We start from the raw sequence: 55179 nt of genomic DNA on the forward strand, positions 1-55179 counted from the left end.
GGAGCCGCCAAGCATGAGCAGATCGCGCGAATCATCAGAAACGACATCGAGGCAGGCAAGCTCCGCCATGGGCAGAAGCTGCCCTCGGACCGGGAACAGGCCGAACAGTTCGGGGTCAGTTCCCCAGTCGTGGCGAAAGCGATGAGCATCCTTACCGATGAGGGCCTGGTAGCCACCAGGCCACGGGCAGGACGGATCGTGAATGCACCCGAGCAGCTGGAGACACGAGAGGTCCGTACGTCCATGCCCCACCTAGTGGTAATCGGCGGCTACGCAGGGAGCGGAAAGTCCGAGCTCGGACGAACCATTTCGAGGTTGACCGGCTGGGCGATGGTCGACAAGGACACGACGACCCGTCCGGTCGTTGAGAAGGCGCTTGAGGTCATGGGGACCTCCCCCAACGACCGGGAGTCCGACATCTACCTCAACGAGGTTCGTCCTCGCGAGTACGAAGCCATGATGGCCACGATCACGGAGAACCTCAATGCAGGAGGGAACGTCATCGCCACTGCGCCCTTCATCCGAGAATTGAAGGATGAAGCCTGGATTCGCAACCTGCGAGCATTGTGTACCGACACCGGGACTCGCTTGACGATCATCTGGGTGCGCTGCGATGCGGAATCGATGAACACATACCTGCGGCACCGTGGTGCCGCCCGGGACAGCACCAAGCTCGGAAACTGGCAGACCTACATCGCCGGAGTCGACCCGACCTTCGAGCCCTTGGCCGAACACCTCATCGTTGACAACTCCATCGGTCAGCCACCGCTTATCGAGCAAGCAAAGGCACTTGTGGCCAAGATCTTGGGGTAGTTGCGCACATGCTTGCCTCAGCAACTCAAGAGCTGAAACACGGGGGATTATCCCTCTGACCTGCGAAAACACAACCCGCTGAGAGCCGCGCAGAGCCGCTTTCAGCGGGTTCCCCTATGTGGGTATACCCCCCGATTCCCTTGGAGGACAGGGAAAGAGAGTTCAACCCCCTTCACCTTGTAGAGGTTCTACAAGATTAAGGGGGTTGCGTTGTACGTCGAATGTTGAAACTTCTGAAACTTTGAAACTTTGGCAGGTCAGGGGGCTTGATCAAGGATTCAAAGAGTGGACCGGCGTCGGGGCGCCTGCTTGTTTCAGCTTCTCGGCACGATCGGCCCGGCCTTGGATTCATATCCACGGTGTATCCACGAGATCCGGCCATCGGCGGCGATCGGCAGCACATGACGGCACATGCGAATTCGCGGCTAGAGGAGTGTTTCACCTGCTCAACGAGCGAACGCGCCGGTCAGCAGGAGGGTACGGAAAAGGCCGGGTGCCAGCGATTGCCCACCCCTCATGGCAAACGCGGCACCCGGCCGGTGTGAGAACCCCCTGGAGAGGGTCTCAATGGTGCGGGAACTCGGCGCTGTCCGCCGCACCAATGGAGGAGATAAAGTTCGTGGGCCCCAGTTGATCTGAAGCGGTCGGAAGCTTCGAAGTAATGTTTCCTCGTTGTTTCCGTGCCTCAATTACAACACCGAACGCCGGGATCTGCCAACGAATCATCGGTGCCCTTGATCACGTCCAGGCGAGCAGTGTTTCCCCAGGGTGCTGCAGGAACGAGCCGACGTCGGCGAGGAACTGCGAGCCGAGTTCCCCGTCGATGAGCCGGTGGTCGAAGGACAGTCCGAGCGTGGTCACCTGGCGGACGGCGATCTCGCCCTCGTGCACCCACGGCTGCGGCCGGACGGCGCCGAACACGAGGATCGCCGACTCCCCCGGAGGGAGGATCGGGGTGCCCGTGTCGATGCCGAAGACGCCGACGTTGGTGATCGAGATGGTCCCGCCGGACATGTCGGCGGGCGAGGTCTTCCCCTCGCGGGCGGTGCGCGCCAGCGCGGTGAGGGCCTCGGCGAGTTCGACCAGGCTCAGGTCCTGGGCGGCCTTGACGTTCGGGACGACCAGGCCGCGCGGGGTGGCGGCGGCGATGCCGAGGTTGACGTCGTGCTTGACGACGATCTCCTGGGCCGCTTCGTCCCACTGGGCGTTGATCATCGGGTGGCGGCGGGCGGCCAGGAGGACCGCTTTGGCCACGAACAGCAGCGGTGTGACCTTGACGTCGGCGAACTCCTTGCGGCCCTTGAACTCCTTGACGGTGTCCATCATGCCGGTGACGTCGCAGGTGAGGAACACCGTGGCGTGCGGCGCGGTGAACGCGGAGGCGACCATGTTCTGCGCGGTGAGCTTGCGGACGCCCTTGATGGGGATGCGCTGGTCCTCGGCCGATGCGGTGATCTTCACCGGTGCGGCCGCGGCGGGTGCGCTGACGGCCGCTTCGACGTCGGCTCTGGAGACCGTGCCGTTCGGCCCGGTGGGGACAAGTGAGGCGAGGTCGATGCCGAGGTCCTTGGCGAGCTTGCGCACCGGGGGCTTGGCGAGCACCGGTCCGGACGCGGCGGGGGCCGCCGGGGCGACCGGTGCCGGTGCGGGTGGCGCGACCGGGGCCGGTGCGGCCGGGGCGGGAGCCGCGGCCGACGGGGCTTCGGTCGCCTCGCCGGAGCGGCGCTTGCGTCGCTTCGAGCCGGCTTCGCGCGCGCCGTACCCCACGAGGTTCGGCGTGCGCTCGTCCTTCTTCTTCTCGGGCGGGGGCGCTACGGCGCCTTCGACCTCGAAGCTCGCGAGCGGCTTGCCGACGTCGACGGTCTCGCCCGCCGCGGCGTGGTGCTCGGCGAGCACCCCGTCGTAGGGGCTGGGCACCTCGACGAGGGCCTTGGCGGTCTCGACCTCCACGAACGGCTGGTTGAGCTTGACTTCGCCGCCGGGCTCCACGAGCCATGCGGCGACCTCGCCCTCGGTGAGTCCCTCACCGAGGTCGGGCAGGTTGAACGTGATCCTCTGACCCATGTCCCGCTCCTCAGTACTCGAGGGACCGGTCGACTGCGTCGAGCACCCGGTCCAGGTTCGGAAGGTAGTCGTCTTCGAGGCGGCTCGCCGGATAAGGGACGTCATAGCCGGTCACCCGCAGGACGGGGGACTCCAGGGAGTAGAAGCACTCCTCGGATACTCGGGCGGCGACCTCGGCGCCGAGGCCGATGTTGCCAGGGGCCTCGTGGACGACGACGGCGCGGCCGGTCTTGCGGACCGATGCGAACAGCGGCTCCCAGTCGATCGGGGAGAGCGAGCGCAGGTCGATGACCTCGAGGTCCAGGCCCTCTTCGGCCGCCGCGGCGGCGGCGTTCGCGGCCACGTCCACGGTGGGGCCGTAGGCGATCAGGGTCGCGGTGCGGCCTTCGCGGAGGGTGCGGGCGCGGTAGAGCCCCAGTTCGGAGTGCTCGGTGTCGACCTCGCCCTTGGCCTGGTAGCGGCGCTTGGGTTCGAAGAAGATCACCGGGTCGTCGCCGGCGGCGGCCTGCTGGATCATCCAGTAGGCGTCGTTCGGGTTCGCGCAGGTGACGACCTTGAGGCCGGCGGTGTGCGCGAAGTAGGCCTCGGGGGACTCCGAGTGGTGCTCGATCGCGCCGATGCCGCCGCCGTAGGGGATGCGCACGACCACGGGCAGGCGCACGCGCCCGCCGGAGCGGTTCGGGATCTTGGCGAGCTGGGAGACGAGCTGGTCGAACGCGGGGTAGACGAAGCCGTCGAACTGGATCTCGCAGATCGGCCGGTAGCCGCGCATCGCGAGGCCGATCGCGGTGCCGATGATGCCGGACTCCGCGAGCGGGGTGTCGATGATGCGTTCGGAGCCGAAGTCCTTCTGCAGGCCGTCGGTGACGCGGAAGACGCCGCCGAGGCGGCCCACGTCCTCGCCCATGACGAGCGACTTCGGCTGGACTTCGAGCACGCGGCGCAGGCCCTCGTTGAGCGCCTTCACCATGGTCATGGTCGTCATCGGACCTCGCTCCCCTCGGTGGCGTCGTCGAGGGAGGCCTGGAACTCGAGGGCCTCCGCGCGCTGGGCCGCGATCTCCGGCGGCGTCTCGGCGTACACGTTGTCGAACATCTCGGCGATCTCCGGGTCGGTCAGCGCCATCACGCGGGCGCGCAGCTCGCGGACGAGCTCGCCCGCCTCGGTGTCGATGGAGGCGAAGTAGGCCTCGTCGGCCAGGCCCTCGGCGTCCAGCCACTTGCGGTAGCGGACGATCGGGTCCTTCGCGCGCCAGAAGTCCAGCTCGGCCGCGTCGCGGTAGCGCGTGGCGTCGTCGGACGTGGTGTGGGGCTGCATCCGGTAGGTGTAGGCCTCCACGAGGCTCGGGCCCTCGCCGCGGCGGGCGCGGTCGACCGCGGCCTTCGTGACCGCGTAGGTCGCGAGGACGTCGTTGCCGTCCACGAGGACCCCGGGGACGCCGAAGCCCTCGGCGCGGCGGTAGGGCGGGAGCCGGAACTGGCGGGCGTTCGTCTCCGAGATCGCGTACTGGTTGTTCTGGCAGAACAGCACGAGCGGGGAGTTGAACACCCCGGCCCAGATGAGCGCCTCGTTGAAGTCGCCTTCACTGGTGGCGCCGTCGCCGTGGTAGACCACGACGGCCTCGCCGTCCTCGTTGCCGACCGCGCCGTCCATGGCCACGCCCATGGCATAGCCGGCGGCGTGGAGGGTCTGGGAGGCGATCACGATCGCGTACATGTTGAAGCGGTCGGCGGCGACGTCGCGCCCGCCGAGGTCGGTCCCGCGGAAGAGCGCGAACGACGAGATGAGGTCGACGCCGCGCGCCCATTGGACGCCGAGCTCCCGGTAGGCCGGGAAGACCGTGTCCTGGGGGGCGAGGGCCCGGCCGGAGCCGACCTGGGCGGCCTCCTGGCCGAGGAGGCTCGGCCAGAGGCCGAGCTGTCCCTGGCGCTGCAGGGCGGTGCCCTGGGCGTCGAGTTCGCGGGTGATGACGAGGTCGCGGTAGAGGCCGCGGTACTCGTCGTCGGTGAGGGAGAGGTCGTAGTCGGGATGCTTGACGCGCTGACCCTCCGGAGTCAGCAGTTGCACGAACGCTGGTTCGTTCGTTGAGGCGGGTTTCGGACGGCTCTTGGCCGTCTTCTTGGCAGGACGCTGTGTGTCGCCCATGTATGCCTCCTCATATTCGTATTCCGGTGTATCCAAGCATCCCAAAGTCTTGGGTGGTGCGCGCCATAGCCGCCGCCCCATTACTATTCGAGGCGGAGGACTGACGCAGAGTAGTGATCGGTCGAGCCATCGACATCATCGGTCCTGAACGGCCGTTTCGTCGCACGGGGGTGGCGGGAAGGAGCGCGCGGTGCGCGGCAGCAGCAGCGACCAGGGGGGACGCTGGCCGGTGGGCATCTGGTTCGCCATGGTCGGCGTGAGCGCCGGGACCGTGGCGTCCTTCTCCCTCATCGGCTGGACCTTCGCGAGGGACCTCTACGGCGGCGGCGAAGGCACCGTCCCGCTCGACTACGAACCGCAGACCGTGGTCATCGAGGCCGACGCGACCCCCGACCCCGCAGGCGTCGCAGGCGGCGACGGGCCGGCCGGCCCCGCCGCCGACCCGGGCGGCCCCGGGTCCGCACCGCAGATCGGCGTCAGCGCGGCCGAGCCCCGGGCCGAACGCCTTGAGGACGCCGAAATCGGCGCGGCCCAACCCCCTGAGGAGCCCAGCGACGAGCACGCGCTCGAGGAGAGCACGCCGCCGCAGCTCGTCCCGATCGGCGAGGACGACGGCGACTGCGGCCCCGAGGAGGCCGCCGACGAGCCCGGTTGGGACCCGCACTGGGGCGGCGGCTGGGAGGAAGGCTGGCACAGCGACCAGGGCGACGCCGGGGAGAGCGGCCAGGACCAGGACGGCCACCACCGTGAAGGCGACTGGGTCGACTACGAGCTGCCCGAACTCGAGCTGGACCTCGAGTTCGACGCGTCCTCCATCGACCTGGAGCTCGAATCCGCCTCGCAGCCCGCCGCCGAGGATTCGGAACCCGAGTCCGAAGACCCCGAACCGGCCTCTGAGCTCGTGCCGGACCACGAATCCGGGCTCGCGTCCGACCTTGACTCCGAACCCGCATCCGGCCCTGCTGCCGACCCTTCGCCCGGCAGCGACGGCTGAGGCCCCCGCACCGCGCCCACTCCCCGAAGGAGTGAGTTGTGGGGAAGGCCACCCCGTAGCCGTAACTTGCATATGCGGATTGCCGTTACTCCTTCCGAGAGCGCGTCGCAGTGACGAACGCACACGGATTTCTGTGGGGTACAAGCAGATGGACCTTTTCTCCCGCACGATGCTCGCCTGTTCGGCCGAGGCGGGCCTGACCTCGACGGCCTTGACCCGGCACGTCCCCCTCCTGCGCCGCAACATCGGCTCCGGGGACCAGGTGTCCCTCCTCAGCCGCTGCGTCGGCTCCGACGGGCTCGGCAGCGGCGACCACGTCCTCATGCTCACCGGCGAGCGCATGGTCGTCACCCGCCAGTCGCGGCTCCTCGGCCGCGTCCGCCTCTGCCTCGACGCACCCGTCGCCGCCATCGAGAACCTCCGCTGGTCGGCCGACCCGGCCGGACCCGGCGTCGAACTCAACTTCACCGTCCTCGAAGGACCGGGCGCCACCGAGCCGCGCCGCTGGCACTTCTGGCTGCCCGCGACCCACGCCAAGCGCGTCTGGCGCATCGACGCGCTCCTCGCCCGCGCGTTCCGCCGCCCCAAGGCCGACTCCCGGCCCGCGGCCGACCGCCTCGCCAACTCCTCGGTCTTCGCCGACCTCGACCTCATCGACGACACGGCCGCGCCGGACCGCACCGAAGACACCGTCTCGCTCGTGAGGACGGCCCTGGCGCGGACCGCCCTGGCCGAGGTGATGCCGGTCGGCGCCGTCCACCCCACGAGCCCCTTTCCCGCCCCCCACCCCCGCCTCACGTCCGCCGAGCCCGAGCACCTCCACAGGCCGCAGCCGCACCCGTTCCTGCCGCCCGTCGTCGCAGCCGATGAACTTCCCGCGATCCCCGCACTTCCCGTGCGCGACAACGCGATCAACACGAACCGGCCGCGCCCCGCACCGACCCGGCCGGCCGGCTTCCAGCCCACGGGCCTCGAGACCACCATGGCCGCCGCGTGAACCCCCGCTGAGACCCGGATGCGGGCAGTGCGGGCGGCTCGCACGCCCCGGCAGGACACGGCTCGCATCCTCGACCTGATCCCCCCGAAGTCCGAGGGGCCGGTGAACCAGCGCTTGCTGGCTCACCGGCCCCTCGGTCGGTTCTCGGCGTTACGGCCTGGTCGTCACCGGCGCAGTTCGGCAGTGCAGCACTTGACCGAACCGCCGCCCTTCTTCAGCTCGGAGAGGTCGACCGGTACGGTCTCGTACCCGGCGTCGCGCAGCTTCTCGGCGAAACCGGTGGCCTCGGCGTTCAGCACGACGTTGCGGCCGTCCGAGACGAAGTTCAGGCCGAACCCGGCGGCGTCCTCGGCGTCGGCGATCACCGCGTCGGGGAAGAGCCGCTCGAGCAGCAGGCGGCTGCCCGGGGCGAAGGCCTCGGGGTAGTAGGCGATGCGCTCGTCGTCGAGGGGCGCGAGCGCGGTGTCGAGGTGGTAGTAGCGCGGGTCGATCAGCCGCAGCGAGACGACGGGGCGACCGAACACGTCAGCGGCCTCGGCGTGGGCGCGTGCGTCGGTGCGGAAGCCCCAGCCGGCGAGGATGAGCTCGCGGCCGGGCAGGTAGGTGAAGTCGCCTTCGCCTTCATTGATGAACTCGGGCTCGGCGAAGGTCCAACCGGAGGTGCGGTACCACTTCTCGTGGGCGTCGGCCTCAGGGCGGCGTTCGGGGTAGCGGAAGCTCGCGCCGTAGGCGATCCCGTCGACGACGAAGGCGCCGTTGGCGGAGTAGACCATGTCGGGGAGGCCCGGCTCGGGCTCGATGGTGATGACCTCGTGGCCGAGGGCGGTGTAGGCGTCGGCCAGGGCTTCCCACTGGGCGCAGGCGAGCGTGGCGTCGACGGGGGCGGTCGTGTCCATCCAAGGGTTGATGGCGTACTCGACTGCGTAGTAGGCGGGGCGGCACATGAGGTACGTGCGGCGGCCGGGCGACCGGGTCGCGGGCGCCGCGGCAGGTGAAGAACGGTGTTTCTCCATGGCGCGAGTTTAGACAGCCCGAAGCCCCTACGCACCACCCGCGGGCCCAGGACACACCGGAGTGTGACCAACACGCCTCACCAGGCACGCCGCAATCGGTGCAGCGGCGGCCGGAGCACCCGCGATGCGGGTGCCCCGGATTGCGGCGGTGCTGCTATTCGACGGCGACCGGACCTGCCCGGGACACCGCTCGGGCCGGGCCGAAGGCCGCCGTAAGGCCCTTCGGGCTCTCGTTCACATGGACCGTCACCTCCAGTCCGCTCACCTCGCATCCTTGGAACTCCACCCCGGAGCGCTCGACCATCGCCTCCGCCGCCGCGCACGCCTCTCCTTCACCGAAGAGGACCCTCGCGGCGCCGGCCAGCGCCGCGGCGTCCGCCGCGCCTTGGGCCCTATGACGCGCGGCGCCGGCCTGGCCGAGGCCGGTGAATGCCACCGCCGCAACCAAGATCGCCGCTGTCACACCGGCCGCCAGGACCGTCGCCGATCCCCGTTCCTTCCCGGCTGGGGTGCTCGATCCTCCGCCCGCTTCTCCGGTCGCTGGGGTGGCCGCCGACTTCAGCGCTTCGGCGGTTCCCGGCACGTGTGTCGATGCCGGGTCTTGGTCACCTCCCTCTCGCGTGGCGGTTTGGGCGACGGGGGCCTGCTTGCTTTTGTCCTTTCTCATTGAGGGAGGCCCGGTTCCATGGGGGCGGCGGCTTCGGCGGTGATCTCCATCGGCGGGGTCAACGGGCCCAGCGGACGGACCGGGGCCGTCACCACGACCGTGGCCATGGCGTCGTCGCTCGACACCGCGACCGAGGCGCCTTCGGGCAGATAGGCCGCAGCGACCGCTTGGGCGTCTTCGCCTCTTGCTGCTGCGATCGCCGCGCTGTTGGCCGCGTCGATCGCTCGGACTTTCATGCCGACGGCCGACACCGCCCAGAGGCCGAGCGCCAGCACAGCGACCACAGCGGGCAGGGCCGCCGCCAGTTCGGCGGTCACGAACCCGCTTTCGGCGCCGCTTCGGCGCCTGCCGGCTTCCTCGTTGGGCCTTCCGCCCTCTTCGCCGGCTGGTGGCCTGGTGCGATGTCCTTTGCCTCGCCGGCGGCGCTTCGCCGTTCGCTCCGCGCCGGGTCTTCGGTGTGCGAGGCCGGTTGCCGGTGGTGGCGGGTCCGGCCGGGCCTGGTCGGTCGGGGCGGCGCTGCGGTTCGTTTTCACGACAGGGCCCGTTCGATCAGGTCGGAGAGGGCGCTTTGGACCGGGCCCGAGGTGAGCACTTTCAGCAGGACTCCGGCGAAGGCCACGGCGGCGAGTGTGCCGACGGCGTATTCGGCGGTGCTCATGCCGCTCTCGCCGCGCATTCTGGAGGCGAACCGCCCGCCCCAGCTCGGTTTTTCGTTGCGCCGCATGCGGCTTGCACTCCATTCGTCTTCGGGCCTCGGGTGCGGGCTCGGCCGGCGCTTCACGGGTGGCGGATGTTCGTCGGTGAGGCGCGAGGGGCCTGCGGTGATCGGGGCTCGGCTTCGGTTCGAGCCCGGCGACCAGGGTTTCACTGCGTGGGTTGAGCCGGCGGTGACAGCAGCGGGCGCGATGTTCGTTGAGCAGGCAGCGGCCGTCGCAGGCACCGAGTTCGCTGACCTGGCAGTGGCCGTTGCGGAGACGGTGCGCGTTGGCGTGGGCGCAGTCGTTCGGACGGTCGTGTTCGGTTGGGCGTTCCTGGGTTCTTGGTCTTGTCCCCGGTTCGGCGGCTCGGGTGCGGCGTTTGCGGGGCGTCGTACATCGCAGCGGCGACCGCATGCGGGTCGCGGGTGGGTGCCTCCGGGTTCGCATGCGGAGGGCCTGCGGCTTTCGGGTCGGCAGGCGGCCTGGCGGGCATCGGGTCGTGCGGGTGCGCGGCGGTCTCGGCGGGTCGGGAGGGCCATCGTGGTGTGGGTGTTCGCGTGCATCGCGGTTTCCTCTCTTCGGTTGCCGGGCGGTGCTGCCCGGGGTCGTGCGGTTTCCGGGTGGTGCTGCCCGGGAGTTGTGCGGTTCCGGGCGGCCCGGGGGTCGTGGGGCTACCGGGCGGTGCTGCCCGGGAGTTGTGCGGTCAGAGGCCGGTGGACAGGGTCTCGGTGACGATGCCGAGCACCACCGGGCCGATCCCGGCGATCACGAACGCCGGCAGGAAGCACAGGCACAGGGGCCCGACGAGGGCCACCGCGGCGCGTCCGGCGCGTTCTTCGGTTCGGGTGCGGAGTTCTGACCGGATCGACGCCGCGAGTTGCTCGAGGCCTGCGGCGATGGCGGCGCCGGAGTCCCCGGAGCGGTCGAGTTGGCGTGCGAGGCGTGCGGCCCCGGGCAGCCGACCGAGTTCGGGGAGTGCTTCGGCGGCGGTGGCGCCCAGGTGGATCGCTCCGGCGAAGCGGTTCAGGCGGTCGCCGATCTCGGTGTCGTCGGCCTCGGCGACGGCGAACGCCGCCTGCGGGAACGGCGCCCCGGCGCGCATGCAGGCCGCAAGGAGGTCGAGGGTCCACGGCCAGGTCGGGGTGAGCCGTTCGGCGGTGTTCCGCTCGGCGCGGTCCGGGTCGGCGCGGAGGAGGCGGGCGGCGAGCCACCAGGCGCCGAAGCCCGCGACGATGCCGGTCACGCCGCCGATGGCGATCGCAGTGGCGACGCCCGCCAGTGGGCCGATGAGTTTTCGCAGCATCAGGAGCTCCTCGGGTTGACGGCGTTGACGAGTGCGCAGGTCCAGGCGAGGCCGGCGGCTTGGAGGCCCATCGCCGCTCCTGCCGCACCGATGCCTGCGGGGCTGCCGAAGAGGAACGCGACGGCTTCGACGCCGAGCGCCACTTCGCCGAGTGCGACTCCGGCGACCGGCAGGGCGATGAGGAGCGCGGCGGTGGCGCGGATCGATGCGGTCTGGGCGCTGGCTCGGGCGGCGGCCTGGTCGTCGTCGTGGAGGTGGTCGGCGAGCCGGCGGCAGAGTTCAGCGGCGGGCGCCCCGAGTTCGGCGGCGATGCGGAGCGCGGCCCGAAGGCGGCGCGCGGTGGCTGCCGCTTCGGCGGGCCAATCGGGTTCGGCGGCGGCGACCGCGCGGGTCGGGTCGGTGCCGGCGGCGAGGTCGGCCGCCAGGTAGGCGACGGTGTCGGCGGCGGCGCGGCGCGCTTCGCGGTGGCGCTTGCGGCGCAAGGCGAGATGCCATGCGATCACCGCGGCCGCGGTGTAGACCGCCGCGACCGCTCCGGCGGTGGCTGCCGCGATCGGGCCGAGGCCGCCGTCGTGGCGGTACCCGGCGAGCACGGCGGCCAAGGCCGCGACGAGGAGCGCGATGATCGTCGCGGCGGCTTTGGGCCGGTTGGTGATGAGCGTGGTGGCGATGGCGGTCATGCGGTGCTCCCTTCCGGAGGTCGGGTGGTCGTGGTTTCGGGGCGACGCGTGGTGCGCTGGGTCGGTGGGCGGGCGATGGCGGTCGCGTGGGCAGGTCTCGGGTTCGGCCTGGTGCGGCCGTGACGGCGATTGCGAGTGGATCGGCTGCAACGGCGACGCCCGGGCGGTTCAGCGGACGCGGTCGCGACGGCGGTCATCGGCGGCACTCCGTTCCAAGTGGTCGGTGAGGAATCGCGACAGGCGGCCGGGCGACTGCTGGGCGCATCGACCGGGTGGAGCTTCCGGTGATCATGCTGGGATCTCCGCTCGGCTCGGTCGGCGTGAATCGGGTTGTGGTGCGGCTGCGGCAGGTCGCCGGCCGCGAGGCGGTTCGGCGGTTCCGGAAGTGGCGGGGTGACTCGGGTCGATGCCGAGGACAGCCGGGTCCACGCGGCCGCTCCCTCCGGATTCGGCGCGGCAGGCCGCGATCCGAGACGGAGGGGATTGGCTCTGCCGTGGTGGCGCGAGGCTGGTTCGGTTCGGGCGTTGCGGGCTCGAACTGGTTGCGGCTCATGCGTTTCGCTCCCTCAAGAGACGTTCGAGAGTGCCTGCTCCCGGTCCTGGGCCGTTGCGGGTCCAGGCGGTTGCGACCGTCAGGGGCTCGGTTCTCGTGGGGCCGGTTTCGATGAGGGCTATCTCGGCCACTTGGCGGCCGGTGCCGTTGCGTCGCAAGTGGATGATGACCCTGAGGGCCGCCACCAGCTGGGCGTGGAGCCCTTCCCGCGGCAGGCCGTGCGGGAGCGCGAGGGCTTCGAGCCTCACGGGGGCGTCGGCGGCGGCGTTGCAGTGCAGGGTTCCGGCGCCGCCCTCGTGGCCGGTGTTGAGGGCGCCCAGGAGTTCGATGACCTCGGCGCCGCGGCACTCGCCGACCACGATGCGGTCCGGGCGCATCCGCAGGGACTGGCGGACGAGCGCGGCCAGGTCGACCTCGCCCGCGCCCTCGATGTTCGCGGGCCGGGATTCGAGGGTGAGCGTGTGCGGGTGGTCGGGGGCGAGTTCGGCGGCGTCCTCGACTATGACGATGCGTTCTTCCTTGGGGGCGTTGGAGAGCAGGCTCGCGAGGAGCGTCGTCTTGCCGGTGCCTGTGCCGCCCGTGACGATGAAGGCCAGGCGCGCTTTCACTATGCGCAGCATGAGGTCCGCCATGTCGGCGGTGAGCGTGTCCGCCTCCACGAGCTGCGTGAGCGTGAACGCTTTGGACCGGTGCGTGCGGAACGACAGGTACGGGCCTCCAGTGGCGATCGGGGCGAGGACGGCGTGGAAGCGGGTGCCGTCGGGGAGCCGCACGTCCGCGTACGGGCTGCCCGCGTCGAGGCGCCTGCCGGCCGCGGCGGCGAGTCGGCAGGCGAGGGCGCGGATCGCGTCCGGTCCGCCGAGGCGGGCGCTCACGGGCCGCAGGCCGTCGCCGCGGTCGGCCCAGACGCCGCCGGTGCCGTTGACGACGACATCGGTGACCTCCGGGTCGTCGAGCAGCGGTTGGAGCGGACCGGCACCGATGAGGTCGTCGCTCAACGCCCCCGAGAGCTGCAGGAGCGAGGTCTGGTCGGGCGGTGCGGCTCCGGCCGCGCACAGGGCCCGGACGATGTCCGCTTTGGTCGATCCGCGGCCGCGGTCGGGCCGGGTCTGGGCCGCGAGTTGGCGGCGGACTCGGGTGAGGAGTTCGAGGTTCATCGGCTCGCACCGGTCCGCGCGGAGCCGTGGAGGGCCAGTTCGCCGCGTGAGCGCGGTGCACTGAGGGCGGTGGTGAGGTCGCGGATGGCGCGGCCGACCTTGCCCCGGGGGACCCGGCCCTGGCGCAGGAGGACGGGGAGGCGGCGATCGGTGGGTACGGCACCCCGGACCGGGGGTTCGAGCCAGTCGGCTTCGCGCGGGCCGTCCCCGGTGACGCCGACCGGGCTCGGGCGGGCCTCGCCGCGCAGGACGACGCCGAGGTGGGCGTTGTGGAGGCCGTAGGCGGCGGTGACACTGCGGGCGGCCTCCCAGGAGCGGATGCCGGGTCCGAGGGCGACAGCGATCGAGCGGGCGGCCACGGCGGCCGATGCGGCGGCCGGGGTGCGGGTGCGCGGGAGGTCGACGACGACGAGGTCGGCGGCGAGGCGGGCGGCGCGCAGGACGCGGTCGAACGCGGCGGCGCTCACCTCCGCGGGGTTGCGCGGGTCGGGGCCGACCAGGTGCAGGCCGCCGCGTTTGGGGAGGCCGCCGAGGAGGCGTTCGGGGTCGAGCGGGCCGGTGCCGTTGGCGAGCGAGGGCCAGCGCCAGCCGGGTTGGGCGGCGAGTCCGGCGGCGGTGTCGATGCCGCCGCCGGTGTGGTCGAGGTCGATGAGGACGGTCTTGCGTCCGCTGTGGGCGGCGTCGGTGACGGCGGCGAGGGCGAGGGTGGAGGCGCCTGCGCCGCCGTGGCCGGCGACGGTGGCGATGACGGGTGCGGGTTCGGCGTCGAGGGCGGTGCGGATGAGGAGGTTGGTGAGGAAGTCGTCCGCGTCGGGGAGGGCGACGACGCCGGTGGCCTGCATCTGGATGGCCATGGGCCAGAGGAGGGAGGTGTCGTCGGTGTCGCCGCCGAGCCAGGACATGGTGGTGCAGAGGAGGAGTGGTTCGCGCGGTGGGAAGTCGCAGGCGATGCATTCGGGGGCGAGGTCGGGGCCGACGAGGACGATGGGGGCGCGCTGCCAGTGGCCTTCGGCGTCGCGGGGATGGCGGATGCGGCGGAGGGGGTGGCCGGCGGTGGCGGCGAGTGGGGCGACGGCCTCGACGAGGCGGTCGTCGGTGGTGACGAGGAGGGATTCTGCGGCGGTGATCGTGGTGCGGGCGAGTGTCGCGGCCATGGTTGCTCCTACGTTCAGTGATGTTCGCGTGCCTTGGAGTAACCATGACCGGGGTTCGGTCGGGTCGGCAAGGAACATTTTCTGAGCTGTGGATAACTTCCGGCTTATCGGATATTTCGGTCTTCCGTGGGGCGCAATGCGATCAGGGCTCGCGTGTCGCCTGTGGATAACGCGGCGTGTCGTCCGCGAGGGCCGCTCACATGCGACGAGGGACCGTCCCCACCGGGACGGTCCCTCGTGTCGCGTCGCGTCGCCTATTCGGGGCGGATGCCCCAGACGCCGAACCAGGCCTCGCTCGGGGAGAGCTCGACCAGGTCCTCGCCGGTGGCGAGGGCGTTCGGCGGGCAGGTGGTCGGCTCGATCGCGACGGAGCCGCGCTTGCGGTCCCCGTCGAGGCCGTCCGCCGTGTAGATGTGGACCCACGGGAAGGACTCGTCCATCCACACCGTGACCGCCTGGCCCGAGACGGGGTCGGCCAGCCGCACTTCGGCCTTCCCGTCGGAGCCGCGCTTGAGCTCGCCGTAGCAGTCGTCGATCACCAGGTCCTTGAGGACCGTCGGGTCGCCGAAGTCCGCTTCGCCGGAGCCGACCGGGATGCTCTGCTTGTCGAGCTTGAGCTTCTTGGCGGCCGGGACGTGCAGGGTCGCCTCGTCGATCCGCTCGAGCGAGCCGGGGATGAGGTAGGAGTGGGTGCCGAAGCCGAACGGCGCGGTCTTGTGTCCGGGGTTGGAGACGGTGTGCGCGGCACGGAGGCCGCCGGGCCCGATCGACCAGCGGGTGCGAAGGTGCAGGGTCCAGGGGTAGCCCAGGCGTGCGGGCAGGCGGCATTCGAGGGTGACCGAGGTCTCGGTGACGTCGACGGCGTTCCACTCGGCCCAGGCGACGAAGCCGTGGAGCGAGGTGTTCGTCTCGATCTCGTTGACCGGGAGCTGGTAGTCGGTGCCGTCGTAGCGGTACTTGCCGTCGCGCACCCGGTTGGGCCAGGGGGCCAGCATGTGGCCGGACCAGCCGGGCGCGAGCTCCTCATCCCCGTAGGACATCACGATCGGTCGGCCGCGGTAGGAGTACGAGCGCACTCCACCGCCGACAGCGACGATGGTGGCCTCGTGGTCGTTGTAGGCGATCACCCATTGCTCGCCGGACAGCGCCATAGGGGGTACCTCCGTGTCGTTATCGGTGGGCGGGATGTGCTTTGACGTTAGCTCATGTCCAATGACCTGCGGCACGCGTATCGATGTGGGCGAGATCGCAGGGAACCGTTGAAACCAACAAGACACATTAGCGGAACCCTCCGAAAGAAACCGTCATAACTGGACAAACCACTACCCTCACGATGGTTGTCTCATATTTTGCGCACCTTCTGCACCGCCGATGAGGATCACCCCCGGCCCGTGGCCACTTCCGTCGGCCCCCGCATTGAGGCACCATTTCCAGATAACTACGAACCGTCGCCTCCCGGAAGCCCCCGGTCGGCAACCACAGGGACAACACACTCAGGAGTACAACGATGTCTGAGTTCAAGCCCGGCCTCGAGGGCGTCATCGCCTTCGAAACCGAGATCGCCGAGCCTGACAAAGAGGGTGGATCGCTCCGCTACCGCGGTGTCGATATCCAGGACCTGGTCGGCCAGAGCACCTACGGCGACGTATGGGGCCTCCTCGTCGACGGCAAGTTCGGCAACGGCCTGCCGGCCGCCGAGCCCGTGCCCGTGCCCGTCTCCTCCGGCGACACCCGCGTCGACGCCCAGGCCGCGGTCGCCATGCTCGCCCCCTACTGGGGCCTCCAGCCGCTGCTCGACATCGACGACGAGACCGCCCGGGACGATCTCGCCCGCGTGTCGGTCACGACGCTGTCGTTCATCGCCCAGTCGGCCCGCGGCTCCGGCCGCCCCGCCGTGCCCCAGTCGGAGATCGACAAGGCCGGCACCATCACCGAGCGCTTCATGCGCCGCTGGCGCGGCGAGCCCGACCCCGCCCACGTCAAGGCCGTCGACACCTACCTGATGTCCGCCGCCGAGCACGGCATGAACGCCTCCACCTTCACCTCCCGCGTCGTCGCCTCCACCGGCGCCGACGCCGCCGCCGCCATCTCCTCCGGCATCGGCGCCCTCTCCGGCCCGCTCCACGGCGGCGCCCCCTCGCGCGTCCTCCACATGATCGAGGGCGTCGAGAAGTCCGGCGACGCGGAGGGCTACGTCAAGAACCTCCTCGACTCCGGTGAGCGCCTCATGGGCTTCGGCCACCGCGTCTACCGCGCCGAGGACCCCCGCTCGCGCGTGCTGCGCGCCGCCGCCAAGGAACTCGGCGCCCCGCGCTACGAGGTCGCCGAGGCGCTCGAGTCGGCCGCGCTGGCCGAGCTGCGAGCCCGCAAGCCCGACCGCGTGCTCGCCACCAACGTCGAGTTCTGGTCGGCGGTGCTCCTCGACTTCGCCGAGGTCCCCGCCGAGCTGTTCACGCCGATCTTCACCTGCGCCCGCGTGGCCGGCTGGAGCGCCCACATCCTCGAGCAGAAGAAGCTCGGCCGGATCGTGCGCCCGTCCGCGACCTACGTCGGCCCCGGCCCCCGCAAGCCCGAAGAGGTCGATGGCTGGCAGTAGCCGAAGCTCGCAAGCGGCCCGCGTCACCACGCCAGAGGGGGCGCGGGGCGCTTTTTAGTGCGGGGGCGTGTGCGCTCGTCTCATATGGGCGCGTTCGGGTTACGATCGATCGGTCGCGGCGAGGCTCCTCCGCCGCCCGACCGATCGAACACCGCATCATCCGAACGGGACGCCCCATGCCCTCCCCCCGGCCCTCGCCGCTGCGCCGCCGCGACCTCCTGGTCGGCGGCGTCGCCGGGCTGGCCGTGGCCGCCGCCGTCGCCGAGAGCGCCTGGTCGCTGTGCGAGGCCGCGACCGCCGACGCGTTCCCCGAGCCGGTGCGCAGCGGCCCGATCCACATGCAGATCGTGGCCCACCCCGACGACTGCCTGTACTTCATCAACCCGCGCCTCGCCCGCGTCCTCGACGACGGGGCCGAACTCTGCACCGTCATCCTCACCGCCGGCGAGGCGAACGGGCGGAACTCCTGGGTGGCCGACGCGCCCCCCGACTTCGCCGGGTACGCCGCCGCCCGCGACAACGGCCTGCGCCGCGCCTACGCCTTCCTCGCCCTCGGCGACGCCGACGCGCCTTGGGACCACTACCTGGCCCAGCTCGACTCAGGCCAGGACGTCGAACTCTGCGTCCTGCGCGACAAGCCCCAGGTGCACCTCATCTTCTGCTCACTGTGGACGAACCTCGGGCGTATCACCGGGGAGTTCACGCGGCTCCTGGCCCTGTGGGAGGGACGCCTCGACGACTCCCTGGTCCTGCCTCCGACCGACTCGCCGCTCTCCGCCGGGTCCACCGTGGACCGCGCCACGGTGCAGGCCACCCTCCTGGAACTGCTCGAGCGGTACCGCCCGGCGGTGGTCAACACCCTCGACCCCGACCCGGACCCGGTCGCCGGGGAGCGGCTCGGCGCCGAGCAGGTCGGCTACTCCGACCACATCGACCACACCGCCGCCGCGCTCTTCGCCTGGGGCGCCGTGCGCGAGTGGGGCGGCGCCCGCAGCACCGAGGCCTGGCGCGGCTACTACAACCGCCGCTGGCCCGGCAACCTCGGCCCGGCCGACCTCGAGCCCAAGGGCCGGGCGCTCGACGTCTACTCCTGGAACGGCGGCGCCGACTGCGGTGCGCCCAGCGGCTGCGGCGACCGCCTCATCATCGGGCCCGGCGCGGGTCTCGGCTACGGGTACGCCACCCACCCGCGCTACACGGCGGCCGTGGCCGCCGCCGAGACCGACGACGGCATCCGCCCGTTCGCCGTGCGGGACCACACGCTCCAGGTCCTCGGCGACGACGGCTGGGAGGACCTCGGCGGACCCGACGCCATGCTCCCCTCGCTCGACCGGGCCGGCACGAAGCTCTACGCGATCAGCGCCGAGCACACCCACGACCCGGCCACCCACGTGCGCGACGTGCACTGCTACGACCTGGTCTCCGGCCAGTGGCAGCTCCTCGGGAACCCGGCCGGGACCGGACCTGACGCCCGCATCGTGGGCCAGGTCGCCGCCGCCGACGACGGGCGCACCGCGCTCGCCTGCGTCCGCGACCCGGCCGGCGGCGTCTCGGTGCGGGTGCGCCGCGAAGGCGGCGAATGGGCCGCCTGGACCCGGCTCGACGGGCCCACTGTGCACGACGCCCCCGCCGCCCTCGCCGCCGACGGCGCCTTCACGATCATCGCGGCCACCCCCGACAACGTGGCCGTCTGGGAAGGCGACGGGGACGCCTGGGCGACCCGCATGCTCGACCTGCCCGGCCCGAACGACCTGCCGTTCCTGCCCGCCACCGCCGTCACCGCCGCGCAGGCGCCGGACGGGCGGATCGTGCTCGCCTCGCGCGTCGGCGGGTGCAGCGACGTCGCACTCCACTGCGGACGCGGTGAGGCGTGGACGGGCGTGCGCGTGCCGCTCGAAGGCGGCGTGCTCCCCCCATCGCTCGCGATCGGGCCCGAAGGCGCGCTCGCGGTGGCCTGCGACGACGGGACCGGGGCCCCGGCGGTGCTCATGCTCGAGCTGCCCGATCTGGAAGCCGGTGCGGGGCGGTTCGGACTGCTCTCGCGGCCGTGGACGCGCGGCGACATCACCGTCGTGAAGCGCCCGGCGGCCGCGTTCGGTTCCGATGGGGCGCTGCGGCTGTGGGCCGTCGCCTCCGACGGTGAACTGTGGACGGCCGGGGCCGAGCCGGGCGGCGAGCCGCCCGTGGGCTGGACCCAGGCTTAAGGGTTCCCACGGCGGGGGCGCGAGTTTCACGCACGAAATCGAACGCGCTCGTCGGTCCTGACCAGGGCGGGCGGCGTGCAATCGCTAGCGCAGGCGGCCTTCGGCGAGCGCTTTGAACGTGCGCAGCTGCCGCCGCATCATGGCCAGGTCGCCCCAGGCGAGGACGCGGCGGCGGGCCGCCTCCATCGCGCTGTCATTCGCCTTCTCGCCCACCAGGAGCGTCGCCCGGAGGCGGGTCCGCCGCTCGGCCAGGGGCTCGACGTCGTAGACGACGACGAAGGGGCCGAACAGGCGCAGGCCGCGAGCGGAGGTCATCCGCAGCGTCAGGTACGAGTCCCGCCTGAAGTCGGCGAGCGTGAAGATCGTCATGAACTCCTGCCCGACCTCCAGCTCATCGACCCCCGGGGTGAGCCGGCGCGGGCTGCGCCGGCCCCGGTTGTCGAGCAGGTCGTAGCTGTAGGGGGCGACGCGCATCTGGCACAGCCAGCGGAAGACCGCCCCGGCCGGGGCGTCCACCTCGATCGCGCGCAGCCACCGCTCGGCCGGGTCGGGCGCGAACCGCGACCCCGGGCACGCCCACTGCTCGTCGGCGCGCCCGGTCCCCCAGTGCCGCGGGTTCACGGCTTCCAGGCCCGTTCGAGGAAGTCCAGGACCAGGTCCGCGTACCCCTGCGGGTCCTTCTTCACGCCTTGCAGGTGCCCGGCGCCGGGCAGGGTGTGCATCTCGGCCGCGGGCAGCGACTCGGCAAGCGCCGCAACGCCTTCGGGCCGGATGATCGGGTCGGTCTCGCCCGCGAGGAGCAGCATCGGCGTGGAGAGGTAGCGGCCCTCGGCCTTCGGGGGCCATTCGGCGTTCAGCGCCTGGATCGCCGTGCGCACGAACGCGTCCACTGTGGGCTTTCGCGAGGGCGGCACCCGGTAGCAGTCCGGGAGCGGCATGGCGCGGGAGTCCATGAAGCGCTCGAAGGCGTCCGCGAGGTCGGCCACGGGGCCGCTGTCGCAGACGACGGCGTCCACATCGCACTGCCGCAGCATGTACGTGACCGGGTAGCAGGAGAACGAGAAGCCGTAGACGGCGATCTTCGCGTCGCGGTGCCGGTCCTGGGACCTGACGTGCTCGACGAGGGTCACGAGGTCCTCGGTGAACCGGTCGGCGAGGTCGCTGCCGCTGGGGTCGGCACTGCTGAGGCCGTGGTTGCGGTGGTCGAAGAGGAGGACGGTGCAGCCCGCGTCGTGGAGGAACTTGGCGTGGGCGAGCGAGGCCGACTTGCTGAGGCCGATGCCGTGGCCGACGATGACGACGCGGTCGGGGTCGCCCGCGATGAGCCATGTGTGCAGGGTGCCGCCGTTGAAGGGCACTTCACCGGTCTCGGCGGTCAGCCCGAAGTCGGCGGGCGACTTGTGGTGGCGGCGGCGCGGGGGCCGGAACACGCGCTTGGCCATCATGGAGCCGAGCACGGCGGCGGTGGGGTAGGCGAGGGTCGAGAGGGCGCCGCTGAGCGGGCCGGGGCGTTTCGGTGATGCTGCCAATGGGTGCTCCTTCGTTTCGGCTGTTCGCGTCAGCCGCAGCCGCCCGCATGACCGTCGTCCACTGTGGCCTTAGCGGGGGTTGCGGCACCGGACGGGAGGTCGGGAACCGGCAGGGACCGGGCGAAGGCGTCGAGTCGGTCGACGCCCCAGTATCGGTCGAAACCCCTCACGAAGAAGGGTACGCCGAACACCGCGTCGGCCTGGGCCCTCGCGAGCGCTTCGGCGCCGCGTTCGCGCAGGGCCGGGTCGTCGGCCGCTGCCGCGCTGCGTGCGGGGTCGACGCCGACGGCTGCGGCGAGGTCGGCGATCGTGTCGCGGTCGCAGATGTCGCGCCCCTGCTCCCAGCGGGCCCGGTACGCGGCCGCGACGAACGCGCGGCCGCGTCCGGCGTCGCGGGCGACGAAGTAGGCGAGGTGCGGGACCTCCCAGCGCGGTTCGCGGTCGACGGGCCAGGCGATCTCGAGGCCGCGTTCGAGTGCGAGGCGGCGGGCGTCGCGCAGGATGTAGTGGTGCTTCTCCTTGGACATCGGCGTGTAGAGGAAGCCGGAGCCGGAGTCGGCGAGGGCCTTCTCGGTGTGCTCGTCGGGCTCCCAGAACGGCACCCAGGCGAGCCGGTCGGCCAGGTCGGGGTGGCCGGTGACGAGGTCGTGGTGCGCGAGCCAAGAGTAGGGGCTGCGCAGGGAGAAGTAGAACGTCGGCGTCTTGGAGCGCGGGGCCATGGTGTCTCCGTTCAGAGGATGATGCCGCCGTCGACGGAGACGACGCTGCCGGTCATGTAGGCGGCGCGGTCCGAGGCGAGGAACGCGACGAGGTGCGCGACCTCTTCGGCGGTGCCCATGCGCCCCAGCGGGATGTGCTCGACGGCTTTGCGTTTGACGGCGTCGGCGAGCCCTTCGGTCATGTCGGTGGCGATGAAGCCGGGAGCGACGACGTTGACGCGGATGCCGAAGCGGCCCAGTTCTTTCGACATGGCCTTGCTCAGGCCGATGATCCCGGCTTTGGAGGCGGCGTAGTTGGCCTGCGTGGCGTTGCCGTAGATGCCGGCGACGGAGGAGAGGTTGACGATCGCGCCGCTGCGGCGCTTCATCATGGAGAAGGCGACGGCGCGGCACATGTGGTAGGTGCCGTCGAGGTTGGTGCGCAGCACGTCGTTCCAGTCGCTGTCGCTCATGGTGATCAGGGGCGCGTCGCGGACGATGCCCGCCGAGTTGACGAGGACGTCCACTGTGCCCAGTTCCTCTTCCACGGCGGCGACCAGTTCGCGGCAGGCGGCGAGGTCGGCGACGTCCGCGGTGTAGTGGCGCATGCCGGGTTCGGGTTCGTCGGCCTTGCCGCGGGAGCAGACCGCGACCTCGTACCCGTCCGCGAGGAGGGCTTTGGCGGCGGCGAGGCCGATGCCGCGGGTGCCGCCGGTGACCAGGGCGACCGGTCGCTCGTTCATCGGAGTGCTCCTTCGTCTTCGGCGGGGGCGAGTTCCGCCGCCGGCCGCATGGCCATGATGATGCGGTCGACGGTGAGGACCGCTCGTCCGTCTACTGTGGTGGTGCCGTTGCAGAGGACGGTGTCGCCGAGGTCGCGCAGGATCTCGACCCGGTGCACCAGTACGTCGCCGGGACCGGCGTCGCCGTGGATCTCGACGCCGCTCATGCCGCCGAAGAGCATCACCTCGCCCTCCAGGACGGAGGGGTTGGGCTTCTCGCTCGCCACGAGCACCCCGGCCGCCTGGCACCAGGACTCGATGAGGAGCACCGTGGGGTAGGCCCCGCCCCCGTCCCGGTACCACGGCTCGTTGCCGCTGAGGGCCTTGAGCGCAGTGAGGGAGCGCCCCGGTTCGAGTTCGGCGACCTGGTCCACCAGGAGCATCGGAAACCGGTGCGGGAGCACGGCGCGGATCGCCTCGAAGTCCATTCAGGCCTCCGCGGCGAACGTGAGGCGGGCCTGCACGGCGACGCCGCGCTCGCCGGCGACCGTGGCCCGGCAGGACCCGCCGGCGGTGAGGTCGAGTTCCACGGTGAGCTTCTCGCCGGGGAACACGGGGGCCTTGAACCGGGTGGACTCGATCGAGCGCAGCCGCAGTGAGGCGTCGTGTGCCAGCGCGGTCTGCAGCACGAGGTCGACCAGGCAGACGCCGGGGAAGATCGGGAACCCCGGGTAGTGCCCGGCGAGCAGGGGCTCTGAGGCGTCCACGGTGTACTCGGCCCGCACCCGGCCGCCCTCGGCGGCGGTGATGCGGGGCCGCTGCAGCAGCGGCGAGGCGTGCGGGGCGGTCACTGGGCCGCCCCGACCTTGCCGAGCAGGAGCGTGTGGGCCTTGTCGAGGCTGGTGACCTCCTTGAGCTCGCTCTCGCCGAGCTTGACCGAGTACCGGCGCTCGAGGACGACCATGACCTCCAGGGCCATGAGCGAGTCCACTTCGAGGTCGTCCACGAAGTGGGCGTGGTCGGTGAGCTCTTCGACCTCGACGTCGAGGACGTCGGCGACGATCGTGCGGAGCTCTTCGCGGTCGATGATGGTTTCCATGGCTGTCTCCAGTCGTTGCGGTGTCATCGGGTTCGGGGGCGCAGGCGCAGGAGGGCCGCGGCGATGGTGCCGTCGCGGTCCACGGCGCTGACGAGCGCGAGGCGCGGCTCGTCGGAGGGTTCGTCGGCGGCGCGGGCGAGCACGGCGGCGATCTGGAACGCGGCCGAGGCGGCCCCGGTGTCGCCGATGTGGTCGCCCACGTACAGGTGCGCGGCTTTGGTGTGCGCGAAGAGGGACGCGAGTGCTTCCTCTTCGGCGGCCGCGTACTCGCCGGGCGCTTCGGACCAGGCGATCAGCCACAGGTCCTCGCGCACGGCCTCGGGGACGACCTGCTCGATGCAGCGCTTGAGGGCGCGGGAGGCGTCGCGGGCGTCGTGCGAGACGGCGGTGCCGATGGCGAGCACGTCCGCGAGCGCGGTGCGGCCGGCCTCGATGGCGGTGGTCTCGGGTTCGAGGAGGAACAGGCCGCAGCCTTCGCCGACGGGGGCGGTGTCGAGGGTGCGGTTCTGGTGCCAGGTCAGCCAGGCCCGGGTGGGCGAGAGCTCTTCGGCGGCGCCGCAGATGACCTGGCCGACGCGGCCGGAGCGCTGGAGGCGCGCCGCGTAGGCGAGTGTGGACAGTGCGGAGGTGCGGCCCGAGGCGATGGTGGTGTTCGGGCCCCGGAGCCGGTGCCAGATGGCGCTCTGCCCCGCGGCGCAGTTCATCACGGTGTTGGGGAACTTCGTGGGGTCGACGAAGTAGGGCCGCTTCTGGATCAGGGACTCGCGGGTGAAGTCGAGCATGCTGTGGGCGCTGCCGGTGGTCGTGCCGAGGACGAGCGCGGTGTGCTCGGACAGGCCCGCGATCCGCTCGCCGGACTCGTCCGAGAGGAGGCGCCCCACGGTGGCCACCGTGAGCGCGGTGACCCGGTCCATGGAGCGGGTGCCTTTGCGGCCCAGCACTTCCCGGGCGTCGAAGTCGGGGACCTCGGCGACCTGGAGGGCCGGGTAGCCGTCGCCCTCGGCCGGGCCGACGGCCACCGCTTCGGCGGCCATGCCCTGGCGGAAGGCCTCGTTGCCCAGCCCGAACGGCGAGGCGGTGGCCCAGGCGGTGATGACCGCGCGGGAGTCGGTGGGTGTCATTGGCGTCTTCCTTCTTCAGTGGAGCCGCTACAGGAACCAGACGTGTCGGTAGAGGGGCCAGCGCAGGACCATCTCGGCGGGCGGCGTGGTGCGCACGCCGGGGATGAGGTCCTTCTTCGCGAACCGCTCGTGCGCCTCGGCGTCGGTCCACACGCCGACGTCCTCGCCGACGAGGGCGCGCACCGTCGCGCGCGGGTCGGGCATGGTGTCGACCTCGAGGTCGGCGAGGTGGATCGGCGCCGGCGGCGGGACGTCGAAGGCGTAGGTGACGGCCAGGCCGGCGAGGTAGAGGTCGAGGCCGCCGCGCGGGTCGGGCCGGGAGAGGTCGCCCAGCTGCCGGTTGAGCTCGCGCACGAAGTACAGGACGTCCACGAACTGGGTCTCCACCCCGCCCCGGTAGGCCTTGTCGAGGATCACGAGCACGCGTCCGTCCACTCAGACCACCCCCATGACGACCGCGGCGGCGGCGGCGTCCACGTGCTCGGTGAACTTGAACGGCGGGCGCATCCGCACGCCCTCGATGTGGTCGACCGCGCCGCGCTCCTCGCTGCAGAAGCGGCACGAGTGCCAGGTGAGCCGGCCGGTGTGGGCCGCGAGCATCCGCCGCGCCAGGTGCGCGGTGCTCGGGTACTCGGTGCCCAGCGCGAGGAAGTTCCGCGGTTTGGCCTCGCCGAGGCTCTTCTGGGTGAGCATGGTGGCGTACCCGCACGTCCATATGTCGACTTTGGCCCCGCGCCGGAGCCCGGCCTCGGCCAGGCGCAGCGCCGTGGTCGCCATGTCGCTGTCGTGCGGCGCGCCCATGAGCGCCAGGAGCAGGTCCGATCGCGCGAGCGCCATCAGTGCCACACCACCGCGACGTCGCCGTCGAGCAGGAACCCGGCGAGCCAGTCCATGTCGGTGACCACGACGCCGTCGCCGAGGTCGTCAGGGCCGAGGCCGCGCTGGCGCAGCGAGTAGTCGTCCACGAGCACGCCCGCGCCGCTGTCGAGGCAGGCGCGCAGCTCCGGCGACGGCCCGGCGGCGGTGACGCCGTTCTCGACGAGGAGCACGGTGGACTCGACGCCCGCGTCGCGCAGGAGCCGCGCCTGCCCGAAGCAGGCGGGGAGCCGGTCGGGGGTGTGGTGGGTCTCGACGAGGAGGTGGTGGCGCGCCTCGGTCATGTCGTGAGGGCCTCTCCGCCGTCGATGCCGATGACGTTGCCGGTCATCCAGGCCGAGTCGGTGCGCGAGAGGAGCGCGACGAACTCGGCGACGTCCTCGGGGGTGGTGAGCCGCCCGTGCGGGTTCCCGCTGCGGGCCTTGTCGATGAGTTCGCGGTGCTCGGGGATGCGCTCGAGCGAGGGGGTCACGGTGACGCCGGCGCGCAGCAGGTTGACGGCGACGCCGTGCGGCGCGAGCTCGACCGCGAGCTGCCGGGCGTGGGCGGCGAGCGCGCACTTCGCGGCGGAGACGGCCCCGTAGGAGGAGGTCACGCGCAGGTCCCCGGCGCTGGTCATGGCGTAGACCTTCGCGCCGTCGCGGAGCAGGCCCGCGGCGTGGAGGTCCTGGGTCCAGTAGACGAGGCTGTTGGCCATCACGTCGAGGGTCATGGCGATCTGGCGGGCGGTGATGGCCTCGCCTTCGGGCGCGATGTACGGCAGGAGGGTGCCGAACGCGAGGGAGTGCAGGAGGATGCGCACGCCCGTGCCGGCGGCGAGGCCCTCGATGCGCGCGACGGTCTCGGCTCGGGCTTTGGCGTTGGCGGCGTTGATGTTGCAGTACTCGGCGGTGACGCCGTGCCCTTGGAGTTCGGCGACGAGCGCGTCGATGCCGGGCTGGGCGGCGGCGGTGTCGAAGTGGACGCCGATGATGTTGGCGCCCTGTGCGGCGAGGACGCGGGCGCAGGCCGCGCCCATGCCGCTGGAGGCCCCCAGGATGAGAGCCCACTGTCCTTTGAGCTCAGTCGGTTCCGGCATGCCGGTTCCCCTTTCGTTCGATGCGGGCCAGTGCGGTGTTGCCTCCGGCGCAGGCGACGAGCACGGCGCTGGAGGGCGGCCCGTCCTGGAGGGCGTCGGCGATCGCCATGGTTGCCTGGAGGCTGCCGGGGACGGACTCCACGGTGCGGGCGTCGACGGCCTTGCCGAACGCCGCCGCCACCGCCGAGTCGTCGGCGATGAAGGTCAGCGGCGTGCCCTCGTCCATCTGGAGCCGCGCGGCAGCGCGGTCGAACCACGCGCGGGCGCGCTCGACCGGGTCGCCCGCGGCGAGCGGGGAGAGGAACCCGGCCTCGACGGCGACGGTGCCGTGGCAATCAGAGCCGTCGTCCGCGCCGGAGACGAGGACGACCGCGCCGTCGTCGCCGCGCCGCTTGGGGCTCCCGGAGGCGGGGTGCTCGGTGGCCCCGGCCAGCAGGTGCTTCGCGCGGCCGTAGCGGATCGCGTTGGCGCCCACCAGGAGCGATTCGAGCCCGGCGGTGCCGGCGCTGGTGACCGGGACGTTGAAGGCCCGCAGCCCGTGCTCGGCGGCGAGCCGGGAGGGGATGAGGTTCACCGAGAAGTACGCGGCCGTGGCGGGGCTGAGCGCGACCGCGCCTTCGGTGCGGATGACGGCGTCCATCTGCGTGTGGAGCGCGGTGACGCCGTGGCTGGTGCCGATCACGGCCCCGATGTCCTCGACCGGCCCGGAGGGCTCGATCCCCGCGTCGGCCAGGGCGTCGCGGCCCGCGGCGAGCAGGTACTGGGAGGCGCGCGGCAGGTACTTGTAGCCGCGCCGGCCCAGCCGGGTGCGGTGGTCGAACCACCCTTCGGCGCTTTCGCCGGGGGCGGGCAGGGCGCGGCCGATGCCGGTGACCGCGAGCCGGTACGGGGCGTTCACGAGGCCCTCCCGATGAGCAGGGAGCAGTTGTTGCCGCCGAAGGCGTAGGCGTTCACCAGGACCGGGCCGTCTCCGAGCGGGACGGGTTCGCCGGAGAGGCGGATGCCCAGGCCCGCTTCGAGCGGCCCTACATCCACATTGGCCGGAACCTGGCCGTGCCGGAGCATGAGCACCGCGGCGGCCGCGGCCAGCGCCCCGGCCGCGCCCCCGGTGTGCCCGAGGAGCGCCTTGAGGCTGTAGGCGGGAGGGCGCTCGGCGAGGAGGCCGCCGATGACGCGGCTCTCCACCTCGTCGTTGAGTTCGGTGCCGGTGCCGTGCGGGATGACGGCGGCGATGCGGTCGGCGTCGATCCCGGCGTGCGCGAGCGCGTCGTCCACCGCGCGGCGGATCTGCGCCCCTTCGGGTTCGGGCGCGGTGGCGTGGTGGGCGTCGCAGCTCCAGCCGATGCCGTCGACGCTCGCCCACGGTGTGGCGCCGCGGCGGCGGGCGTGCTCGGCGGATTCGAGGACGAGGACGGCGGCGCCCTCGCCGAAGACGGTGCCGGCCCGGTCGGCGCTGAAGGGGCGGCACCGCAGCGGGTCCACCGCGCCGAGGCGGTTGAAGCAGCCGAGCGCGACCCGCGAATAGGCCTCCGTGCCGCCCGCGATCGCCACGTCGGCCTGGCCGGAGCGGATCAGGTCCGCGGCGGCGGCGATCGCGAAGCTCCCTGCGGCGCACGCGTTGCTGATGGTCAGGTTCGGTCCGCTCACGGCGAGTTCGGCGGCCATGAGGGCGGCAGAGGCGAACAGCGGGTCGTCGTCGGACGGCACGCTCCCGAGGGCGCGGCGGCGCTCCATCGCGGCGGACTCCCCCATGCCGGTGCCGAGGACGACGGCGGCTGGCGCGTCCGGCTCCAGCGCGAGGCCCGCGTTGGCGAGCGCTTCGACCGCGGCCGTCAGGCCCAGTCGCGCGGCCGAGGGCGCGGTGGCCCCGGCGGCCTCGTCGGGGACGAGGTACATGCCGGGGTGCGCGAAGCGCGCGTCCGCGTCCGGCACCGGCCGCGGGGCGCTGAGCCCCGCGACCATGCCGTTCCACATGGCGTCGATCCCGGCCCCCAGGCAGGAGGCGGCGCCGGCGCCGGTGATGACGACCGAGGTCATCGCCGCGCCGTGCCGTTGAGCGCCTGCAGGACCCGGTCGTCGAAGTCGACGAGGCTCCAGTCGCGGCGGCTGTCGATGGTCGCGTACCCGTGGATGATCGTGCCCGTGGCGACCGGCACGACCGCGCCGTCGCGGATCACGAAGCAGTCCATGCGGGAGGTGTACGTGGCGGTCTTGAAGACGTTCTCCACCGTGTAGACCGTGTACAGCTCCTCCTCCATGAGGGCCTCTTCGAGGAGCCGGACCCGCGAGTGCGGCACGACCGGGATCCAGGACCGGTCGTCGAGGAGGGTCTTGATGGAGATGCCGCGGTCGGCCAGGAAGAGGTCCACGACCTCCTCCATCTGCCGCAGGTAGCCCGACATCTGGACGCGCTCGGTGAAGTGGCAGTACATGTACGGGATGCGCCATTTCCAGGCGAAGGCGTTGCGGCCCTCGACGACCTGCGCGAGGACGTCGCCCGCGGGGTCGATCTCGGGCAGGTCGAGCACGTGGCCTGCGTGCAGCGCGTCCACGGTCCACTGCTCGAGGGCCTCGGCGGGCTCGGCGTCCCCGGCGTCGTCGTCCCGGCGCAGCAGGACCTTGACCTTGGCGGTCACGGCCCTGGTGCGCTTGCCGTCGCGGTCCACGGCGAGCCTCACGGTGAAGCGCAGGCCCTCGGCGTCGCCCTCCGCGGTCACGGTCGCGTGCGCCTCGTCGTCCATGTGGAGCGCGGTGAAGATCCGGGTGTCCAGGTCCACCAGCTCCACGCCGAGGGCGTGGCGCTCGTACAGCTCGCGGGCGGCCAGGCCGCTGCGGCGGAAGTGGCGCAGGACCGCTTCCTCGACCACGTAGTTGACGTGCTTGAACCCGATCCACGTGCAGATGTTGGAGCCCTCGTAGCGGACGGCGATCTCGGTCTCGGTGGTCTCGTGGAGCAGTCGGTCCAGGCTCTTCTTCAGGCTCATCGGATGTCTCCTCGTTCGGCGGTGGTGGCGGTGCGGGCGATGAAGTCGTTGAGGGCCTTGGCGAACCGGTCGGGGTTCTCCTGCATCGGGAAGTGCGCGCAGTCGTCGAGGACCCGCAGGTCGGCCCGGGGGAGCGCGGCGGCGAGCGCTTCGGCGTCGGAGGGGAACGCGGCCCGGTCGCGCCGCCCGGTGACGACCAGGCACGGCAGGTCCAGGTCGGCGAGCGGCAGGAACGGCGTGTCCATGTAGGCGCTGAAGAACCGCATCCACGCGTAGGGGCCGATGCGGTCGCGCACGTGGGCGGCCATGCCGAGGGCGATCTCGGGGTCGACCGGCCGGCGGGCCCGGCTCTGGATGCCCTCGGCGAGGATCTGGTGGAAGTTCTCCACGTAGTACGCCATGGCGTCCCACGGGAAGTCCTCGGTCTTCCGCCGGTAGAACGGCGAGACGAGCACCAGGGCGCGCACGGACGCCGTCTGCGGCGTGCGCCTGGCGATCCAGTGCAGCGCCAGCGCCGAGGCGAACGAATGGGCGACGAGCACGTGGATCGGCTCGCCCATGGAGTCAGCGGTGCGGTCGAGCCAGACGACGGGGTCGGGCTCGAACTGCCAGTCGGCGACGCCTTCGCCGCGCCAGGGCAGGTCGGCCGCCCACACCTTGCAGCCGGTGAGCTCGCCGCGCACGGACGCCCAGATCGCGGCGTCCGAGGCGAGGCCGTGCAGGAGCAGCGCGTTGTGCGGACCGTTCACACCGCACTCCCTTCGCGGTGGAGGGCGAGGCGCAGCCCGTCGCGGCCGGCGTCGGCCACGTCCGCCGACGCGGACCCGTTCGCGATCGCCTGCACCGCATCGACCGTGAGCAGCACGCCGCGGGCGCCCGAGGCGTGCTCGTGCCCCTCCGATGCCGCGGGCCCGCCCGCACGCTGCCATCCGGTGATCCCGGCGAGTGGCCGCCGGGCGCTGGAGCGGTGCTCCAGCACCAGGGCTGCGGCCCCGTCGAAGCAATCTGCGTCCTCAATGGACAGCAGGGCGGCCACGGCGGCGTTCGCGGGCTCCACGCCCACGACCACGACGCGGGCGGCCCGCCCGGAGCCGATGAGCACCGCGCCCATCCGGACCGCTTCGAGCCCCGAGCCCTCACCGCTGCAGAGCATCACGTTCGGCCCCTGAAGGCCGAAGCGGATCGCGATGGAGGAGGCGACGACGTTCGGCGAGGCGTTCGGCAGGTCCATCGGAGCCGTGCCGGCGGCGCTCTGGTCGCGAATGACCTCGGCGGCACGGCACACCGTGTCGAGGTTGCCGCGGTTGGAGCTGACCACCACGCCCGTGTCCGGCGACAGTGGACCGTTGCGCACGGTCCCGTCCGCGGCGCGCACGATCTCCTGGCCCGCGCTCTCCAGGGCCAGCAGCGCGGCGCTCATGCCGAGCTGGCTCGCCCGGTCCTTGTACCGCAACCCCTTGGGGCCCAGCACGCTCTTCGGTTCGAACCGCGCACCGGAAGCGTCGGCCAGTGTCACGCCGACGCCGGTGACCACGATGTCACGCCACCACACGGGCGCCTCCTTCGACGACGGCGACGGCGTTGACGCCGCCGAACCCGAACGCGTTGACCTGCGCCAGTCGCGCCCGCTCCAATGCGGTCGCCGCAGTGGCCCAGGCGAAACCGGCGGCCTCCTCGATCGGGTGCTCCAGGCCCACGACGGGCGGGACGCGCCCCTCACGAAGGCACCACAAGGCCACGACCAGGCTCAGCAGCCCGGAACCGCCGGACGTGTGGCCGGTCATCGACTTGATCGCCGTCATCGGCGCGGCAGGACTCGGACCGAACACGCCGCGCATCGCGAGCGCCTCCGTCCGGTCGTTCAGGACCGTGCCGGTGCCGTGCGCCAGCACCAGGTCGATGTCGCCGGGAGTGACGCCCGCACTGGCGTGGGCCGCGCGGATCGCCGCGGCGATCCCGGCCTCGTCGGGTGCGGTGACATGCGCGGCGTCGCAGTTGACGCTCACCGAGCGCACCGTCCCCCAGGCGCCCGTGCCCCGTTCCAGGACCACGGCGACCGCGCCGTCGCCCATGACGACGCCGCGCCGGTCCTCGTCGAAGGGCCGCACGGCGCCCGGCGGATCCGGCTGCACCCGGTCGAGCAGGCCGAACATGCTCTCGGTGATCGTGTCGACGCCCGCGACGACCACGGTGTCGGCCTCGCCGAGCGCCAACAGGTCGGTGCCGAGGGCGAGGGCGTACAGCGAGGCCGAGCACGCGTTGGTCACGGTGTGGACCTCACCGGCGCCGAAGCGCTCGCGCACGGCTTCGCCGAAGTCCAGCGCCGACTCCTCCACAGAGGACCCGTCGAGCCACGCGAGCTCGGCGGTGCGCAGCTCGCGCAGGCCCGTCCCGATCACCACGGGCACACCGTTCAGGTCACCCAGCCCGGCGTCCTTACACGCCTGGGCGATCGCCTCCAGGAGCCAGCCGGTCGCCCGGCCCGGGCGGTCCTCGCCGCCGGGCCGGTCGTCGATCTCGTACGCGCCGGGCATCGAGTACTTGGCCGGGTCGAAGCCGCGCAGCGGCGCCCACCCGGACCGACCTTCGCACAGCGCCGCCGCGATCTCGTCCACCCCTGAGCCGACGCTGCACCGCGCGCCGACGCCCGCGACCGCCCACGTCATGCCAACGCTCCCACAGGCTCGCACCTGCTGAACACGACCACGGCGTTGTTGCCGCCGAACGCGAGTCCGTTGTTCTGGACCACGGACACCTCGGTCTCGATGGCGTGGTTGGGAACGCAGTCGAGGCCGCATTCGGGGTCGGTGGTGCGGTGGTTGATCGTCGGCGGGATGAACCCCTCCGAGATCGCGAGCGCGCAGCCGATCGCGGACAGCGCGCTGGCCGCCCCCATGGTGTGGCCGATCATGGACTTCATGGAGATGGTGCGGGGCATCCGGTCGCCGTAGACCTGGCGGATGGCCCTGGCCTCCGTCACGTCGTTGGCCTTGGTGCCGGTGCCGTGCGCGGAGATGAAGTCGACCTCGTCGGTGGTGACGCCGGCGTCCTTGAGCGCCAGGTCGATGCATTCGGCGATGCGGTCCTCGTTGGGGGCCACGGGATGGTGGGCGTCGCAGTTGAGGCCGTAGCCGCGCACCTCGCCGTAGATGCGGGCCCCGCGCCGCAGGGCGGACTCGAGGCTCTCCATGACCAGGACGCCGGCGCCTTCGCCGGTGAGGATGCCCTGGCGGTCGGCGTCGAACGGGCTGCAGTAGCGCGGCGCGATGGTGCCGAGCCGGTAGAAACCGGTGAAGGTCTTGCGGCACAAGGCGTCCGCCCCGCCGCAGATCGCGAAGTCGGCTTCGCCGGCGCGGACGACGTCGTAGCCGTACCCGATGGCGTAGTTGCCGGCCGCGCACGCGGTGGGGAGGGTGATGGCCTCGACGTCCGTGAGGCCCATCTCGCGGGCGATCATGGAGGAGAGGCGGCCGGCGGGGATGCGCGAGACCGCCTGCGGGGTCATGTACTGCGGCCCCTGCTCGACGTCGACCTGCGCGAGGGCGTCGAGGTCGCGCGATTCGCCGTCGGTGGTGCCGATGGAGATGAGGGCCCGGTGCTCGCGCAGGACCTCCAGGTCCAGAGCGGCGTCGCGGAGCGCGAGGTGCGCGGCGGCGATGGCGAACTGGGTGGCGCGGCCGAGCGCGTCGGGGTCGAGGTGCTCGATCCAGTCGCGGGGCTCGAAGTCGACGATCTCGCACGCGTACGAGTACTCGTACCCGGTCGTGTCGAAGGAGGTGACCGGCCGGGAGCCGTCGCGGCCTTCCCTGAGTCCGCCGAGGAAGGCGTCGGCGCCGACGCCGATGCTGGAGACCGGGCCGAGACCGGTGACGACCACGCGGCGCGCGGCCTCCGTCCGGGCTTCGGGGATGCGGTTCATGCGATCGCCGCTCTCACTCGTTGCCGGAGGCCGCGGCGACGACCTTGTAGATCCCGGCGAGGTTGACCATCTCGGCCATCTGCGACTGCTCGATGGTGATGTCGAAGGTCTTCTCGAGGGAGGCGACGATCTCGATGGCCAGCAGCGAGTCGGCGTCGTGGTCGTCCTTGAAGAGGCTGGTCTCGGTGACCTCGTCCGCGTCCAGTTCGAGGATGTCGCAGATGAGGACCTTGATCTTCTCCTTGACGGTGTCATCCAAGTGCGGCATGGCTGCTCCCTTGCTCGTGGGTTCGACACGAGCCAAGGTATGGGCGGTCAGGGCCGGCTCCAAGGGAATGTCCACTTGGTGCCATCAGGTCCTCGCGGGAGGGGCTTCGCGGGCCGGCGGCTGGCAGTTTCCTGCCAGCGCGCCGGGGCGCTCAGGGTTCGAGCTGCGAGAGGCGCCAGGCGAGCTGGAACCGCGTCTCCACGCCGAACGCCTCCATGAGGAGCGAGAGGTAGCGCCGGTAGGTGCGCACCGAGACCTTCATGCGCTTGGCGGCGACCTCGTCGATGCAGCCGTCGCGCAGGTGCTGGAGGAGCTGCTTGTTGACGGGGCAGTCGAGGAGCTTGCGCAGCCGCCGGTACCGCTCGGGCGTGAGGGAGAGGCACCAGTTCTGCTCGAACTCGTCGGAGAGGGAGCGCACGAGTTCGGGGACGGCGAGGCGGATGACGAGTGCGTAGGCGGTGGTGACGCGGGTCTTGACGAGCGCCGTCTCCTTGTCGATGATGGCGAACTCGGGGATGGGCTTCCAGGCGGTCCTGACGTCGACGAGTTCGGGCCGCAGGCCCAGCGGGATCTGGTCCTCGGCGCCGCGCGGGGAGTCGTCCGGGCGGCAGAGGGCGCGGAACCTGGTGCGGGGGGTGAGCCGGCGGCGCACGTGCTCGTACCGGGGGAGGTCGTCGCGCCATTCGGGCCGCACCGTGTAGGTCATGTCGACCTGCTGGGGCACGCCGTGTCTGTCCATGTACGAGATGAGTTGCGGCAGTATCGACTCCTCGGCCTTGACCGGGACCTTCTCGGCGGTCTCGACGACCATCTCGCTGCCGACGATCCGGTCTATCAGGGTGATCACTTGCTGCAGCGGCATTTCCGTGCCGGCGTGATCGCTCATTCACTGCACCTTCCCGATCGAGGGATTGCGCCCGTTTCCGGGCAGAGATCGATCCATGGGCAAGAATGGAGGTGACTCGGCGACTTCGACGCTGAAGTCGTGACCGGCACGCCCCGTGCGGAGGGCGTCGCAGAGTGGCGTGCTGCATTCGATTATGCCCGACTACTGCCGGTGCGTGAGCGCTCGAATACTCCTATTTCCAGTCGCGGCTCGGCGGCCGCGACCTCCATCGTGCCGTCGACGCGGTTGCGGCGCCGTCAAGGCGGCCCCCTGGGACGACCAGTGGTGCGAGGTTGGCCGCTTGGTTCGCATGCGACCGACCGGGTGGTTGCGACCAGTGGTGCCGTGTCATCGAACAATGGTGAAATAGACGGGAATGTATCGGCCCATTTAAATGGTTAATGCTCATTCCAATTGCGCCGGGGGCCGATTCCGGACTGCTGTCGCGTAACGCAGAACACTCGCCGAATTGTCGGCGCCGCAGGCCTTTTCGGAGCATTGCGTCCCGACTTCCGACATTTGCGAACGCATCGGTAGAAATTGCGTTCGCATTCAGTGGCAGGGGCACTGGGAGTCCGGCCCGGGACGTCCGCTACAAGGCTCGGGGCAGCGCTCGGCGAGGCGCTCGCGGCGCGTAGCATGACCGCGACTGCCACGCCGATCAGTCCAGCAGCCGGGAACGCCCTTTCCACGGGCGGGCCGGGATGCCAGAGTTCGGTGAGGACCGACCAGAACGGAGCCGACAGTGACCGACCCGATCACCATCCCCGCAGAGCTGCTGCCCGCCGACGGGCGCTTCGGCTCCGGCCCTTCCAAGGTGCCGGCCGACGCGATGAGCGCGCTGTCCGGTCTGGGCAGGTCCGTCATGGGCACCTCCCACCGCCAGAAGGCGGTCAAGTCCGAGGTCGGGCGCCTGCGCGCCGGCCTGGGCGAGTTCTTCTCGCTGCCGGACGGCTACGAGGTCGTCCTGGGCGTGGGCGGCGCGACCGCGTTCTGGGAGGTCGCCGTGTTCGGCCTCGTCGAGGACCGCGCGCAGGCCGCCAGCTTCGGCGAGTTCGGCTCGAAGTTCGCCAAGGCCATCAAGATCGCCCCGCACCTGGGCGAGCCCACGATCGTCACCGCCGACCCGGGCACGGCCGCGTACCTCTCCTTCGAGGACGGCGTCGACGCCTACGCGACCCCGCACAACGAGACCTCCACGGGTGTGGCCGTGGACGTCAAGCGCGTCGCCCATGAGGGCGCGCTCATGCTCCACGACGCGACCTCGGCGGCGGCGGGCCTCCCGGTGGACCTCACCGAGACCGACTGCTACTACTTCGCGCCGCAGAAGGGCCTGGCCTCCGACGGCGGCCTGTGGATCGCGATCCTGAGCCCGGCCGCGATCGAGCGCGCTGAGCGCATCGCCGCCTCCGGCCGCTACATCCCGGCGTTCCTGGACCTGAAGACCGCGATCGACAATTCGCGCAAGGACCAGACGTACAACACCCCCGCGGTCGCCACCGTGGTGCTCGCGGCCGAGCAGGTCGACGCGCTCAACGCCGCGGGCGGCCTTGACGCCGCCGCGAAGCGCTGCGCCGAGTCGGCCGGGGCCGTGTACTCGTGGGCCGACGCCCGCTCGTTCGCGGACCCGTTCGTGACCGACCCCGCCCTGCGCTCGAACGTGGTCGCCACGATCGACTTCGAGGGCGTGGACGCGGCCGAGATCGCGAAGGTGCTGCGCGCCAACGGGATCGTGGACACCGAGCCGTACCGGAAGCTGGGCCGCAACCAGCTGCGCATCGCGACCTACCCGGCCGTTGACCCCTCGGACGCGGCCAAGCTGACCGAGGCGATCGACTTCGTGGTTGAGAAGCTCGGTTGAGAAGCTCGGCTGAGAAGCTCGGTTAGAGAACTCGGCTGAAAGAGTCCGGCGAGAAGCTCGGCTGAAGCCGGGTGGAGCACCACCTTCGCATGCGGTTCGGCTGCAAGGCTTTCGGCCGGTCGGGTGGAGCACCACCCGCATGGCGCTCCGCCCGACCGGTTCCAAAGTAGCGTCCGGGTACGACATTTCCCGGGCGCGCGCCGCTGAGCAGGCGCGACAAGCGAAAGCGAGGCCGGTCCAATGCGGACCGGCCTCGCGTCGTCTTCCTCGGGCGCTAGAAGCCGAGGCGGCCGTAGTCGCCGAAGGCCTCCTCGACGTCGTCGAGCTCGATGCCGTAGCGCGAGAGGTGGTACTCGTGGCTGCGGCGCATCCCCGGGCGGGCCAGGACCTGCTCGAGGTTGGCCTCCTCCGCGGCGGTCCACTCCATGCCGAGCTGCGCGAACAGCTTCGGCATCAGCGCGTGCGGGTCGGCCGTGAAGGTGTGGTACGGCACGTCGACGAAGCGCTCGCGCGAGGCCGCGGAGCGCACTCCGCGCGCCTTGGACACGCCCTTGCCGAAGATGTCGAGCCACTCCGGGCCGATCTTCGAGGGGTCGTACGAGCGGTGGTGCAGCGCCCGCCCGGTCTCCACAAGGGAGCACCAGGAGCCCATGACGGTGGAGGGGTCGCGGTGCATCCACACGATCTGGGCGTCGCCGAAGACCTTGAGGAGCACGTCGAGGTTGAACAGGTGGAAGGGCGACTTGAGGACCCAGCGCCGGCGCGGCTGGTGCCACTGCAGCACCTGGAGCACGCGCTTGAGGTGCTCGTAGTCCCCCGTGTAGTCGCGCTCGTCGACCCAGCGGCGGTAGGCGGGCATCGTCGCGCGGGTGAGGAACTGGTACCCGTGGGGCAGCGCGAACACGCACTCCTCGGGCTGCAGCGCGTTCATCGGGTGGATGAGGTCCCACACCGGTGAGGCCTTGCTCGCGAGCGAGGCCATCGTCTGGGCGTCCTTGATGAGCTTGTCGCGCAGCTTCGGGTCGATGTCGCCGCGGTGGGTGTTCATGAGCTCCCACATGAGCGGGGCCCGGTTGCCCTCGGGCTGGATGAGGATCTTGTGGGTGACCGTGGTGGCGGTGCGCGGGAGGCCGACGACCACGATGGGGCGCTCGATCGGCTCGCGGGCGATCTCGGGGAACTCCGTGATGAGCCGCTCCACCCGCAGGTGGTTGGTCATGCGGCGGGTCAGGTCGTCGATGAAGCCCTGCCAGCCGATCATGGAGAGCGAGTCCAGCTTGGCGATCTCGCGCATGAGGAAGCGGTAGGAGTCGACGAACTCGCGGGCCACGCCGGCGTCGGCCTCGGCCTGGTGCTCCGCGCGGTGGACCATCCGGTCGAACACGTGGTCCACCCGGGACCGCTGGGACGAGACGCGTGGAGCGCTGATGGTGTTGACGGCGGTGAGCCAGCGGGCAGTGCGGCGCATGGTGCCTCCAGAGCAAAGGGGTTCCAACACGAAGAGTTTTTCATGCCCGGCCGGCCGATCGCCTTCAGCTACATTGGCTCTGTGGAACCAGCTCCCGACCTCGAACGCCTCCGCCTGCTGCCCGAGCTCATCGAGCACCAGCGGGTGCGCACCACCCCGGTGCGGGCGAACGACTTCGCCGAGCCCCTGGCCGAGCCGAGCCCGTTCCGGGCGAGCGCGCAGCGCCTCACGTTCGACGACGGCTCCCACCTGTTCGCCAAGCTCACCGAGCACGCCCCCGCCGACTACCTCGCGGCCGAGGCCAACGGGCTGCGGTGGCTGCGCGAGGCCACGCCCGCCGCGGTCGAACTGCTGTACGCCGACGACCGGCTGCTCGTCGAGCCGTGGATCGAGCCGGCCGCGCCGACCCGCGCGCACGCCGAGGAGCTGGGCCGCCGCCTCGCGGCCATGCACGACGCGGGCGCCGACCGCTTCGGCGCCCCCTGGACCGGCTACATCGGCGAGACCTTCATGGACAACGGCGCGGCCGGAAGCACCTGGGCCGAGTGGTACGCCGCCAAGCGCATCGAGCCGTACCTCAAGCCCTCCCGGGACAACGGCGCGCTCGACGCCGCCGACGTCACCGCCATCGAGGCCCTGGCCGCGAAGCTCCCCGCGCTCGCCGGACCCGAGGAGCCGCCCGCCCGCACCCACGGCGACCTGTGGTGGGGCAACGTGCACTGGGGCGCCGACCAGGCCTGGCTCATCGACCCGGCCGCGCACGGCGGCCACCGCGAGACCGACCTGGCGAACCTGCGGCTGTGGGGCGGCCTGCCGATGTTCGAGGCCGTCATCGCCGGGTACACCGAGGTCCACGCGCTTGAAGCCGAGTGGGAGGAGCGGACCCCGCTCCACCACCTGTTCCCGCTGCTGGTCCACACGACCCTCTTCGGGCGCATGTACCGCGACCAATTGCTGGGAAACGTGTCTCACTTTACGAAACTGTCATATTGACGAACTAGGCTCGACGCATGGCAGCACCGACTCCGACCCAGGGGACCGCGAACACGCCGTCCCCGGCTCTCGGCCTGCGCGACCGGCACGGCCGCACCGCCACCGACCTGCGCGTCTCCCTCACCGACCGGTGCAACCTGCGCTGCACGTACTGCATGCCCGAGGCCGGGCTCCCCTGGCTGCCCAAACCCGAGCTGCTCACCGACGCCGAGGTCTCGCGCCTCGTCGGCATCGCCGTCCGCGACCTCGGCGTCAACGAGGTGCGGTTCACCGGCGGCGAACCCCTCCTGCGTCCCGGCCTCGTCGACATCGTCACCGCCGCCGCGGCGCTCGAACCGCGCCCCGAGATCTCCCTGACCACCAACGCGATCGGCCTCGAACGCCTCGCCGCCCCGCTCGTCGCGGCCGGGCTCGACCGCGTCAACGTCTCGCTCGACACCCTGAACCCCGGCACGTTCAAAGAACTCGCCAAGCGCGACCGCCTCGAAGCCACCCTCCGCGGCATCGAGGGCGCCGCCGCCTCCGGGCTCGCCCCGGTCAAGCTCAACACCGTGCTCATGCGCGGCGTCAACGACGCCGAGGCCCCCGCCCTCCTGCGGTTCGCCATCGCCCACGGCTACCAGCTGCGGTTCATCGAGCAGATGCCGCTCGACGCCGCAGGCGTGTGGCGCCGCGACGAGATGGTCACCGCCGCCGAGATCCTCGAAGCCCTCAAAGCCGAGTTCGACCTGGTCCCCGACCCGGCCCACCGCGGCTCGGCCCCGGCCGAGACCTGGCTGGTCGACGGCGGCCCCGCGAAAGTGGGCGTCATCGGCTCGGTCACCCGCCCGTTCTGCGGCGACTGCGACCGCACCCGCCTCACCGCCGACGGCCAGGTGCGCAACTGCCTGTTCGCGCGCGGCGAGACCGACCTGCGCGGCCTCATGCGCGAGGGCGCGTCCGACGCCGAGATCGGCGCCCGCTGGCGCGAGGCCATGTGGGGCAAGCTTCCCGGGCACGGGATCGACGACCCGTCGTTCCTGCAGCCGGCCCGCCCGATGTCGGCGATCGGAGGGTGAGCGTGGTGACGGTGCGGTACTTCGCGGGCGCGAAGGCGGCTGCGGGGATCGGCGAGGAGCAGGTCGCCGCCGCCGATGTCGCGGAATTGAAGACCGTGCTCGCGAAGCGGCACGGCCCGGTGCTCGACAAGGTGCTCGCCGCCTCGACCCTGCTGGTGGACGGCCTGGCCGCGAAGGACCCCGCGACCGTGCTCCCGGCGGGGGTGACGGTGGAGGTGCTGCCGCCGTTCGCGGGCGGATGAGGCCCAGGCGCATGGACCGGTCTCGGCAGCGCGTGGTGCGCGATCCCGCGGGATCACGACATGTGAAAGCGGATATTCCGGATTTGTCCGCGCAGAGGCCCCCTATCCATGACCGTACGTCAAGGGTCCGACACACATGGGCGTCGGCGGCTCCCGCGATCGGCCGCCGAGCAGACGAATGCGAGTCGCCCTCGCAAGCGCGCGGCCCCCGCTTCGGGCCATCGCTAGACGAGACGCCCTCGCGGCCTGGGGCGCGACCCGCCCGGGCGGGAGCCGCTTCGGGGTACGCGCCGTCTGTCTGCGAGGATGCATAGGTGCGCCGTCCTGATGAACGCAAGCAACCGCAGGTGGCGTCCCCGCTGTTCGAGCTCTCCGCGGGCATGCGGACCACCGCCGAGCGGCGCCGCCGCGCGCAGCGGTCCCACCACTCCAGGTACGTCCGCGAAGCCGTGCCGATGCCCGAACCGGCGTTGACGACACGGACCCCCGACCCCTGGATGGACTCCGCGCCCCTGCTCACGGGCATGGACGAGGTCGGCGCGGGTCTGCTCGACTCCCTGGACGCCATGCAGCGCGTCGCCGCCTCCGCCGGACGCGGCCCGCTGCTCATCAACGCCTCCCCCGGGACCGGCAAGACGCACCTGCTCATCCGCCGCGTCGCCTACCTCGTGCAGGAGCTGGGCGTCCCCGCCCGCCAGTGCCTGATTCTCGCCGCGTCCGCGACCGGCGCCGCACGCATCCGCCGCGAACTGGGCGCGCTCATCGGCCGCGAGGCCGCCTCGATCACCGTCGCCGAGTTCGACGACTTCGCCGCCGCGAGCCCGCCCGAACTCGGGCACGTCTTCATCGACGACCTCCCGCGCATGCCGATGCGCCTGTTCCGCCAGGTCACCGAGCACCGCGGCAGCGAAGCGGACATCACCGCCACCGGCGACCCCGACTCGGCCCTGGTCACCGGGGAGCCCGCCGCGTTCGCGGCCTTCGGCGAGCAGTTCCCGCAGGCGCACGTCATGCGCCTCTCGCGCAACCACCGCAGCCCGGCCGCCGTCCTCGTCGCCGCCTCGCAGGTGATCGAGCCGATCAGCCGCGTCCCCGGACGGCTCGTGCAGCCCGAGCGCCCCGCGCTGGAAGGCTCCGGGATCGGCCGGTACTTCGCGATCGACGCCGACGACGAGAAGCGCTTCGTCGAGGACCTCACCGACCGGCTCGCCGAGCTCGGCGTCGACCCCGATGACTTCGCGGTGATCGGCCCTGACGGCATGTCCGTCGCCGAAGCCGCCGAAGGCGAGTTCCGGGTGGTGTGCCTCACCGGGGTGACCGCCGAGGACTGGCCGAACACCGCCGCCGCCCGCCGGGAGCTGTACGTCGCGCTCGGGCGCACGCGGGACCTCGCCTACGTGAGCCACACGGGCGCGGGCTCGCCTCTTCTGGCCGATGTGGACCAAGGGCTCTTCAGTCCATTCGGGATGGTCCCTCAGGATCGTTCGGGCCCTGAGCAGCCGCGACTGCTGTAAGGCCGCGAGGGAGCCGAGCCGAGTTCCCACGCGATGACAGGCGTATGGGCCACAATAGTCGGGTAACCGCACTCTGACGCTGAGCGCAACCGCGCGCTGGGAGGCCCCGATGGAGCACACCGAAGAGGACACTGCGCCTCTGCACCGGCCGGATGCTCCAGGGTGGTCGCCGTTCGCGCCGCCAGGTGCGAACCGTGAGTACAGTGCGCCGCCAGGTGCGGACCATGAGCAGAGCGCGCCGCCAGATGCGAACCATGAGCAGAGCGCGCCGCCAGGTGCGAGCCATGAGCAGAGCGCACCGCCAAGTGCGAACCATGAGCACAGCGCACCGCCAAGCTCGTTCGGCGAGCAGACCGCCCCGCCAAGCTCGTTCCACGAGCAGAGCGCACCGCCAGTCGCAAGCCGCGAGCGAAGCGCCCCGCCCGAGGCCGACGATCCGTACCAGGTCCCGGAAGTGAACGGTCGATACCAGGCTTCTTCAGCCGTGCAAGACCGGCACAGTGCCCCTGAGGACGTCATGAACCAGCCGTACGAAGCCGTGGCCGAACCGATCCGCAACCCGCGCAGCGGCGACCACGTGCCGAGTGCACCGCCGCCGCCCGCGACCCCGATGCCCGGCGCGCAGTCCTCATACGAGGCACCGCCCTCGCAGTACGCGGCCCCGCAGTCCGACACCGGCGGCGGCTGGCCCTCCCCGCCCGCGTCGACCCACTCGGACCACCAGGTCGGTGCGCCGCCCATGTCCGCGTCGCCCGTCCACGTCCCGGTCCCGGTGTTCCCCGACCACGCGGGCGCGCTCGAACGCCTCGGCGTGACCGCCGACGACTTCTCGTCCCGCCGCGTCGTGCCCCCGCGCCCGCCCGTCGCCGAGACCGGCCTGCGCGGCGCCCTCCACCGCTTCAGCTTCGGCATGGTCGCCCTCCCGCCCGGCCCGCGCGAACGCGCCCGCCAGCGCGCGGTCGACACCGTGCGCCGCAACTTCGGGGGCCTACGCCAGATCACCGTCGTCAACCCGAAGGGCGGCGCGGGCAAGACCGTCGCGGTCCTCATGCTCGCCATGACCTTCGGCCGCCACCGCGGCGGGTACGTGCTCGCGTGGGACAACAACGAGACGCAGGGGACCCTGGGCATGCGCGCCCAGCAGGACTTCCACGTCCGCACCGTCCGCGACCTGCTGCGGGACCTCGACCATTTCCGGGGTCCGACCGGCCGCATCGGCGACCTCTCGCAGTACGTGCGCGCCCAGGGCGGCGCGATGTTCGACGTGCTGGCCTCGGACGAGTCGGCGACGGCCGGGGAGATGCTCACCTCGCGGGCGTTCGGGGACCTGCGCGAGGCGGTGTCGCGCTTCTACAAGCTCATCGTGGTCGACACCGGCAACAACGTGCGGGCGGCGAACTGGCAGGCGGCGATCGACGCGACGGACCAGCTGGTGGTGACGATGTCGGCCCGCAACGACTCGGCGGAGACCGCCGCGCGGATGCTCGACCACCTGGAGCAGACCGGCCGCCGGGACCTGGTGCGCGGGGCGGTGTCGGTGGTGTCGATGCCCGCCCACCGCAAGGACGTCGACCTGCCCGCGGTGCAGCGGCACTTCGCGGCCCGCACGAGGGCGGTCCTGCTCGCGCCGTATGAGAAGCTCCTCGACTCGGGGGAGCCGATCCGCTACGACTCGTTGAGCAAGGCGTCGTCCGCGGCCTGGCTGCGGATCTCCTCGTCGGTCGCCGAGGGCCTGTAGGACGCCAGCAGCCCGACGAGCCCGATCGCGGCTTCGGCGAGGCGGTGGTCGTCCTCGTCGGCGTGGCCGAGGACGAGCGCGCCCTGGATGAACACGAGGACAGTGCGGGCCAGTCGGTCTGGGGCGGTCCCGGGGTCCATCTCGCCGCGCTCGACCGCCCGTGCCAGGATCGCGGCGAGATCGCGTTCGAGTTCCGTCCAGGCTTCCTGGACGCGGCGCATCGTGGCGGGGTCGTCGGCCAGCTCCACCGCGGCGCGCACCACGAAGCCGCCCTCCTTCGAGTGGCGGGCGACGACGTCGAGGAGGTCGCCCACGACCCGCGGGGCGTCCACCCGGTCGTCGTCTTTTCTCTCGAGGGCGCGGAGGGTGATCGAGCGGAGCTCCGGCTCGGTGTCCTCTCGGTAGCGGCCCAGTGCCGTTATGTAGAGCTGGTGCTTGGAGCCGAATGCGGCGTAGAGCCCGGCGCGGTTCATGCCGGTCGCCGCGACGAGGTCCGACATGGAGGTGGCGGAGAACCCGCGCTCCAGGAAGACCCGTGTCGCAGCGCGAAGAACTCTGTCCAAATCGGCGTTCTTATTTCTGCTCACGTTGTGCACCGTATCGACACCCGGTGCTACGGGTCAATAACCGGAAGGCGAGAGTTCACTCGCGTGGCGCGAGTGAACGGCTGCACTGTGCGACCGGTCAGCTTGACACCCAGCGAATCCACCCGCGAGAATGACCCCAAACTGAACAGGCGCCAGGCGGGGGAAGTCCGGTGAAAGGCCGGCGCTGACCCGCAACGGTAGTCGCGGTACGTCAACTCAGACAACTGCCGAGCACCCTTCTCTACGCTCGGTCCACCCGCGTGAGCCCGAATGCCCGCCGACGCCGCCCGAATTTGTCAACGCCTGTCGTGGTCTACAGGCGCTTGCGGCGCCGCCGCCTGCCCGAAGACCCCACTCGCTCTAGGAAAGGTCAGGCAATTGCGCCACCTGCCCGCACGACTGCTGGCCGCCGCCGCGGTCGTGCCCATCTCCGTCTTCGCCTCCGCCGCACCGGCGCAGGCCCAAGAGGCCCCGTTCGGGCAGCCCGCCCAGGCTGCCGCGTCCTGGCTCGTCGCCCAGTCGGACGGCACCTCTTGGAACAATGACGTCTCGTCCTCGCTCGACGCCGTCATCGCCCTGGAGGCCGCCGGCGTCGGCGGCGACCAGGTGCAGGCCACCCTCGAGTGGCTCAACAGCAACGAGATCCTCACCCCGTACGTGCTCCCCACGCCCGACGGCGCGACCGAGCCCGCACTGAACGCCGGCTCCGCCGGAAAGGTCATGTACACCGTCGCCACCGCCGGCGGCGACCCGACCAACTTCGGCGAGATCCGCCTCGCCGCCGAGGTCACTGCCTCGCAGACCGCGAACGGCACCTACGGCGACGGCACCGCCGCGACGACCGCCTGGGCCGTGCTCGGGCTCTCGCGCACCGACACCCCGGCGGGCGCGGAGGCCGCGGCCGGCCTCGCCGCGGTCCAGTGCCCGGACGGCGGGTTCAACTACATGGACGTCGACGGCGGGGACGACTGCGTCTCCGACCCCGACACGACCGGCCTGGTCGCCTCGGCGCTGGCGACGCTCGGCGAGCCCGGTTCGGCTCCGCTGGACTCCGCCGTGGCGTGGCTCGAGGGCGCGCAGGCCGAGGACGGCGGGTTCGACAACGGCTTCGGCGAGAACGCGAACTCGACCGCGATGGCCGCGCAGGCGTTCCTCGCCGCCGGTCGCGAGGACGCCGCCGAGAACGCGGTGACGTTCCTGCTCGGGCTGCAGTTCGACTGCACCGCCGAGCAGCCGGGCGCGATCATGTACACCGACCCGGAGGACCCCGAGTTCGGTGAGGCCTCGCGCCTGCTGGCGACCGCGCAGGCGATCGTCCCGATCGCGGGCCAGGACCTCGCGAACCTGGACGCCTCGGACATCGAGGCCGCCGTGCCGGGCACCGGCTGCGAGAGCGCCGACGCCGGTGACGAAGGCACTGGCGAGGCCAGTGCCGACGCGGGCGACGACGAGGGTTCGAACTCGTGGCTGCCGTGGGTGATCGGTGCCGCCGTCGTGGTGCTGGCCGCGCTGGTCATCGGCTTCGCCCTGAAGTCGCGCCGAAGCGGCGACGCTGACGCCGCTGCGGCCCCCGCCGCGGGCGAGACGCCTGCGGACGAGCCGAAGGACGAGTCCGGCGAAGCGACTGCGGACGACAACACCGACAAGCAATAGTCGGCTCGTGTCCCGAAGCGAACACAACGCAGGCAGCGCCCGCCATCCCGGCGGGCGCTGCCTGCGCGCTCACCAAGTGCCGACACGACGCCGTACCGCCGCGGCACGCACCTCCGCACGAGTGACCACACTCCCGGCCGCGATCGCCGCCGCGATGCTCGCGAAAGCAATCGCCGTGCGGACCGCGTCCATCGACCTCAATTCGCTGGCTGCCACGCTCATCGCTGCGCTTTCGACCGCGGTGTTCACCGCACTCGCCGCCGTCGCACCGCGCGGCGGTGTCGTACCCGGATGGGACGCTTGTGCTCGGGGGCGTCGCGATCGGACACACCCGACCTCGGGGGCCGGACTCCGTCGCCCGGGTACTGCCGCACCCCGCCGCCTCGCCGCCCTCGCGGCCGCGCTCCTCACCTTCTTCTTCGCGACCGCGGCCCCCGCAGCACCCGCCTTCGCGCAGTCCGGCTGCGCCGGCGTCACCGTCGTGGTCGACTTCGGTCCGCTCGCGGCCGCCGATGCGGCCGAGCCCGCCACGGGCTGCGCCGCCGACCCGGCGAACGGCCTGGACGCGCTCGCGCAGGCAGGGTTCTCCGTCACCGAGGTGGCCTCGATCCGCGGCATGGTCTGCCGGATCGACGAGCTGCCCGAGAGCACTTGCGCCACAGCGCCTCCCGCGAAGGAGTACTGGTCGTACTGGCACGCCGAGGCCGGCGACGCCGCATGGTCCTACTCGCCCGTGGGCGGCGCGGACTCCAGCCCCGACGCGGGCGATGTCGAGGGCTGGTCCTTCGGCGACGGCTCCGCGCCCGCCCTCGCGCCCGCCGATGCCGCCGCCGCTGCCGAAGGAGCCGCGACGGAAGCGCCCCGAGACCGCTCCTACACCTGGCTTTTCGCCGTCGCCGCGCTCGCCGTCATCGCCGGGCTCGTGTTCTGGCGCGTGCGCCGCGACCGGCGCGCGTGAACGGGCCCGCAGGCATGCCGACCCGACCCGTCACGAGCGCGCCCCGGACCCGCACCGCCGACGTGCCGAGAGCCGCCCGCCGCACCACGCACCCCGTGGCCTGGTGGGGCTGGGCGCTGCTCCTCGCCACCGCCGCCGGGCGCACCGGGAACCCGTGGCTGCTCCTGCTCATCGTCGCGGTCGCCGGCCTGGTCGTCACCTGGTGCCGCGGCTCCGAGCCCTGGTCGGGCGCGTACCGCGTCTTCCTCGTCATCGGGCTCAGCGCGATCGCGGTCCGCATGGCGTTCTACATCGTCTTCGGCGGCTCGGACGGCCCCACCGTCCTCTTCTCCCTCCCCTCCGCGACCCTCCCCGAATGGGCCGCGGGCTTCCGGCTGGGCGGCGATGTGACCGCCGAGGGCGCACTCGCCGCCGCCTACGACGGCCTGCGGCTCGCGACCCTCCTCGTCTGCGTGGGCGCGGCGAACGCCCTCGCGAGCCCCCGGCGCCTCCTCCGCTCGGTCCCGGCCGCGCTGTACGAGGTGAGCGTCGCGGTCGTCGTCTCGCTCTCGGTCGCGCCGCAGCTCGTCGAGAGCGTCGGGCGGGTCCGTCGAGCAAGGGCGTTGCGCGGCAACACGAGTCGCAGCCCGGCGAACCTCATGCGCACGGTCGTCTCGCCGGTGCTGCACGACGCGCTCGACCGATCGCTCGCCTTGGCCGCCGCGATGGCCTCGCGCGGGTACGGACGCGCCGCGGGCATTCCCGTCACGGCCCGTCGCGCCACCAGCGTCTCACTCCTCATTGGACTCGTCGGTCTCTGCGCGGGCGCGTACGCGCTCCTCTCCGCCGCAACGCCCGCGCCGCTCGCCTGGACCACCGTGGCGTGCAGTGCGGCCGTGTCGGTCTTCGGGATCGCGTTCGCCTCCAGGCGGGTCCCGCACACCCGCTACCGGCCCGACCACTTCGGCGGGCGCGACTGGGCGATCGTCGCCTCCGGTGCCGCGGCCGTCGCCGGAACCGTCCTCAGCGGCATCTACGAACCGGCGGCGCTGTGGCCCGCCACGAATCCGCTCGCAGTGCCGGACCTGCCGATGTGGGCCGCGGGCGGCATCCTCCTCGCCACCGCGCCCGCCCTGCTCGCGCCGTCCTCAAGAGGAGGAACACCATGAACCCCGGCGGGATCGCCTTCGACCACGTCTCCTTCGCGTACACGGGCACGCCCGTGCTCGACGACGTCTCCTTCGACCTCCCCGAGGGTGAGTTCTGCCTGCTCGTGGGCCCGACCGGCGCGGGCAAGTCGACCCTGCTCAAAGCCGTGAACGGGCTCGTCCCGCATTTCACCGGCGGCACCGTCACCGGTCGGATCACCGTGGCGGGCAGGGAAGTTCGCGGATCGACCCCCGCCGACCTGGCCGACCTCGTCGGGTACGTGGGCCAGGACCCGCTGGCGGGCTTCGTGACCGACGAGGTCGAACGCGAGCTCGCCTACACCGCCGAGCAGCTCGGCGTCGACCCGGCGGCGATGCGCAAGCGCGTCACCGAGATCGTGGACCTCCTCGGCCTCGCCGACGTACGCGACCGCGACCTCGCCGCCCTCTCCTCCGGGCAGCGCCAGCGGGTCGCGATCGGCGCGGCCCTCGTCGCCGGGCCCGCCGCGCTCGTCCTGGACGAGCCGACCTCCGCACTCGACCCGACCGCCGCCGACGAAGTGCTCTCGGCGCTGCACCGCCTCGTGCACGACCTCGGCGTCACGGTGCTCCTCGCCGAGCACCGCCTCGAACGCGTGGCCCAGTACGCCGATTCGGCGCTGCTGCTCGACGGCGGCAAGGTGACCGCCGGTCCCGTCGGCGAGGTCCTGGGGGCGTCACCGATCGCGCCGCCGGTGGTGGAGCTCGGCCGAATCGCCGGCTGGCCCGGCCCGCCGGTGACGATCCGCGAGGCCAGGCGGCACGCCGCGGAGCTGCGCCGATCGCTCTCCGAACACCGCCCGCCGACCGAGGTCAGCGCACCCGGTCGCCGCAAGAGCGCCCCGTCCGAGGCCGGCCCGCCGCTGCTGGAGGCCCGCGGCGTCCACGTCGAGTACCCCGGCGGGGTGCGTGCCGTCGACGGCGTGGACCTCGTCGCCGGACGCTGCGAGCGCATCGCCCTCATGGGCCGCAACGGCTCCGGCAAGTCCAGCCTCCTCTGGGCCCTGCAGGGAACCGGGAAGCGCTCGGGCGGCACGGTCGCGATCGGCGGCACCGACCCCGCGACCCGCAAACCGGCCGAGCGCCGCACCCTCGCCGGCCTCGTCCCGGCCGAGCCCGCCGACCTGCTCTACGCCGAGACCGTTGCGGCCGAGTGCGAGGGCGCCGACCAAGACGGCCGCGTCCCGCCCGGCACCTGCGCGAAGATCCTCGCCGACCTGGTGGAGGGCGTGGACGAGAACGCGCACCCACGCGACCTCTCCGAAGGCCAGCGGCTCGCCCTGGCCTTGGCCGTGACCCTCACGGCCGCACCGCCGCTGCTGCTGCTCGACGAGCCGACCCGCGGCCTGGACTACCCGGCGAAGGAGGCCCTCGCCGCGCGCCTGGGCAAGCTCGCCGATGCCGGGCACTGCGTGGTCGTGTCGACCCATGACGTGGAGTTCTGCGCGGAGTTCGCGAGCCGCGTCGTGATCCTCTCCGACGGGGAGGTGGTCGCGGACGGGCCGGCCCGCCAGATCGTGGCCGCCTCGCCGATGTTCGCCCCGCAGGTCGCGAAGGTCCTGCCGGGCTGGTTGACGGTGTCGGAGGTGGCGGAGGCCCTGGGCCGAAGCGGCGAGGGCGCGACCGGAAGCGGGACGGGCGATGTCGAGGGAGCCTGAGCGGCCGCCGTCGGCCCGGCCCTCGGCGTCCGGCGACAACGAGCCGCCGGCGCAGCCTACGGAACCCGATGCCTCGGTGCCGCCACCTGCGAACCCGGACTTCGCGCCTTCGAGCCGGGCGGAACCGAACGCTAAGCCACCCACCGACACCGCCCCATCGGACCCGGCGGCACCGAACACCAAGGCGTGCCCGGCCGCTCACGCCGATTCAGCACCTTCGCGCCCTGCGGGGCCGAACGTCGCACCCTCGCACCCGCCGGAACCCGAGGCCCTGGCACCGCTATCGCCAGCAGAAGACGCAACAACCCGACCTGCGCAATCCCCCGTCACGGCACCGCGCCCGGCCGTGCGCTGGAAGGCCGCGCTCGCGCTCGTCCTTGCGGCCGGGTTCGGGCTGGTAGCGATGTCGTGGCCGCTGCTCGCGGCCCCGGGCGGCGCGCTGACCGAGACCACCTCAGGCCCTTGGCTGTTCGCGCTGCTCCTGCCGCTCGTCACCGCCGTCGTGCTGCTCCAGCTCACCGACGGCGGCTTGGACGCCCGCGCCGTCGCGATGCTCGGGGTCCTCTCCGCCGTGGTCGCGGCGGTGCGCCCGTTCGGGGCGGGGGCGGCCGGGGTGGAGACGGTGTTCTTCCTGCTCATCCTGGCGGGCAGGGTGTTCGGGCCAGGGTTCGGGTTCATCCTGGGCTGCACGGGCCTGTTCGCGTCGGCGCTGCTCACGGGCGGGGTGGGGCCGTGGCTGCCGTACCAGATGTTCGCGGCGGCGTTCGTCGCGCTCGGCGCAGGGCTCCTGCCGCAGACGCCCGAGACCCGCGCCGGTCGCACGACCGAACTGGCGATCCTCGCCGTCTACGCCGCCTTCTCCTCGATCCTCTACGGACTCCTCCTCAACCTCTCGTTCTGGCCCTTCGCGATCACCCACGGGAACCTCGCCTACGTGCCGGGCGGCGGCTTCGGCGAGAACCTGTCCCGGCTCCTCGCGTACTCGCTCGCGACCTCCCTGGGCTGGGACATCGGGCGAGCGATCACCACGATCGCACTCGTACTCCTCACAGGCCCGCTCCTGCTGCGCGTCATGCGCAGAGCCGCCCGCAGGGCGAACTGGGTCTGAACCGCTCCTTCACCAGAATCGGCCGTCACGCGGCGCGGCTTCCCGCGCCGCGTGACGCTCGGTGGCTCTACCCCCCGCCCCCCCCCCCGGGGGGGCCCCGGGGGGGGGGGGCCCCCCCCCCCCCCCCGCCCGGATCGGGTGCTCAGAGGGCGAGCAGCGTGCGACTCGCGCGTTCGGTGTCCTGGAGCGGCTTGAGCGCCAACTGCATCAAGGCGAGAACGTTGTCGTCGCCAGCGATGCGGTTCGAGCTGAGTTCGCCGCACGAGAGGCACTGATGGACGATCATCCACTCGCCATCGGGCCGAGCGAAGATCGCCACCGCGTCCATCCGCCTTCGGCATGCCGAATCGCGGTCGCCCGGGATACGGCGATCCACGTGCAGACTGACCAGGCAGTTCGGGCAGTGATTGCGGTGCGCGGTCCCCGGAGCGCTCACCGGGACGGTCAGGCGGCAACCGACGCAACGGAAGTCGTTCGCCCGGTGGCCGCCGCCGGCATGCAGCACCTCTTTGTGCCGCTGGCGCCGGTGCTCGTCGTCTCGCGGTCGAGTACGTCGTGGCATGGTCGCACCTCCTACAGGCTGCCGAGCGCTTCGAGCGGGAACGGCGGCTGCGCGAGCGGGCGGACCGCCATGCGCATGAGCATGAGCTGGTTGTCGTCCGCGCACACCGGATTGGAGGTGAGCTCGTCGCATCGCACGCAGCGGTGGACGAGCATCCAGTCGCCGGTCCGCAGTACGGCGATCGCGATCGGGCTCATCCGCCCCTCGCAGTCGCTGGGCCCGCCCTCGACGTGGTCGGTGACGTGCCGCGAGTGCAGGCAGGACGGGCAGTGGTTGCGCACCGAGTCGTCGGCGGCGGTCCTGGTGACGGTCAGGCCGCACCAAGCGCAGGTGAAGGTGAAGGTGTTGATCTTGAGCGTGTTGCTGGTGTTTGACACCTCGGAGGCTCCTTGCTGGAGGAAATCTGCAGTGACAGCAAGAGAGGCCGAGCGGCCGTCGGCGGGCGCACGCGTCCGGCGCCTGCGGAGCAGGCGTCACAGGACGAGGCGACGCAGCGTCATCGCGTCCGATTGCCGCACAAGGCATACGGCGAATTCATCGGTTACGCGACGCGGGGAGGCGCACTCGGCGCACACCAGGACATCAACACTTCTTTCTAGGGCCTCACGGCCCGAACTCCAGACCGCGACCTGCGGATCTGCCGACCACGCTAGGTGCCGGCGAAAAACCTGTCAATGAATTTTCGAGTGGCCGCTCCGTCGCGGTCCTCGTCTTCCGGGGAGTCGAAACGGCTGGTCGACCGGGCGGTTCGAGGTCACCCGCCGAGGTCGGCTGCGAGCTTCTCGAACTCGGCGGCGATGTCGGTGTCGGCCTGGTCGTAGGTCTCGGCGCATTGGCGCAGGCTGTCGGCGTGGTGGCCGATGGACGCACCGAGCAGGCCGGTGAGGTTCGACAGTTCCGCGCAGCCTTCCGCATAGGCCTCCGCGAAGAAGAGTCCGGGCAGGCCCCAGGTCATCTCGGCCGCGCCCGCTTCGCCTGCGACCGCGGCGATCGCCTCCGCGTTGGGCGCCAGGCCGTCCAGGGCCCCGGCCGCCGCTTCGAGTTCGCCGGGGTCGACCTGCCACCTAGTGGCGTCGCCGACCAGGGCGGTGATGGTCCCCGTCTCACCGGCGAGCGCATCGGAGACGTGCCCGTAGATGTCTGCCGCCGCGCCCTTCGCGGAGTCGGCCACCGCCGTACCGGCGACCGTGAGGAGCTCCTTCCAGAGCCGGTACTCCCCGGCCGCGCGGTTGACGACCGGGTTGGCGCGCAGGAACTTGAGCAGCTTCATGAAGATCTGCGACGCGAACTGGAACTTCCTGGTGGCCTTGAGGAGCATCCGCGACGCAGAGATCACGGCGTCCATCACGAACGCGACCACTGAGGCGCCCGCGGTGGCGACGCTCGTCGCCAGGGCCACGACTCCGCGCGTGACCGCCCACGAGACGAGCTCGGTCAGAACCGCCTTGATGACCTCGTAGATCGTCTCGACGAGCATCCGCGCCCAGTCGAGGATCGCGGCGACGTCCTTGGCGCGCTCGCCCATCGAGCCCGCGGTGGCGGCGAGCCCGCCGATGGCGTTCCCGGCCGCGGCGGCGGCCTCACCGTCCCATGTGGTCACATTGGCGTCGGCGGCGCTCGCGATCTCCTCGTCGAGGGCGCCGAGTGCGGCTTCGACCTGGCCGAGGACGTCGATCTGGCGCTGCATCTCGGTGGCGTCCCCGGAGACCATCATGAGCAGCTCGTCGAAGGGCTGCACGAGGTCGAGGACGATGGTGAGACCGGCACCGACGAGGGTGCCGATGGGGTCGGTGAGGACGCCCATGACATCGGCGCCGAGCCCCTTGATCTCCCCGCCGATGGCCAGGCCGGTGCTCAGGGCGCTCTCGCTTCCGGCGTTCTTCACCGCTTCGGCGCTGGCGGTGTAGCGGCTGACGAACGGCACGGAGGTCCACTGCGTCCCCGACTCCTGCTCCTCGACCTCCTCGTAGGCGCTGATGTCGGAACCGTGGAGGTCGGTGTCGCTCAAGGCAAGTCCCATCGGTGAGTGGCGTGGTCACCCGAACCGTATGGCCCGCTGGGCGATTTGCACGGGAACGACACTTTCAACATGGCGTGTCGCCGTAACGGCCGCTACGACCGGGCCGCATCGCGCCCCGCCTGGGGCTCGCGCAGTGCGGGTACAGTCGCTGTCGATCACGGTTGTGCGCTGTCTCGTCCCGGGCAAGGAGTATTCATGAGCCCCAGTTATCCCGATTCCTCATCGATCACCGACATGCTGTCCCAGGCGGTCGAGGCGGCGAAGATCGGTGCGCAGGCGCAGGCGGAGCGGGCCTCCCAGACGGTGGAGGTCGAGGTCGCCGAGGGGCGGGTCCGGGTGAGCGCCAACCTCGTAGGCAAGGTCACCGTCGCGATCGTCGACCCGCGGGCCCTTCGCCTCGGCGCCGAGGCGCTCGGCGAGGAGATCACCGCCGGCGTGAACGCCGCGCTCGACAAGGCCCGGGAGGAGTCCGGGACGCCGGGCGAGATCGATCTGGCGGGACTGAGCGAGAAGATGGAGCAGCTCCAGCAGGAGTCGGCGCAGAAGCTGCGCGGGTTCATGGACGGCCTCTCCGCCTCCCACGAGCAGATCGTCCGCACCGCCTCGGAGCGTCTCGGAGGTGGGAACTGATGGCGCAGTTGGACATCGACCCCGAGGGCCTGGACAGTTCGGGGTCGCGGATCGAAGGCGTCTCGGAGCGGTTCAACGCCGCGATCGAGGCGTTCTCGGCGAAGATCGAGGGGTTCGGGGACGCGTGCGGCGGCGACGAGATCGGCGGCCTGATCGGTGACGCCCACCAAGCGGTGTTCGAGTGGGCGAAAGAGTGCTTCCTCGAAGCGTCCGGGTCGATCGCGGACGCCGGATACGACATCCGCGACTTCGCCGCGCAGCACCTGGCCGCGGACGACGAGGTCGCGCAGATCTTCACGCAGCTGGAGTCCCACCTGGGCGGGGGTGCCTGATGGCGCTGATGCTCCCGAGCGAACTCGCCTCCCTGCTCGGCATCCTCGGCTTCGACTGGCCGCAGTCGAACGAGGACGCGCTGATGGACATGGGGCAGGCCTGGATGGACTTCGGCCAGGAGCTGACCTCCATCGCCGACGAGGCGACGGGGGGTGCCGCCTCGGCTTGGACCGAGCAGATCGGCAAGGACATCGACGCGTTCAAGACCTGGTGGGAGAGTGAGGACGGCCCGTCGAGCATCCTGGACAGCGGCTCGGTCGGGGCGATGATCGGCGGCGTCGGCCTGATGATCTGCTCGGTCATCGTGCTGGTGCTCAAGATCGCCGTGATCGCCCAGCTCATCTGGCTGGCGGTGCAGATCGCGATCGCCGTCGCCTCGGCCGCGGTCACCTTCGGCGCCTCGCTGCTGCAGATCCCGATCGTGCAGCAGCTGATCCGCACCATCGTCGGCAACCTCATCCAAGAGGCCGTCTTCAAACTCCTCGAAGCGTAGGCGGAGCGCATGGGCAAGAAGAGCGGCGGCAAACTCATCAGTGCCGCACTGGACTTCATCAAGAAGGCGAAAGGGCAGCGGGTCTCCCGGCGCACGCAGAACAAGATGGACCCCGAAAAACTCGAGCACATGCTCATGGGCGAGATCAAGCCCGGTGCGAACCGGGGATCGGGTTATCACCATCGGCCCGGCGGGAACGACTTCGACGACCGCCGCATCAAACCCGACTCCAAGAAGATGCTCGGCGACAAAGGCGTGTACAGCGCCGAACCGGAGTTCTTCGACAAGACCATGCCCCCGCCTCCCGGCCAGTGGAAACCGAAATCGGGGCCCGGCGGCACCTCGGCGTTCTTCCCCGACGACTGGGACGCCGGAAAGATCGACAAGAGCGTCACCGAAGCGTTCAAGAACAGCAAGACGCACCCGACCGATCCGAACCGTTGGCTCGGTGAAGTCGACGGGGTCAAGATCTCCGGATACTATGACAATTCGGTCCCGCAAGGGTTCACGCACGGCTTCCCCGACAATGTTCAATAACCGAGAGAAGGGCATCGACTTATGCGTTTCCGCATGGACGATTACTTCGGCCCTGTGGCAGTCGACCCGGTCGAAGCCCAGCAAGTGCTCGCCGGTTGGATCTGCACGGACATCGGGGTGCCGTTTCGCATCCTGCTCGACGCCCTCGCCATGATCGACGACGTCGCCCACGGGCGCCCGCCGTACGACGAGTGGTCGAGCGAAGGCTACGCCGTCGCGTTCACCCCCTCCGGGGTCTCGATCCGGTCGCTCCACGGCGACCGCAGGTCCGCGACCTATTCGGTCGAGGAGGTCCGTTCGGCGTTGGAGGACTTCTGGGCCTTCAGGGTTCGGCAGCCCGAGCGCGCCAATGTGCGGCGGGAGTTCAGGCCCGACCTTCCCG

Annotated in this window: 58 protein-coding genes and 1 pseudogene (1 of these 59 only partly in view); 21 read left to right on the forward strand and 38 right to left on the reverse strand. The window is 71.5% G+C overall.

The annotated features are described in order from the left end of the window. Positions 1-813 (forward strand): GntR family transcriptional regulator (locus tag QWI33_RS28965; RefSeq protein WP_289960085.1); only part of this gene is annotated, 813 nt, incomplete at its 5' end. A 738-nt stretch (positions 814-1551) separates the two neighbouring features. Here the strand turns inward: QWI33_RS28965 and QWI33_RS28970 are convergent. Genes QWI33_RS28970 through QWI33_RS28980 form a run of 3 tightly spaced genes read right to left on the reverse strand, consistent with a single transcriptional unit; the run spans position 1552 to position 5022 of the window. Beyond that, complete coding sequence (locus QWI33_RS28970) at positions 1552-2877, reverse strand: dihydrolipoamide acetyltransferase family protein (protein ID WP_289960086.1); 1326 nt, start codon at positions 2875-2877, stop codon at positions 1552-1554. 10 nt (positions 2878-2887) lie between these two features. Further along, complete coding sequence (locus QWI33_RS28975) at positions 2888-3862, reverse strand: alpha-ketoacid dehydrogenase subunit beta (protein ID WP_289960087.1); 975 nt, start codon at positions 3860-3862, stop codon at positions 2888-2890. After that, positions 3859-5022: a thiamine pyrophosphate-dependent dehydrogenase E1 component subunit alpha gene (locus QWI33_RS28980; protein WP_289960088.1), complete on the reverse strand. Its 1164-nt coding sequence runs from the start codon at positions 5020-5022 to the stop codon at positions 3859-3861. The genes QWI33_RS28975 and QWI33_RS28980 overlap by 4 nt, the downstream gene beginning before the upstream one ends. A gap of 190 nt (positions 5023-5212) precedes the next feature. Here QWI33_RS28980 and QWI33_RS28985 point away from each other — a divergent pair, with 190 nt between their 5' ends. Together QWI33_RS28985 and QWI33_RS28990 are read left to right on the forward strand one after the other, a co-directional pair. Beyond that, positions 5213-6016, forward strand: coding sequence for a hypothetical protein (locus QWI33_RS28985; RefSeq protein WP_289960089.1), 804 nt, complete (start codon positions 5213-5215; stop codon positions 6014-6016). 133 nt (positions 6017-6149) lie between these two features. Next, positions 6150-7013, forward strand: coding sequence for a hypothetical protein (locus QWI33_RS28990; RefSeq protein WP_289960090.1), 864 nt, complete (start codon positions 6150-6152; stop codon positions 7011-7013). Between the two features lie 164 nt (positions 7014-7177). Here the strand turns inward: QWI33_RS28990 and ddaH are convergent, their stop codons facing one another. The 9 genes from ddaH to QWI33_RS29035 form a co-directional block, all read right to left on the reverse strand. Then, positions 7178-8026, reverse strand: coding sequence for a dimethylargininase (ddaH, locus tag QWI33_RS28995; RefSeq protein WP_289960091.1), 849 nt, complete (start codon positions 8024-8026; stop codon positions 7178-7180). Positions 8027-8180: 154 nt separating this feature from the next. Further along, positions 8181-8693, reverse strand: a complete 513-nt coding sequence (locus tag QWI33_RS29000; protein ID WP_289960092.1) for an Rv3654c family TadE-like protein — start codon at positions 8691-8693, stop codon at positions 8181-8183. After that, positions 8690-9010: a TadE family type IV pilus minor pilin gene (locus QWI33_RS29005; RefSeq protein ID WP_289960093.1), complete on the reverse strand. Its 321-nt coding sequence runs from the start codon at positions 9008-9010 to the stop codon at positions 8690-8692. Before QWI33_RS29005 ends, QWI33_RS29000 begins: the two co-directional genes overlap by 4 nt. A gap of 212 nt (positions 9011-9222) precedes the next feature. Beyond that, the gene (locus QWI33_RS29010) at positions 9223-9417 is read right to left on the reverse strand and encodes a DUF4244 domain-containing protein (protein WP_289960094.1); all 195 of its coding nucleotides are present in this window, start codon (positions 9415-9417) and stop codon (positions 9223-9225) included. 677 nt (positions 9418-10094) lie between these two features. Further along, the gene (locus QWI33_RS29015) at positions 10095-10694 is read right to left on the reverse strand and encodes a type II secretion system F family protein (RefSeq protein WP_289960095.1); all 600 of its coding nucleotides are present in this window, start codon (positions 10692-10694) and stop codon (positions 10095-10097) included. Beyond that, on the reverse strand, positions 10694-11374 hold the full coding sequence (locus tag QWI33_RS29020; protein ID WP_289960096.1) for a type II secretion system F family protein: 681 nt from the start codon (positions 11372-11374) through the stop codon (positions 10694-10696). Before QWI33_RS29020 ends, QWI33_RS29015 begins: the two co-directional genes overlap by 1 nt. A gap of 549 nt (positions 11375-11923) precedes the next feature. Further along, positions 11924-13084 (reverse strand): TadA family conjugal transfer-associated ATPase, encoded by a 1161-nt coding sequence (locus QWI33_RS29025; RefSeq protein WP_289960097.1) that lies wholly within the window; start codon positions 13082-13084, stop codon positions 11924-11926. Continuing rightward, positions 13081-14238, reverse strand: a complete 1158-nt coding sequence (gene ssd / locus QWI33_RS29030) for a septum site-determining protein Ssd (RefSeq protein ID WP_289960098.1) — start codon at positions 14236-14238, stop codon at positions 13081-13083. The genes QWI33_RS29025 and ssd overlap by 4 nt, the downstream gene beginning before the upstream one ends. Positions 14239-14492: 254 nt before the next feature. Continuing rightward, the gene (locus QWI33_RS29035) at positions 14493-15389 is read right to left on the reverse strand and encodes an aldose 1-epimerase family protein (protein WP_289960099.1); all 897 of its coding nucleotides are present in this window, start codon (positions 15387-15389) and stop codon (positions 14493-14495) included. A gap of 356 nt (positions 15390-15745) precedes the next feature. Here QWI33_RS29035 and QWI33_RS29040 point away from each other — a divergent pair, with 356 nt between their 5' ends. Further along, a complete protein-coding gene (locus QWI33_RS29040; RefSeq protein WP_289960100.1) occupies positions 15746-16834 on the forward strand; it encodes a citrate synthase 2 in 1089 nt (362 codons plus the stop codon). Between the two features lie 176 nt (positions 16835-17010). After that, positions 17011-19038 carry a PIG-L family deacetylase gene (locus tag QWI33_RS29045; RefSeq protein ID WP_289960101.1) on the forward strand — a complete coding sequence of 676 codons (2028 nt, stop codon included), beginning with the start codon at positions 17011-17013 and terminating at the stop codon, positions 19036-19038. Between the two features lie 84 nt (positions 19039-19122). On the opposite strand, the gene QWI33_RS29050 is transcribed toward QWI33_RS29045, so the two are convergent. The 21 genes from QWI33_RS29050 to QWI33_RS29150 all read right to left on the reverse strand — a co-directional run bounded on the left by QWI33_RS29050 (position 19123) and on the right by QWI33_RS29150 (position 34218). Then, positions 19123-19659, reverse strand: coding sequence for a hypothetical protein (locus tag QWI33_RS29050; RefSeq protein ID WP_289960102.1), 537 nt, complete (start codon positions 19657-19659; stop codon positions 19123-19125). Continuing rightward, positions 19656-20567: an alpha/beta hydrolase gene (locus QWI33_RS29055; RefSeq protein ID WP_289960103.1), complete on the reverse strand. Its 912-nt coding sequence runs from the start codon at positions 20565-20567 to the stop codon at positions 19656-19658. Before QWI33_RS29055 ends, QWI33_RS29050 begins: the two co-directional genes overlap by 4 nt. Before the next feature lie 29 nt (positions 20568-20596). Then, positions 20597-21286 (reverse strand): 2-hydroxychromene-2-carboxylate isomerase, encoded by a 690-nt coding sequence (locus tag QWI33_RS29060; protein WP_289960104.1) that lies wholly within the window; start codon positions 21284-21286, stop codon positions 20597-20599. Between the two features lie 11 nt (positions 21287-21297). Then, complete coding sequence (fabG, locus tag QWI33_RS29065) at positions 21298-22008, reverse strand: 3-oxoacyl-ACP reductase FabG (protein ID WP_289960106.1); 711 nt, start codon at positions 22006-22008, stop codon at positions 21298-21300. Further along, entirely contained in the window at positions 22005-22475 is a 471-nt protein-coding gene (locus tag QWI33_RS29070) for a 3-hydroxyacyl-ACP dehydratase FabZ family protein (RefSeq protein ID WP_289960107.1), read from the reverse strand. The genes fabG and QWI33_RS29070 overlap by 4 nt, the downstream gene beginning before the upstream one ends. Further along, positions 22476-22838 (reverse strand): 3-hydroxyacyl-ACP dehydratase FabZ family protein, encoded by a 363-nt coding sequence (locus QWI33_RS29075; RefSeq protein WP_289960108.1) that lies wholly within the window; start codon positions 22836-22838, stop codon positions 22476-22478. It lies immediately after the preceding gene. Then, positions 22835-23086 carry an acyl carrier protein gene (locus QWI33_RS29080; protein ID WP_289960109.1) on the reverse strand — a complete coding sequence of 84 codons (252 nt, stop codon included), beginning with the start codon at positions 23084-23086 and terminating at the stop codon, positions 22835-22837. Before QWI33_RS29080 ends, QWI33_RS29075 begins: the two co-directional genes overlap by 4 nt. A 23-nt stretch (positions 23087-23109) precedes the next feature. After that, the gene (locus QWI33_RS29085) at positions 23110-24207 is read right to left on the reverse strand and encodes a beta-ketoacyl synthase N-terminal-like domain-containing protein (protein ID WP_289960110.1); all 1098 of its coding nucleotides are present in this window, start codon (positions 24205-24207) and stop codon (positions 23110-23112) included. Between the two features lie 27 nt (positions 24208-24234). Then, positions 24235-24642, reverse strand: a complete 408-nt coding sequence (locus QWI33_RS29090; RefSeq protein ID WP_289960111.1) for a hypothetical protein — start codon at positions 24640-24642, stop codon at positions 24235-24237. Beyond that, positions 24643-25044 carry a DsrE family protein gene (locus QWI33_RS29095; protein WP_289960112.1) on the reverse strand — a complete coding sequence of 134 codons (402 nt, stop codon included), beginning with the start codon at positions 25042-25044 and terminating at the stop codon, positions 24643-24645. After that, complete coding sequence (locus QWI33_RS29100; RefSeq protein WP_289960113.1) at positions 25044-25367, reverse strand: hypothetical protein; 324 nt, start codon at positions 25365-25367, stop codon at positions 25044-25046. Before QWI33_RS29100 ends, QWI33_RS29095 begins: the two co-directional genes overlap by 1 nt. Further along, positions 25364-26161, reverse strand: coding sequence for an SDR family oxidoreductase (locus QWI33_RS29105; protein WP_289960114.1), 798 nt, complete (start codon positions 26159-26161; stop codon positions 25364-25366). Before QWI33_RS29105 ends, QWI33_RS29100 begins: the two co-directional genes overlap by 4 nt. After that, positions 26145-27059 carry a beta-ketoacyl synthase N-terminal-like domain-containing protein gene (locus QWI33_RS29110; RefSeq protein ID WP_289960115.1) on the reverse strand — a complete coding sequence of 305 codons (915 nt, stop codon included), beginning with the start codon at positions 27057-27059 and terminating at the stop codon, positions 26145-26147. The genes QWI33_RS29105 and QWI33_RS29110 overlap by 17 nt, the downstream gene beginning before the upstream one ends. Next, the gene (locus QWI33_RS29115; RefSeq protein ID WP_289960116.1) at positions 27056-28198 is read right to left on the reverse strand and encodes a beta-ketoacyl-[acyl-carrier-protein] synthase family protein; all 1143 of its coding nucleotides are present in this window, start codon (positions 28196-28198) and stop codon (positions 27056-27058) included. The genes QWI33_RS29110 and QWI33_RS29115 overlap by 4 nt, the downstream gene beginning before the upstream one ends. After that, on the reverse strand, positions 28195-29145 hold the full coding sequence (locus tag QWI33_RS29120) for a thioesterase family protein (RefSeq protein WP_289960117.1): 951 nt from the start codon (positions 29143-29145) through the stop codon (positions 28195-28197). Before QWI33_RS29120 ends, QWI33_RS29115 begins: the two co-directional genes overlap by 4 nt. Beyond that, entirely contained in the window at positions 29142-29894 is a 753-nt protein-coding gene (locus QWI33_RS29125; protein WP_289960118.1) for an alpha/beta fold hydrolase, read from the reverse strand. Before QWI33_RS29125 ends, QWI33_RS29120 begins: the two co-directional genes overlap by 4 nt. Then, on the reverse strand, positions 29891-30697 hold the full coding sequence (locus QWI33_RS29130; RefSeq protein ID WP_289960119.1) for a beta-ketoacyl synthase N-terminal-like domain-containing protein: 807 nt from the start codon (positions 30695-30697) through the stop codon (positions 29891-29893). Before QWI33_RS29130 ends, QWI33_RS29125 begins: the two co-directional genes overlap by 4 nt. Beyond that, positions 30684-31811 (reverse strand): beta-ketoacyl synthase N-terminal-like domain-containing protein, encoded by a 1128-nt coding sequence (locus QWI33_RS29135; RefSeq protein WP_289960120.1) that lies wholly within the window; start codon positions 31809-31811, stop codon positions 30684-30686. The genes QWI33_RS29130 and QWI33_RS29135 overlap by 14 nt, the downstream gene beginning before the upstream one ends. Continuing rightward, complete coding sequence (locus QWI33_RS29140; RefSeq protein ID WP_289960121.1) at positions 31808-33064, reverse strand: beta-ketoacyl-[acyl-carrier-protein] synthase family protein; 1257 nt, start codon at positions 33062-33064, stop codon at positions 31808-31810. The genes QWI33_RS29135 and QWI33_RS29140 overlap by 4 nt, the downstream gene beginning before the upstream one ends. 13 nt (positions 33065-33077) lie before the next feature. After that, positions 33078-33332 (reverse strand): acyl carrier protein, encoded by a 255-nt coding sequence (locus QWI33_RS29145; protein ID WP_289960122.1) that lies wholly within the window; start codon positions 33330-33332, stop codon positions 33078-33080. 151 nt (positions 33333-33483) lie between these two features. Continuing rightward, a complete protein-coding gene (locus tag QWI33_RS29150; protein WP_289960123.1) occupies positions 33484-34218 on the reverse strand; it encodes a helix-turn-helix transcriptional regulator in 735 nt (244 codons plus the stop codon). 745 nt (positions 34219-34963) lie between these two features. Here QWI33_RS29150 and serC point away from each other — a divergent pair. Next, a complete protein-coding gene (gene serC, locus QWI33_RS29155; protein WP_289960124.1) occupies positions 34964-36079 on the forward strand; it encodes a phosphoserine transaminase in 1116 nt (371 codons plus the stop codon). A gap of 274 nt (positions 36080-36353) precedes the next feature. On the opposite strand, the gene QWI33_RS29160 is transcribed toward serC, so the two are convergent. Then, positions 36354-37547 (reverse strand): sulfotransferase family protein, encoded by a 1194-nt coding sequence (locus QWI33_RS29160; RefSeq protein WP_289960125.1) that lies wholly within the window; start codon positions 37545-37547, stop codon positions 36354-36356. An 81-nt stretch (positions 37548-37628) separates the two neighbouring features. Here QWI33_RS29160 and QWI33_RS29165 point away from each other — a divergent pair, with 81 nt between their 5' ends. From QWI33_RS29165 to QWI33_RS29185, 5 genes and pseudogenes are all read left to right on the forward strand, one after another. Then, complete coding sequence (locus QWI33_RS29165; protein ID WP_289960126.1) at positions 37629-38540, forward strand: fructosamine kinase family protein; 912 nt, start codon at positions 37629-37631, stop codon at positions 38538-38540. A gap of 17 nt (positions 38541-38557) precedes the next feature. Further along, entirely contained in the window at positions 38558-39598 is a 1041-nt protein-coding gene (moaA, locus tag QWI33_RS29170; RefSeq protein WP_289960127.1) for a GTP 3',8-cyclase MoaA, read from the forward strand. Between the two features lie 2 nt (positions 39599-39600). Further along, positions 39601-39840 (forward strand): MoaD/ThiS family protein, encoded by a 240-nt coding sequence (locus QWI33_RS29175; RefSeq protein ID WP_435367612.1) that lies wholly within the window; start codon positions 39601-39603, stop codon positions 39838-39840. Positions 39841-40154: 314 nt separating this feature from the next. Continuing rightward, positions 40155-41354, forward strand: a complete 1200-nt coding sequence (locus QWI33_RS29180) for a UvrD-helicase domain-containing protein (protein ID WP_289960129.1) — start codon at positions 40155-40157, stop codon at positions 41352-41354. A gap of 685 nt (positions 41355-42039) precedes the next feature. Continuing rightward, positions 42040-43092 (forward strand): annotated as a pseudogene (locus QWI33_RS29185) (MinD/ParA family ATP-binding protein); the annotation flags it as partial. Here QWI33_RS29185 and QWI33_RS29190 read toward each other — a convergent pair. Then, a complete protein-coding gene (locus QWI33_RS29190; protein WP_289960131.1) occupies positions 43020-43655 on the reverse strand; it encodes a TetR/AcrR family transcriptional regulator in 636 nt (211 codons plus the stop codon). The pseudogene QWI33_RS29185 and the gene QWI33_RS29190 overlap by 73 nt on opposite strands. Positions 43656-44057: 402 nt before the next feature. Here QWI33_RS29190 and QWI33_RS29195 point away from each other — a divergent pair, with 402 nt between their 5' ends. The 5 genes from QWI33_RS29195 to QWI33_RS29215 all read left to right on the forward strand — a co-directional run bounded on the left by QWI33_RS29195 (position 44058) and on the right by QWI33_RS29215 (position 50222). Then, positions 44058-45332 carry a hypothetical protein gene (locus tag QWI33_RS29195; protein WP_289960132.1) on the forward strand — a complete coding sequence of 425 codons (1275 nt, stop codon included), beginning with the start codon at positions 44058-44060 and terminating at the stop codon, positions 45330-45332. 121 nt (positions 45333-45453) lie between these two features. Continuing rightward, positions 45454-46290, forward strand: coding sequence for a hypothetical protein (locus QWI33_RS29200; RefSeq protein WP_289960133.1), 837 nt, complete (start codon positions 45454-45456; stop codon positions 46288-46290). A gap of 14 nt (positions 46291-46304) precedes the next feature. Further along, the gene (locus QWI33_RS29205; RefSeq protein ID WP_289960134.1) at positions 46305-47438 is read left to right on the forward strand and encodes a CbiQ family ECF transporter T component; all 1134 of its coding nucleotides are present in this window, start codon (positions 46305-46307) and stop codon (positions 47436-47438) included. Then, a complete protein-coding gene (locus tag QWI33_RS29210; RefSeq protein WP_289960135.1) occupies positions 47435-49114 on the forward strand; it encodes an ABC transporter ATP-binding protein in 1680 nt (559 codons plus the stop codon). Before QWI33_RS29205 ends, QWI33_RS29210 begins: the two co-directional genes overlap by 4 nt. A 403-nt stretch (positions 49115-49517) precedes the next feature. Beyond that, positions 49518-50222, forward strand: a complete 705-nt coding sequence (locus QWI33_RS29215) for an ECF transporter S component (RefSeq protein WP_435367613.1) — start codon at positions 49518-49520, stop codon at positions 50220-50222. Positions 50223-50364: 142 nt separating this feature from the next. Here QWI33_RS29215 and QWI33_RS29220 read toward each other — a convergent pair whose 3' ends face one another. The 3 genes from QWI33_RS29220 to QWI33_RS29230 form a co-directional block, all read right to left on the reverse strand. Further along, complete coding sequence (locus tag QWI33_RS29220; RefSeq protein ID WP_289960137.1) at positions 50365-50784, reverse strand: RNHCP domain-containing protein; 420 nt, start codon at positions 50782-50784, stop codon at positions 50365-50367. A gap of 11 nt (positions 50785-50795) precedes the next feature. After that, a complete protein-coding gene (locus tag QWI33_RS29225; protein WP_289960138.1) occupies positions 50796-51161 on the reverse strand; it encodes an RNHCP domain-containing protein in 366 nt (121 codons plus the stop codon). A gap of 377 nt (positions 51162-51538) precedes the next feature. Beyond that, the gene (locus tag QWI33_RS29230; RefSeq protein WP_289960139.1) at positions 51539-52792 is read right to left on the reverse strand and encodes a hypothetical protein; all 1254 of its coding nucleotides are present in this window, start codon (positions 52790-52792) and stop codon (positions 51539-51541) included. Positions 52793-52999: 207 nt separating this feature from the next. Between QWI33_RS29230 and QWI33_RS29235 the strand changes: the two genes are divergently transcribed. The 5 genes in view from QWI33_RS29235 to QWI33_RS29255 are tightly spaced (at most 33 nt apart) and all read left to right on the forward strand, a layout consistent with a single transcriptional unit that may run on beyond the window. Then, on the forward strand, positions 53000-53434 hold the full coding sequence (locus QWI33_RS29235) for a YbaB/EbfC family nucleoid-associated protein (protein WP_289960140.1): 435 nt from the start codon (positions 53000-53002) through the stop codon (positions 53432-53434). Continuing rightward, on the forward strand, positions 53434-53766 hold the full coding sequence (locus tag QWI33_RS29240) for a hypothetical protein (protein ID WP_289960141.1): 333 nt from the start codon (positions 53434-53436) through the stop codon (positions 53764-53766). Before QWI33_RS29235 ends, QWI33_RS29240 begins: the two co-directional genes overlap by 1 nt. Continuing rightward, positions 53766-54260 carry a hypothetical protein gene (locus tag QWI33_RS29245; protein ID WP_289960142.1) on the forward strand — a complete coding sequence of 165 codons (495 nt, stop codon included), beginning with the start codon at positions 53766-53768 and terminating at the stop codon, positions 54258-54260. The genes QWI33_RS29240 and QWI33_RS29245 overlap by 1 nt, the downstream gene beginning before the upstream one ends. Positions 54261-54269: 9 nt before the next feature. Beyond that, on the forward strand, positions 54270-54797 hold the full coding sequence (locus QWI33_RS29250) for an EndoU domain-containing protein (protein WP_289960143.1): 528 nt from the start codon (positions 54270-54272) through the stop codon (positions 54795-54797). A 33-nt stretch (positions 54798-54830) separates the two neighbouring features. Then, a protein-coding gene (locus QWI33_RS29255; RefSeq protein ID WP_289960144.1) for a hypothetical protein crosses the window boundary here: on the forward strand, positions 54831-55179 show its 5' portion. It continues 92 nt past the right edge of the window; only the first 349 of its 441 coding nucleotides appear in the window; the start codon lies at positions 54831-54833; the stop codon falls past the right edge of the window.

The sequence above is a fragment of the Glycomyces tritici genome, assembly GCF_030403505.1.

Bases quoted from the DNA above. Each gene is read 5' to 3' on its own strand.
- QWI33_RS28970 (WP_289960086.1), bottom strand. From the start codon at position 2,877: ATGGGTCAGAGGATCACGTTCAACCTGCCCGACCTCGGTGAGGGACTC.
- QWI33_RS28975 (WP_289960087.1), bottom strand. From the start codon at position 3,862: ATGACGACCATGACCATGGTGAAGGCGCTCAACGAGGGCCTGCGCCGC.
- QWI33_RS28980 (WP_289960088.1), bottom strand. From the start codon at position 5,022: ATGGGCGACACACAGCGTCCTGCCAAGAAGACGGCCAAGAGCCGTCCG.
- ddaH (WP_289960091.1), bottom strand. From the start codon at position 8,026: ATGGAGAAACACCGTTCTTCACCTGCCGCGGCGCCCGCGACCCGGTCG.
- QWI33_RS29000 (WP_289960092.1), bottom strand. From the start codon at position 8,693: ATGAGAAAGGACAAAAGCAAGCAGGCCCCCGTCGCCCAAACCGCCACG.
- QWI33_RS29010 (WP_289960094.1), bottom strand. From the start codon at position 9,417: ATGCGGCGCAACGAAAAACCGAGCTGGGGCGGGCGGTTCGCCTCCAGA.
- QWI33_RS29015 (WP_289960095.1), bottom strand. From the start codon at position 10,694: ATGCTGCGAAAACTCATCGGCCCACTGGCGGGCGTCGCCACTGCGATC.
- QWI33_RS29020 (WP_289960096.1), bottom strand. From the start codon at position 11,374: ATGACCGCCATCGCCACCACGCTCATCACCAACCGGCCCAAAGCCGCC.
- QWI33_RS29025 (WP_289960097.1), bottom strand. From the start codon at position 13,084: ATGAACCTCGAACTCCTCACCCGAGTCCGCCGCCAACTCGCGGCCCAG.
- ssd (WP_289960098.1), bottom strand. From the start codon at position 14,238: ATGGCCGCGACACTCGCCCGCACCACGATCACCGCCGCAGAATCCCTC.
- QWI33_RS29035 (WP_289960099.1), bottom strand. From the start codon at position 15,389: ATGGCGCTGTCCGGCGAGCAATGGGTGATCGCCTACAACGACCACGAG.
- QWI33_RS29040 (WP_289960100.1), top strand. From the start codon at position 15,746: ATGTCTGAGTTCAAGCCCGGCCTCGAGGGCGTCATCGCCTTCGAAACC.
- QWI33_RS29045 (WP_289960101.1), top strand. From the start codon at position 17,011: ATGCCCTCCCCCCGGCCCTCGCCGCTGCGCCGCCGCGACCTCCTGGTC.
- QWI33_RS29060 (WP_289960104.1), bottom strand. From the start codon at position 21,286: ATGGCCCCGCGCTCCAAGACGCCGACGTTCTACTTCTCCCTGCGCAGC.
- fabG (WP_289960106.1), bottom strand. From the start codon at position 22,008: ATGAACGAGCGACCGGTCGCCCTGGTCACCGGCGGCACCCGCGGCATC.
- QWI33_RS29070 (WP_289960107.1), bottom strand. From the start codon at position 22,475: ATGGACTTCGAGGCGATCCGCGCCGTGCTCCCGCACCGGTTTCCGATG.
- QWI33_RS29080 (WP_289960109.1), bottom strand. From the start codon at position 23,086: ATGGAAACCATCATCGACCGCGAAGAGCTCCGCACGATCGTCGCCGAC.
- QWI33_RS29085 (WP_289960110.1), bottom strand. From the start codon at position 24,207: ATGACACCCACCGACTCCCGCGCGGTCATCACCGCCTGGGCCACCGCC.
- QWI33_RS29095 (WP_289960112.1), bottom strand. From the start codon at position 25,044: ATGGCGCTCGCGCGATCGGACCTGCTCCTGGCGCTCATGGGCGCGCCG.
- QWI33_RS29100 (WP_289960113.1), bottom strand. From the start codon at position 25,367: ATGACCGAGGCGCGCCACCACCTCCTCGTCGAGACCCACCACACCCCC.
- QWI33_RS29105 (WP_289960114.1), bottom strand. From the start codon at position 26,161: ATGCCGGAACCGACTGAGCTCAAAGGACAGTGGGCTCTCATCCTGGGG.
- QWI33_RS29115 (WP_289960116.1), bottom strand. From the start codon at position 28,198: ATGACCTCGGTCGTCATCACCGGCGCCGGCGCCGCCTCCTGCCTGGGG.
- QWI33_RS29120 (WP_289960117.1), bottom strand. From the start codon at position 29,145: ATGAGCCTGAAGAAGAGCCTGGACCGACTGCTCCACGAGACCACCGAG.
- QWI33_RS29135 (WP_289960120.1), bottom strand. From the start codon at position 31,811: ATGACGTGGGCGGTCGCGGGCGTCGGCGCGCGGTGCAGCGTCGGCTCA.
- QWI33_RS29140 (WP_289960121.1), bottom strand. From the start codon at position 33,064: ATGAACCGCATCCCCGAAGCCCGGACGGAGGCCGCGCGCCGCGTGGTC.
- QWI33_RS29145 (WP_289960122.1), bottom strand. From the start codon at position 33,332: ATGCCGCACTTGGATGACACCGTCAAGGAGAAGATCAAGGTCCTCATC.
- QWI33_RS29150 (WP_289960123.1), bottom strand. From the start codon at position 34,218: ATGAGCGATCACGCCGGCACGGAAATGCCGCTGCAGCAAGTGATCACC.
- QWI33_RS29160 (WP_289960125.1), bottom strand. From the start codon at position 37,547: ATGCGCCGCACTGCCCGCTGGCTCACCGCCGTCAACACCATCAGCGCT.
- moaA (WP_289960127.1), top strand. From the start codon at position 38,558: ATGGCAGCACCGACTCCGACCCAGGGGACCGCGAACACGCCGTCCCCG.
- QWI33_RS29205 (WP_289960134.1), top strand. From the start codon at position 46,305: ATGCCGACCCGACCCGTCACGAGCGCGCCCCGGACCCGCACCGCCGAC.
- QWI33_RS29210 (WP_289960135.1), top strand. From the start codon at position 47,435: ATGAACCCCGGCGGGATCGCCTTCGACCACGTCTCCTTCGCGTACACG.
- QWI33_RS29215 (WP_435367613.1), top strand. From the start codon at position 49,518: ATGTCGTGGCCGCTGCTCGCGGCCCCGGGCGGCGCGCTGACCGAGACC.
- QWI33_RS29220 (WP_289960137.1), bottom strand. From the start codon at position 50,784: ATGCCACGACGTACTCGACCGCGAGACGACGAGCACCGGCGCCAGCGG.
- QWI33_RS29235 (WP_289960140.1), top strand. From the start codon at position 53,000: ATGAGCCCCAGTTATCCCGATTCCTCATCGATCACCGACATGCTGTCC.
- QWI33_RS29240 (WP_289960141.1), top strand. From the start codon at position 53,434: ATGGCGCAGTTGGACATCGACCCCGAGGGCCTGGACAGTTCGGGGTCG.
- QWI33_RS29245 (WP_289960142.1), top strand. From the start codon at position 53,766: ATGGCGCTGATGCTCCCGAGCGAACTCGCCTCCCTGCTCGGCATCCTC.
- QWI33_RS29250 (WP_289960143.1), top strand. From the start codon at position 54,270: ATGGGCAAGAAGAGCGGCGGCAAACTCATCAGTGCCGCACTGGACTTC.